Annotated in this window: 50 protein-coding genes, 1 tRNA gene and 1 pseudogene (2 of these 52 only partly in view); 28 read left to right on the top strand and 24 right to left on the bottom strand. The window is 61.7% G+C overall.

Annotation, left to right across the window (positions count from 1 at the left end):
- The 3 genes from MX571_RS10225 to MX571_RS10235 all read right to left on the bottom strand — a co-directional run.
- On the bottom strand, positions 1 to 1,023 hold the beginning of the coding sequence (locus MX571_RS10225; protein WP_247416229.1) for an amino acid permease. It extends 1,290 nt beyond the left edge of the window; only the first 1,023 of its 2,313 coding nucleotides appear in the window; its start codon is at positions 1,021 to 1,023; its stop codon lies beyond the left edge, outside the window.
- A gap of 107 nt (positions 1,024 to 1,130) precedes the next feature.
- Positions 1,131 to 3,401 (bottom strand): amino acid permease, encoded by a 2,271-nt coding sequence (locus MX571_RS10230; RefSeq protein ID WP_247416231.1) that lies wholly within the window; start codon positions 3,399 to 3,401, stop codon positions 1,131 to 1,133.
- A gap of 42 nt (positions 3,402 to 3,443) precedes the next feature.
- Positions 3,444 to 3,854 carry a universal stress protein gene (locus tag MX571_RS10235; protein ID WP_247416233.1) on the bottom strand — a complete coding sequence of 137 codons (411 nt, stop codon included), beginning with the start codon at positions 3,852 to 3,854 and terminating at the stop codon, positions 3,444 to 3,446.
- Positions 3,855 to 3,995: 141 nt separating this feature from the next.
- Between MX571_RS10235 and trkA the strand changes: the two genes are divergently transcribed.
- From trkA to MX571_RS10260, 5 genes are all read left to right on the top strand, one after another.
- Positions 3,996 to 5,327, top strand: coding sequence for a Trk system potassium transporter TrkA (gene trkA / locus MX571_RS10240; RefSeq protein WP_247416235.1), 1,332 nt, complete (start codon positions 3,996 to 3,998; stop codon positions 5,325 to 5,327).
- 55 nt (positions 5,328 to 5,382) lie between these two features.
- Positions 5,383 to 6,894: a TrkH family potassium uptake protein gene (locus MX571_RS10245; RefSeq protein WP_247416237.1), complete on the top strand. Its 1,512-nt coding sequence runs from the start codon at positions 5,383 to 5,385 to the stop codon at positions 6,892 to 6,894.
- 109 nt (positions 6,895 to 7,003) lie between these two features.
- Positions 7,004 to 8,596 (top strand): TrkH family potassium uptake protein, encoded by a 1,593-nt coding sequence (locus tag MX571_RS10250; protein WP_247416240.1) that lies wholly within the window; start codon positions 7,004 to 7,006, stop codon positions 8,594 to 8,596.
- Positions 8,597 to 8,674: 78 nt separating this feature from the next.
- A complete protein-coding gene (locus MX571_RS10255; RefSeq protein ID WP_247416243.1) occupies positions 8,675 to 8,809 on the top strand; it encodes a transporter in 135 nt (44 codons plus the stop codon).
- Positions 8,810 to 8,869: 60 nt separating this feature from the next.
- Complete coding sequence (locus tag MX571_RS10260) at positions 8,870 to 9,259, top strand: hypothetical protein (RefSeq protein ID WP_247416246.1); 390 nt, start codon at positions 8,870 to 8,872, stop codon at positions 9,257 to 9,259.
- 4 nt (positions 9,260 to 9,263) lie between these two features.
- On the opposite strand, the gene MX571_RS10265 is transcribed toward MX571_RS10260, so the two are convergent.
- The 4 genes from MX571_RS10265 to MX571_RS10280 form a co-directional block, all read right to left on the bottom strand.
- Entirely contained in the window at positions 9,264 to 9,758 is a 495-nt protein-coding gene (locus MX571_RS10265; protein WP_247416248.1) for a DM13 domain-containing protein, read from the bottom strand.
- A 242-nt stretch (positions 9,759 to 10,000) separates the two neighbouring features.
- A complete protein-coding gene (locus MX571_RS10270; RefSeq protein WP_379751614.1) occupies positions 10,001 to 11,584 on the bottom strand; it encodes a TrkH family potassium uptake protein in 1,584 nt (527 codons plus the stop codon).
- A 200-nt stretch (positions 11,585 to 11,784) separates the two neighbouring features.
- The gene (locus MX571_RS10275; RefSeq protein WP_247416253.1) at positions 11,785 to 12,144 is read right to left on the bottom strand and encodes a DUF7975 family protein; all 360 of its coding nucleotides are present in this window, start codon (positions 12,142 to 12,144) and stop codon (positions 11,785 to 11,787) included.
- Between the two features lie 27 nt (positions 12,145 to 12,171).
- Entirely contained in the window at positions 12,172 to 12,831 is a 660-nt protein-coding gene (locus MX571_RS10280; RefSeq protein ID WP_247416254.1) for a class I SAM-dependent methyltransferase, read from the bottom strand.
- 57 nt (positions 12,832 to 12,888) lie between these two features.
- Between MX571_RS10280 and MX571_RS10285 the strand changes: the two genes are divergently transcribed.
- From MX571_RS10285 to MX571_RS10315, 7 genes are all read left to right on the top strand, one after another.
- Positions 12,889 to 13,518: an adenylate kinase gene (locus tag MX571_RS10285; protein ID WP_247416257.1), complete on the top strand. Its 630-nt coding sequence runs from the start codon at positions 12,889 to 12,891 to the stop codon at positions 13,516 to 13,518.
- 141 nt (positions 13,519 to 13,659) lie between these two features.
- Positions 13,660 to 14,571, top strand: a complete 912-nt coding sequence (locus MX571_RS10290; RefSeq protein WP_247416259.1) for a DUF106 domain-containing protein — start codon at positions 13,660 to 13,662, stop codon at positions 14,569 to 14,571.
- A 146-nt stretch (positions 14,572 to 14,717) separates the two neighbouring features.
- Positions 14,718 to 15,296: a (d)CMP kinase gene (gene cmk / locus MX571_RS10295; protein WP_247416261.1), complete on the top strand. Its 579-nt coding sequence runs from the start codon at positions 14,718 to 14,720 to the stop codon at positions 15,294 to 15,296.
- Position 15,297: 1 nt separating this feature from the next.
- Positions 15,298 to 16,206: an RNA-guided pseudouridylation complex pseudouridine synthase subunit Cbf5 gene (locus MX571_RS10300; RefSeq protein WP_247416263.1), complete on the top strand. Its 909-nt coding sequence runs from the start codon at positions 15,298 to 15,300 to the stop codon at positions 16,204 to 16,206.
- Positions 16,207 to 16,284: 78 nt separating this feature from the next.
- Positions 16,285 to 16,357 (top strand) — tRNA-Pro (locus tag MX571_RS10305).
- A gap of 587 nt (positions 16,358 to 16,944) precedes the next feature.
- Positions 16,945 to 18,705, top strand: a complete 1,761-nt coding sequence (locus tag MX571_RS10310; protein ID WP_247416265.1) for a DUF7845 domain-containing protein — start codon at positions 16,945 to 16,947, stop codon at positions 18,703 to 18,705.
- Positions 18,706 to 19,339: 634 nt separating this feature from the next.
- Positions 19,340 to 22,309 (top strand): hypothetical protein, encoded by a 2,970-nt coding sequence (locus MX571_RS10315; protein WP_247416268.1) that lies wholly within the window; start codon positions 19,340 to 19,342, stop codon positions 22,307 to 22,309.
- A gap of 260 nt (positions 22,310 to 22,569) precedes the next feature.
- Here the strand turns inward: MX571_RS10315 and MX571_RS10320 are convergent, their stop codons facing one another.
- The 4 genes and pseudogenes from MX571_RS10320 to MX571_RS10335 all read right to left on the bottom strand — a co-directional run bounded on the left by MX571_RS10320 (position 22,570) and on the right by MX571_RS10335 (position 29,609).
- A complete protein-coding gene (locus MX571_RS10320; protein WP_247416271.1) occupies positions 22,570 to 25,071 on the bottom strand; it encodes a phospholipase D-like domain-containing protein in 2,502 nt (833 codons plus the stop codon).
- Positions 25,068 to 26,951, bottom strand: coding sequence for a hypothetical protein (locus tag MX571_RS10325; RefSeq protein ID WP_247416274.1), 1,884 nt, complete (start codon positions 26,949 to 26,951; stop codon positions 25,068 to 25,070). The genes MX571_RS10320 and MX571_RS10325 overlap by 4 nt, the downstream gene beginning before the upstream one ends.
- A 400-nt stretch (positions 26,952 to 27,351) precedes the next feature.
- A pseudogene (locus tag MX571_RS10330) lies at positions 27,352 to 28,044 on the bottom strand (recombinase family protein).
- A gap of 242 nt (positions 28,045 to 28,286) precedes the next feature.
- Positions 28,287 to 29,609 carry an HNH endonuclease gene (locus MX571_RS10335; RefSeq protein WP_247416276.1) on the bottom strand — a complete coding sequence of 441 codons (1,323 nt, stop codon included), beginning with the start codon at positions 29,607 to 29,609 and terminating at the stop codon, positions 28,287 to 28,289.
- Positions 29,610 to 29,894: 285 nt separating this feature from the next.
- Between MX571_RS10335 and MX571_RS10340 the strand changes: the two genes are divergently transcribed.
- The 7 genes from MX571_RS10340 to MX571_RS10370 all read left to right on the top strand — a co-directional run bounded on the left by MX571_RS10340 (position 29,895) and on the right by MX571_RS10370 (position 38,454).
- Positions 29,895 to 30,155 (top strand): DUF7692 domain-containing protein, encoded by a 261-nt coding sequence (locus MX571_RS10340; protein WP_368409011.1) that lies wholly within the window; start codon positions 29,895 to 29,897, stop codon positions 30,153 to 30,155.
- Positions 30,156 to 30,591: 436 nt separating this feature from the next.
- Positions 30,592 to 31,833 carry a copper amine oxidase gene (locus MX571_RS10345; RefSeq protein ID WP_247416281.1) on the top strand — a complete coding sequence of 414 codons (1,242 nt, stop codon included), beginning with the start codon at positions 30,592 to 30,594 and terminating at the stop codon, positions 31,831 to 31,833.
- Between the two features lie 278 nt (positions 31,834 to 32,111).
- The gene (locus MX571_RS10350; RefSeq protein ID WP_247416283.1) at positions 32,112 to 34,940 is read left to right on the top strand and encodes an MrcB family domain-containing protein; all 2,829 of its coding nucleotides are present in this window, start codon (positions 32,112 to 32,114) and stop codon (positions 34,938 to 34,940) included.
- Between the two features lie 2 nt (positions 34,941 to 34,942).
- Positions 34,943 to 36,298: a hypothetical protein gene (locus MX571_RS10355; RefSeq protein ID WP_247416285.1), complete on the top strand. Its 1,356-nt coding sequence runs from the start codon at positions 34,943 to 34,945 to the stop codon at positions 36,296 to 36,298.
- Between the two features lie 247 nt (positions 36,299 to 36,545).
- A complete protein-coding gene (locus tag MX571_RS10360; protein ID WP_247416287.1) occupies positions 36,546 to 37,403 on the top strand; it encodes an N-glycosylase/DNA lyase in 858 nt (285 codons plus the stop codon).
- Positions 37,400 to 38,014, top strand: a complete 615-nt coding sequence (locus MX571_RS10365; protein WP_247416289.1) for a transcriptional regulator — start codon at positions 37,400 to 37,402, stop codon at positions 38,012 to 38,014. Before MX571_RS10360 ends, MX571_RS10365 begins: the two co-directional genes overlap by 4 nt.
- Positions 38,011 to 38,454 (top strand): DUF6884 domain-containing protein, encoded by a 444-nt coding sequence (locus MX571_RS10370; RefSeq protein ID WP_368409012.1) that lies wholly within the window; start codon positions 38,011 to 38,013, stop codon positions 38,452 to 38,454. Before MX571_RS10365 ends, MX571_RS10370 begins: the two co-directional genes overlap by 4 nt.
- A gap of 923 nt (positions 38,455 to 39,377) precedes the next feature.
- Here MX571_RS10370 and MX571_RS10375 read toward each other — a convergent pair.
- A complete protein-coding gene (locus tag MX571_RS10375) occupies positions 39,378 to 40,019 on the bottom strand; it encodes a DUF8102 family protein (RefSeq protein ID WP_247416295.1) in 642 nt (213 codons plus the stop codon).
- A gap of 371 nt (positions 40,020 to 40,390) precedes the next feature.
- On the opposite strand from MX571_RS10375, the gene MX571_RS10380 reads away from it, so the two are divergent.
- Positions 40,391 to 41,512, top strand: a complete 1,122-nt coding sequence (locus MX571_RS10380; RefSeq protein ID WP_247416298.1) for a tyrosine-type recombinase/integrase — start codon at positions 40,391 to 40,393, stop codon at positions 41,510 to 41,512.
- A 140-nt stretch (positions 41,513 to 41,652) separates the two neighbouring features.
- Here MX571_RS10380 and MX571_RS10385 read toward each other — a convergent pair whose 3' ends face one another.
- Positions 41,653 to 42,093 (bottom strand): DUF488 domain-containing protein, encoded by a 441-nt coding sequence (locus MX571_RS10385; protein ID WP_247416299.1) that lies wholly within the window; start codon positions 42,091 to 42,093, stop codon positions 41,653 to 41,655.
- Positions 42,094 to 42,230: 137 nt separating this feature from the next.
- On the bottom strand, positions 42,231 to 42,971 hold the full coding sequence (locus MX571_RS10390) for a DUF4396 domain-containing protein (RefSeq protein WP_368409046.1): 741 nt from the start codon (positions 42,969 to 42,971) through the stop codon (positions 42,231 to 42,233).
- A 378-nt stretch (positions 42,972 to 43,349) separates the two neighbouring features.
- On the opposite strand from MX571_RS10390, the gene MX571_RS10395 reads away from it, so the two are divergent.
- Complete coding sequence (locus tag MX571_RS10395) at positions 43,350 to 43,691, top strand: four-helix bundle copper-binding protein (RefSeq protein WP_247416305.1); 342 nt, start codon at positions 43,350 to 43,352, stop codon at positions 43,689 to 43,691.
- Positions 43,692 to 43,817: 126 nt separating this feature from the next.
- Here the strand turns inward: MX571_RS10395 and MX571_RS10400 are convergent, their stop codons facing one another.
- Positions 43,818 to 44,228 (bottom strand): hypothetical protein, encoded by a 411-nt coding sequence (locus MX571_RS10400; RefSeq protein ID WP_247416308.1) that lies wholly within the window; start codon positions 44,226 to 44,228, stop codon positions 43,818 to 43,820.
- 188 nt (positions 44,229 to 44,416) lie between these two features.
- Entirely contained in the window at positions 44,417 to 44,902 is a 486-nt protein-coding gene (locus MX571_RS10405) for a hypothetical protein (RefSeq protein ID WP_247416309.1), read from the bottom strand.
- 157 nt (positions 44,903 to 45,059) lie between these two features.
- Here MX571_RS10405 and MX571_RS10410 point away from each other — a divergent pair, with 157 nt between their 5' ends.
- From MX571_RS10410 to MX571_RS10435, 6 genes are all read left to right on the top strand, one after another.
- Complete coding sequence (locus MX571_RS10410) at positions 45,060 to 46,331, top strand: AI-2E family transporter (protein ID WP_247416311.1); 1,272 nt, start codon at positions 45,060 to 45,062, stop codon at positions 46,329 to 46,331.
- Positions 46,332 to 46,461: 130 nt separating this feature from the next.
- Entirely contained in the window at positions 46,462 to 46,905 is a 444-nt protein-coding gene (locus MX571_RS10415) for a hypothetical protein (protein ID WP_247416312.1), read from the top strand.
- A 38-nt stretch (positions 46,906 to 46,943) separates the two neighbouring features.
- On the top strand, positions 46,944 to 47,630 hold the full coding sequence (locus MX571_RS10420; protein WP_247416314.1) for a DUF7546 family protein: 687 nt from the start codon (positions 46,944 to 46,946) through the stop codon (positions 47,628 to 47,630).
- The gene (locus tag MX571_RS10425) at positions 47,627 to 49,174 is read left to right on the top strand and encodes a hypothetical protein (protein WP_247416317.1); all 1,548 of its coding nucleotides are present in this window, start codon (positions 47,627 to 47,629) and stop codon (positions 49,172 to 49,174) included. The genes MX571_RS10420 and MX571_RS10425 overlap by 4 nt, the downstream gene beginning before the upstream one ends.
- Positions 49,175 to 49,177: 3 nt before the next feature.
- Positions 49,178 to 49,558 carry a DUF7410 domain-containing protein gene (locus MX571_RS10430; protein WP_247416319.1) on the top strand — a complete coding sequence of 127 codons (381 nt, stop codon included), beginning with the start codon at positions 49,178 to 49,180 and terminating at the stop codon, positions 49,556 to 49,558.
- 155 nt (positions 49,559 to 49,713) lie between these two features.
- A complete protein-coding gene (locus MX571_RS10435) occupies positions 49,714 to 50,070 on the top strand; it encodes a hypothetical protein (protein ID WP_247416321.1) in 357 nt (118 codons plus the stop codon).
- Positions 50,071 to 50,208: 138 nt separating this feature from the next.
- Here MX571_RS10435 and MX571_RS10440 read toward each other — a convergent pair whose 3' ends face one another.
- The 6 genes from MX571_RS10440 to coxB form a co-directional block, all read right to left on the bottom strand.
- Complete coding sequence (locus tag MX571_RS10440) at positions 50,209 to 50,421, bottom strand: hypothetical protein (RefSeq protein WP_247416323.1); 213 nt, start codon at positions 50,419 to 50,421, stop codon at positions 50,209 to 50,211.
- A gap of 145 nt (positions 50,422 to 50,566) precedes the next feature.
- Positions 50,567 to 51,826, bottom strand: coding sequence for an MFS transporter (locus MX571_RS10445; protein WP_247416325.1), 1,260 nt, complete (start codon positions 51,824 to 51,826; stop codon positions 50,567 to 50,569).
- Between the two features lie 112 nt (positions 51,827 to 51,938).
- Positions 51,939 to 52,181: a hypothetical protein gene (locus MX571_RS10450; protein WP_247416328.1), complete on the bottom strand. Its 243-nt coding sequence runs from the start codon at positions 52,179 to 52,181 to the stop codon at positions 51,939 to 51,941.
- A gap of 2 nt (positions 52,182 to 52,183) precedes the next feature.
- The gene (locus tag MX571_RS10455; protein ID WP_247416330.1) at positions 52,184 to 52,441 is read right to left on the bottom strand and encodes a cytochrome C oxidase subunit IV family protein; all 258 of its coding nucleotides are present in this window, start codon (positions 52,439 to 52,441) and stop codon (positions 52,184 to 52,186) included.
- A 46-nt stretch (positions 52,442 to 52,487) separates the two neighbouring features.
- Entirely contained in the window at positions 52,488 to 55,076 is a 2,589-nt protein-coding gene (locus tag MX571_RS10460; RefSeq protein WP_247416331.1) for a cbb3-type cytochrome c oxidase subunit I, read from the bottom strand.
- Positions 55,073 to 55,942, bottom strand: coding sequence for a cytochrome c oxidase subunit II (gene coxB, locus MX571_RS10465; RefSeq protein ID WP_438267240.1), 870 nt, complete (start codon positions 55,940 to 55,942; stop codon positions 55,073 to 55,075). The genes MX571_RS10460 and coxB overlap by 4 nt, the downstream gene beginning before the upstream one ends.
- Before the next feature lie 133 nt (positions 55,943 to 56,075).
- On the opposite strand from coxB, the gene MX571_RS10470 reads away from it, so the two are divergent.
- A complete protein-coding gene (locus MX571_RS10470; RefSeq protein ID WP_247416335.1) occupies positions 56,076 to 56,588 on the top strand; it encodes a DUF6789 family protein in 513 nt (170 codons plus the stop codon).
- 116 nt (positions 56,589 to 56,704) lie between these two features.
- Here MX571_RS10470 and MX571_RS10475 read toward each other — a convergent pair whose 3' ends face one another.
- Positions 56,705 to 57,310, bottom strand: coding sequence for an NUDIX hydrolase (locus tag MX571_RS10475; protein ID WP_247416338.1), 606 nt, complete (start codon positions 57,308 to 57,310; stop codon positions 56,705 to 56,707).
- 47 nt (positions 57,311 to 57,357) lie between these two features.
- Positions 57,358 to 57,671 carry the 3' portion of a diacylglycerol/lipid kinase family protein gene (locus MX571_RS10480; RefSeq protein WP_247416340.1) on the bottom strand. Its footprint extends 661 nt past the window's final position, so only the last 314 of its 975 coding nucleotides appear in the window; the start codon falls outside the window, past its right edge; it ends in the stop codon at positions 57,358 to 57,360.

A 57,671-nucleotide genomic window follows, 5' to 3' on the forward strand; every position in this document is an offset into this window, starting at 1 on the left:
CAGGAGACAGATGAGCGCGGTAGCGGTCCCGATGGACCACGAGGGCGTACCGTAGTCGGGGTGGATACGCGAGAACCGACGCGGCCCCTGCCCGTTGCGGCCCATCAACGCCCCGATACCGCTCGCCGCGAGGATGGAGGCGTTCGACGCGCTGATCATCGAGAACACCGCCCCCGCGACGATGAGGTACTGGCCGACGGGGCCGAGGAACGAGGCGGCGACCTGTCCCATCGCCGTCTCACCCTGTTCGAGGACGCTGTTGGGGACCGGTGCGTTCACCATCGCGACGATGACGAGCGTGTAGAGGACCGTGACCGTGACGATGCTGGCCGCGATGGCTCGCGGCACGGTCTTCGTCGGTTCGATTATCTCGCCCGCGCTCGCCGCGATGGCGGAGAATCCGAAGAACGTGATGAACGCCAGCGCGGCGATGGAGACGATGCCTCCCGCCTCCATCTCGAAGCCACCGGTGAACGTCGTCGTCGCCTCGCCCGGTCCGGCGTAGGCGATGGCCCCGCCGATGAAGACGAACAGGACCGCGACCTTCGCGGCCGTGACGATGACCTGGAAGCCTCCGGACTCCTCGGTCCCCTGCGCGTTGAGCGCACCGAGTGCGATGGCGGCGAGGACGCCAATCGTCCCGCGGGGGAGCACCGCGAACGACTCGGGGAGGATGAACATGAAGAACCACTCGTCCATCGTGGCGAGGTAGAACGCCGTCGTCCCCGTGTATCCGAGGAACAGCGCCATCCCGACGCCGTACTTCAGCGTGTCGAACCTGTCGAACGTCCGCGAACAGAACAGGTAGCCACCGCCGTTCTCGGAGTAGATGGAGGCGAACTCCGAGTACGCCGCCGCCGTGATACTGGCGACGAGCGCGGCGATGACGAACGCGATGACGGCGCTCGACCCGATGGCCGCGACCGCCGTGCCGGACAGCGAGAAGATACCCGCCGCGATCATCGTCCCGAGACCGATTGCGAACGCGACCTTGAAATCGAGCGTCCGCGTGTGTTCGACCATCGCTGCGGAATACCTGCTGAAGGTATATAAATGGACTCCACGCGGCTGCCAAATACGCGGAGATAATTACTGAATGCTAAATCACGCGGGGGTTCGAGACCGTTCCGTCAGCCGAAGAGGCGCTCCCTGAGCGATCGGTCGCGGCGCTGTTCTGCCAGCAGCACGGAGCAGTCGACGTCCTCGACGACGTCCATCACGAGCGACCCCGAGACGAGTCGTCGGAGGAGACCACGCTCGGTGGCTCCCACGATCATCATCGTCGCGTCCCCGGCGGCGCGTTCGATCGACGCTTCCACCTCGCCGGTCTCGACACGGAGCGTCGCGTCCGAGAGGCCGTGGTCCGCGGCCCACGATTCGAGGAACTGCCGACCGGTCGCCTCGTCGTCGGCGACGTTCATGAGGACGACCTCGCTCCCGTACTGCTCGCGGAGCAACACCGCTATCTGGGCGGAGAGGTCGGAGTCCGGGCCGCCCGCCGTCGGGACGAGGATGCGTTCGGGGTCGAACCCGCGGTCCTTGAGCACGAGGAAGTCACACGGAACGTCCTGTGTGAGGTCGTCCATCGCGCCCTCCGCGCGGCCGGGCGAGCCGTGGTCCGGCCCCCAGCCCATCACGACGAGGTCGGCGTTGTACATCTGGGCCGCGCCGAACACCTCTTCGAACCCGCGGTGGGAGATGACGGTGTGGGTCTCGACCGGGACGCCGAACGTTTCGGCGTCCTCGCGGGCGTGTTCGAGCAGCTCGACGGACTCGCCGCCCAGTTCGTCGGCGTGTTCGGCCCCGTACTCCAGGGAGGTCTGGTCGGGGACGGTCACGATGTGGGTGGCGACGACGGTGCCGCCACGCTGTTTCGCGATCGCTCCCGCGAGCGTGACCAGGTCCGTCTCGCTGGACGGGTTCGACAGTGGCACCATCACGCGGAACTCCCCGCCGTCCGGCTGGACGGCGCTCGCGGCGTCGACGGCCGCGTCCGGCATCTGGTCGGGCTGTGAGAGGATGTACTGTGCGAGGATGCCTCGCTTGTCGGTCTTCGAACTCGCGTAGAGGAAGTACCAGACGATACCGAACCCGACGAACCCGACGGCGAGACCGATTTCGACCGGCTTCATGAACGCGATGAGTCCGAACGAACTGATGGCGCCCAGAATGGGAACGACCGGGTACAGCGGTACTTCGTACTCGGGCTGGTAGTCGGGGCTGTCCGACTGTCGCATCACGATGAGCGCGAGATTGAGCAGCCCGTAGACGATGAGGTGGAGGACGCTCCCGGCTTTTGCGAGCGTCTTGACGTCACCGTAGAGGATGAACGCGATGATGATAGCACCCGTGACCGCGATGGACCGGTACGGCGTCGCGAACCGGGGGTGGACGTCGCTGAGCTTCGATGTGACGAGTCGGTCGCGGCCCATCGCGAAGTTGATGCGCGAGGAGGCGAGGATGGAAGCGTTCGCGCTGGAGGCCGTCGCGAGCAGTCCCGCGAACGTCAGGAGGGCGATGCCGACCCCGGCCAGTCCGACCGCACCGAAGGCGATATCGGCCACGTCGAGGACGGGCGTCGTCGTGAACTCCGGCGCGAGCTGTTTCCAGTTGATGACACCCATCAGGACCACCATGATGATGGCGTACATCGTCGTAACGATGACGACACTCCCGATGACTGCGAGCGGGAGGTTCCGTCCGGGGTTCTTCAACTCCTCGGCGACGGTCGTTATCTTCGCGAAACCGAGGAAGGAGACGAACACGAGCGCCGTTCCGGGCAGAATCGCGCTCGCGCCGCCAGTCTCTTCGGGGAAGAACGGTCGGAGCGTCGAGAGGTCGGCCTGCAGGAACCCGAGGACCGAGAACAGCGTCAGGATGGCAACCAGTATGACGACGATTATCGTCTGCAGGCGGCCGGTCTCTTTCGCTCCGACGTAGTTGACGCCGATGAACACCAGTCCGGCAAGCAACGCACCGACCTGGAACGACGAGAGGCCGACTGTCCCGAGCGGACCGAGTGTCGTTGTCACGTCGGGCATCGGAAGGAACGTGGCGAGGTACTCGCCGAACCCCAGCGTGTAGAATGCGCTCGCGAACGCCAGGCCCATCCAGTTCCCCCACCCGGCGATAGAGCCGAACAGCGGGCCGAGAGCGTGGTTGACGTAGTAGTAACTCCCGCCAGCCTTCGGCATCGCCGTGCCGAGTTCGCTCGCCGACATCGCCGTGAACAGTGAGATGATACCTCCGGCGACGAACGAGAGCGCGACCGCGGGACCTGCTGCGGCTGCCGCTTGCCCTGGCAACACGAAGATGCCCGCACCGATCATCGTCCCGACGCCGATGGTCAGCGCCGCGAGCGGTCCGAGGTCCTTGGCGAGTTCCTGGTCGTCGCCGCTCATCCGGACCCGCCTCCGACGTGCAGCGGTGCGGTTCGGCCGCCGCTACACATCGGGGCCTCCGGGGAGGGCGACGACCGGCAGGTCCCCCTCGGTGACGAGGTCGAGCGTTCGGTCGCCCGAGATCAACTGGACGATACGCGACCCGCCACGCGGGTGGAAGGCGACGGCCGTCGCGTCGAGGTCGCGGGCGGCTTCGAACACCGTGTCGACGATGTCGGTGCCGTAGCGGACCTCGGTCTCGGCGTCGGGGAACGTCTCCCGGAACGCCTCGAACGCCTCGGCGGCCTGTTCTTCGCTCTGTTCCACCGGCGTCTTGTCCGGGACGCCGCCCCCCTTCTCGACGACGTGTAACACCGTGACCCGCTCGGGGTCGTACCGGTCCAGCGACCGGGCGGTGAGACGTGCGTCGTCGGCGTCGGCGACCGGGACCAGGGTGTGAGCGAGGAGAGTCATGTCTCTACTCGGGTGTTCGTGTCGATGTCCATAGGCTCCACTGTTCGGCAGTCGGCAAAACGGTTGGTGGTTCCGCCGTCGTCCGATGAAAACCGATTTAGACCTCAGCGGTGTGGTGTCCGACATGACTTCGGAGGGAGCGTGCGCGTAATCGTCGTCGGCGCGGGCGAAGTCGGGGAGAGCATCGCCGCCAGCCTCTGTGGGACCCACGAGGTGGTCGTCGTCGACATCGACCCCGACCGGGTCGGTGACCTCACCTACGAACTCGACGTGCTGGCCATAGAGGGCGACGGCGGCGACCGCTCGACGCTCGTGGAGGCCGGAATCGAGACCGCCGACCTCGTCATCGCCAGCACGGACGACGACGAGACGAACATCGTCACCTGCGGGACTGCAGACACGCTCAGCGACGCGTTCACCATCTGCCGCGTGAAGGACACGCAGTATCTCGACACGTGGCGCAACGCGGACGGCGCGTTCGGCATCGACTTCATGGTCTGTACCGTCCTGCTGACCGCCGAGAGCGTCGTCCGTCTCATCGGTCTCCCCGCCGCTCAGGACGTCGACACGTTCTCGGGCGGCACGGTGCGGATGGCCCAGTTCGAGGTACCCGTCGACAGCCCCGTCGCCGACCAGACCGTCGCCGAGGCCGACCGGTGGGACTCGTTGACGTTCGCGGCCATCATCCGCGACGACGAGTTCGTCATCCCCTCGGGGGACACCTGCATCCAGGCCGACGACGAGGTCATCGTCATCGGGTCGCCCGAGAGCACGAGGGAGTTCGCCGCAGACCTCTCGCCGAGCTCCGGTGGTCCAGACGACATCGTCATCGTCGGCGGGAGCGAGGTCGGCTTCCAGGTGGCCCGCCTGCTCGAAGAGCGCGGGTTCCGCCCGCGGCTCATCGAGCGAGACCCCGACCGGGCGCGGAGCCTCGCCGAGCAACTGCCGAAGACGACCGTGATGGAGTCCGACGCGACCGACCGCTCGTTCCTCCAGCGCGAACACGTCGGCGACGCCGACGTGGTCGTCACGGCACTCGACAACGACGAGAAGAACCTGCTGGCGTCGCTCATCGCCAAGCGTCTCGGCGCGGACCGCACCGTCTCGCTCACCGAGACGGGCGCGTACGTCGAACTGTTCGAGGAGGTCGGCGTCGACGTCGCCGTCAACCCCCGTGAAACCGTCGCCGAGGAGATAACGCGGTTCACCCGCGAACAGCGCGCCGAGAACGTCGCCATCATCGAGGACGACCGGGCGGAGGTGCTCGAACTCACCGTCGAGGAGGAGAGTTCGCTCGTCGGCCGTCCCATCCGCGAGAGCGTCCCGGACCTCCCCGCCGGAACGGTCATCGGGGCCATCACGCGCGACGGGAGCTTCGTCACGCCGCGCGGGGAGACGGTCATCCAGGTGGGCGACCACGTCGTCCTGTTCGTCAGGACCGAGGACATCGACGCCGTCGCGGCGAAAGTGTGACCCGACGAGCAGCGCCGTCACGTCGTGACGCGGTGGCGACGAGCGAGCGTCGTTGATGCGGGTCCGCGTCGACTGGCGGACCAGTGCCAGCATCCTCGGCACGATTCTGAAGATACTCGCGCTCCCCATCGCGGCGGTCGGCGCGCTCGCGGCGGCGTACCGCGAACCGCTCGCGCCGTTCCTCGCCCCGCTGGCCATCACTCTCCTCGCGGGGGTCGCCCTCGAACGGTTCGACCGGGGCGACCCCGGTGTCCGCGAGGCGTTCCTGCTCGTCTCCAGCGCGTGGTTGGCCGTCGCGCTCGTCGGGGCGGTGCCGTTCGTCGTCGCGGGCGAAGGGACGCTCGCCGACCCCGTCAACGCGCTGTTCGAGTCGATGAGCGGTATCACGACGACGGGTGCGACGGTCATCGACGACTACGACGCTCACGGCCGTGGGGTCCTGATGTGGCGGCAGGTGCTCCAGTGGCTCGGCGGCCTCGGCATCCTCGTCCTCGCCGTGGGACTGCTCTCGGAGCTCTCCATCAGCGGGGCGCAGTTGATGGAGACCGAGACGCGGACCCAGAACGTCACGAAACTCACTCCCCGCATCGAGGGGACCGCGCGTCTCCTCGGCGGCCTGTACGTCGGGCTGACGGCGCTGCTGACGGGCCTGCTCTACGGCCTCCACCTGGTCGGGCGGGCGGTCGGCTCGCCCGACCTCGCCCCGGAGATGACGCTGTACGACGCCGTCGCGCACGCGCTGACGACCATCGCCACCGCCGGGTTCTCCCCGCGCGCAGAGAGCGTCGGGGCGTTCTCGCCCGCGGTCCAGTGGCTGGTCATCGCGTTCATGTTCGTCGGCGCGACGAACTTCGTCCTCCTCTACCACCTGACGCGGGGCGAAACGGATCGCTTCCGCGAGAGCGAGGAGTTCCGCGTCTACCTCGGCGTCGTCCTCGGCGGGACGCTCATCGTGGGGGCGATGCTCGTCCTCGACGGCGAGTACGCCGTCGGCGAGGAACTGGTCAGGACGACGCTGTTCCAGGTGACGTCCATCGTGACGACGACGGGGTACGCGACGGTGGACTTCGACCTCTGGTCGGCCGGGCCGCGCCACGTCCTCTTCCTCGGGATGTTCGTCGGCGGGATGGCCGGGTCGACGACCTGCTCCATCAAGACGCTGCGCTGGCTGGTCGTCGGCAAGACGTTCCACCGGGACCTGTTCACGGCCATCCACCCGCGCGCCATCCGGCCGGTCCGGCTCTCCGGACAGACCGTCGACGAGGACACCGTCCGCGACATCTACGCCTACACGCTCGTGAGCCTCGTTATCTTCGGGCTGCTGACGGTGTTCGTCGTCATCGACGCCTCGCGGGCGGGCGTCGAGGTGACGGAGTTCGGCGCGATGGGCGCCGCCGCGTCGACGTTCCTCAACATCGGCCCCGCGTTCGGGTTCGCCGGACCGTACGGGAGCTACGAACCGTTCCCCGACTCGACGAAGCTCGTCATGGTCGTCATGATGTGGGTCGGCCGCATCGAGATATTCCCCGTCCTGGCGCTCCTCACCCGCGCGTTCTGGCGGTCGTAGGCTGTCGTGAGGCGGTTTCGGAGGCGGCGTCGCGGGGACGGGTCGCTCGAAGACGGTGGATTCATATCTCGGCCGTCGGAGCATCGGGTGTGATAGCGGTGGGTCGTCGATGAGTCGCCTCCGGGTCGAGTGGCGCGCGAGCGTGAGTCTCGTCGGCACCGTCCTGCGATACCTCTCGGTGCCGCTCGCCTTCCCCCTCGCGGTGGCGCTGTTCTACGGCGAGGACGTCCTCGTGTTCGTCGCGACCATCGTGTTCGTCGTCGGCGTCGGGTACGCGCTGGAGGGTCTCGACCCGGAACCGGACCTCGGCCAGCGCGAGGGGTTCCTCATGGTCGCGCTCACCTGGCTCACCGTCGCCGTCGTCGGGACGCTCCCGTACCTCCTCGCGGGCGACGGGACGCTCGCCCAGCCGGTCAACGCGCTGTTCGAGTCGATGAGCGGCTTCACCACGACGGGCGCGACGGTGATGGGCGACATCTCCTTCGACACGCACTCTCGGGCCATCATGATGTGGCGCCAGCTCACGCAGTGGCTCGGCGGCATGGGCATCGTCGTGCTGGCCGTCGCCATCCTCCCCGAACTCTCCGTGGGCGGCGCGCAGTTGATGGACGCCGAGGCGCCCGGCCCCGGAATCGAGAAGCTCACGCCCCGCATCGCCGAGACTGCCCGCGTGCTGTGGCTGGCGTACATCGGCCTGACCGTCCTCGAAGCGACGCTCCTCTACGGCATGCACGTCGTCGGTCCGATGGTCGGGCTGCCGAACCTCGCCCCGCAGATGACGCTGTACAACGCCGTCGCACACGGGTTGACGACGATGCCCACCGGCGGGTTCTCCCCGGAGGCACGCTCCATCGAGGCGTTCTCGGCGGCCGTCCAGTGGGTCATCGTCCCGTTCATGGTCGCCGCCGGCGTGAACTTCGCGCTCGTCTGGCAGGTCGTGAACGGCGACGTCCGACGGCCGTTCCGCGACGGCGAGTTCCGGGCGTACGTCGGCCTCCTCGGCGTCCTGAGCGCCGCCGTCGCGCTGTTGCTGTTCTCCGGGACGGGGCTGTTGGACTCGGCGTCCGGGGTCGTCGGTATCGACCCCGGTTACCTCTCGGACCTGCAGGCGGCGGTCCCCGGCGACCTCGAACGGTCGGTCCGGGACGCGGTGTTCCAGGTCGTCTCCATCATGACCACGACGGGATACGCCAGCGTCGACTTCAACGCCTGGAACGGGACCGCCCGCTACCTGCTCGTCGTTGCGATGCTCGTCGGCGGGTCCGCCGGGTCGACCGGCGGGGCCATCAAGGTGGTCCGGTGGGTCGTCATCGCGAAGTCCATCCGCCGGGAACTGTTCACGACGGTCCACCCCGAGGCGGTCCGCCCGGTCCGTCTCGGCGGGCGAGCGCTCGACGAGCGCGCCCTCCGTGGCATCTACGCGTTCACCGTCCTCTACCTCGTGTTGTTCCTGGTGAGCATCCTCGTCCTCCTCGCGGACGCCGACCGGGCCGGTACGGCGCTCACCAACTTCGAGTCGATGAGCGCCGTCGCCGCCACCATCGGGAACGTCGGGCCGGGGTTCGGCGTCGTCGGCCCGATGCAGTCGTACCTCGACTTCTCCCGGTTCTCGAAGCTCTACATGGTGTTCCTGATGTGGATCGGTCGCCTGGAGATACTCCCGGTGCTCGTGTTGCTGACGCGGTCGTACTGGCGGTCCTGAGTCGCACGTCGCGCTCGCTGGTGACCCGACTGTCGAATCAGGCACCAGCCATAACCCCCCTCCGTGGGTATCGGTGGTATGGTTCAGAAGTCGACGTTCGTGATACTCGCCGGTGTCGTGTTCCTGTTCATCCCCATCCCGCCCATCGCGACCATCATCGGCATCGTGCTCATCTTCGCGGGAGTCGCGATGCGGTCTATGGGCGGGTCCTGACCTCCGGGTAAACCCGTCGGACCGACGAACAGTTATGCGACTGGCGACGGAGCGTAGGCTATGAGCCAGCAGACGCTCACAGCCCTCTCCCAGCGCGACGAGGCGTTCTGGATAGCCCTCGGCCTGCTGTTCGGCGGCGCGGTCCTCACCGCCGTCGGTACCGGCCTCACCGCTCCGCCGTCCACCATCGTCGTCGATATCGGGCCCGTCCTCGACTCTTCACCAACCACTATCGTGGTCGATATCGGGACGCTCATCGCCGACGTCGGCAGGTTTCTCTCCGGCGTCGGGACGCTCGTCATCCTCACTCGAATCGCCGTCGCGGTCTGGCGCATCCTGCGGACGACGGTGCTCGCGGGCAGACTCGGCTACGCCGAGGGAGTCGCGGGCGACGCTCCCGACGCCGACCACGGCGCGGCCGACGAGGACCGGACGACGCTCACGGAGTGACGCGTCACTCGTCGGTCAGCGTCGCGGACCCGAACGGGACGGAGAAGTCGTCACACCAGACACTGACGCCGCGGTACTGCGTCGGGTCGATGTCGCCGGGTAGTTCCTGTCGGAAGGTCCCCTCCTTGGTCGACTCGCCACCGTCTGCCCCGCCGTCGATGCGCACCTTCACGCCGCGGTCTATCTGGTCGCGGGTCGTGGGGTCACCGTCGGGCGTCAGGTAGACGAACACGTCCGGCCCCTGCGTCTGACTGTAGTTCTGGAAGTAGAGGACGTGTGTGCCGTCCTCCTCGACAAGGGAGACGGTGCCGGAGACGCGGTGGGCGGCGTCGGCCCCCGAGAACGTCCCGGTTGCGAGCGTCGTCGCCCCGTCGCCGGGTCCCGCCTCGACGACGGTGGTCGAGCGTTCGGGTGCGAACAGGTCGTAGACGACCGGGCCGGCGACGACGACGATGACGACGGCCAGGACGGTCAGTGCGGTGCCGAGACGACGGTTCATACCGGGAGGAGGCCGTCCCCGAAGATGTAGGTTTTCTAGAATTCGTTCGGACTCCGTCGAACATCGGCGTCTCGGGGTTCGAGGCCAGCGTCCGGGGTCGAAGCTAGCGTCACGAGTCGACAGCGTAGTCGGGAGTCGTGACCGGAGCGCGCGTGCCGCCGGAACACGAGGACCGGAACGGTACCCGGTCGGTAGTCCCACGAGTCGAGGACGAGGCCCGCGGCGAACGAGTTCGTCGTCGGTCAGCGCCGCCAGTACGCCGGCGTGAGGATGACGAGCACCGAGAGTATCTCCAGGCGACCGATCCACATCAGGAACGTCATGTACAGTTTCGAGGCGTTCGAGAACGGCTCGAAGTTGTTCATCGGCCCGACGACGCCGACGCCCGGCCCGACGTTCCCGAGCGTGGCGATGGCCGCGCTCGTCGCCTCCAGCGCGTTCAGTTCCAGTCCCGCGACCCGGAAGCTGTCGACGTAGATGAGCACCGTGGACAGCGCGAACAACACCACGAACAGCAGGACGAACACGAAGATACTCCGGATGGTGTCGTCGTCGGCGACGTTACCGCCGTGTTCGATGGGTCGGACCGCCTCGGGGTGGACCGTCGTGAACAGTTCCCGCGAGATGGTCTTCCGGACCAGATACCAGCGGATGACCTTCACCGAGCCGGCAGCGGAGCCGGCGGACCCGCCGATGAACATGGCGAACAGGAGGACGACCTGCGTCGACTCGTCCCACGTGTTGAAGTCCATGCTGGCGTACCCGGTCGTCGTCACGATCGCGACCGTCTGGAAGACGGCCTGTCGGATCGAATGTTCGAGGTCGCCAGTGAGGCCGGGGACGTTCGTGGGGACCGCCGCGAGACCGACGCCGGTGTACAGCATGGCGGCGAGCAGGGCACCGACCGCGCCCATCGCGAGGAGGTACGACCGGAACTCGACGTTCTCGACGAGGTGGCGAGGCTGGCCCTCCAGGGCGTACCAGAACAGCGCGAAGTTGGTCCCGGCGACGACCATGAACAGTATCACCGCCCACTGGACGGCCGCCGAGAACGCCTCGACGCTCCGACCCTCGGGTGAGAACCCGCCGGTCGGCAGCGTCGTCAACCCGTGGGCGACCGCGTTGTACACCGTCATGTTGTCCGCCAACCCCACGAGTTGCAGCGCGTAGTACACGCCGATGGCGAGGAGCGTGAACGCCACGTAGATGCTCCAGAGTGCCCGTGCGGTGTCCTCGATGCGCGGCGTCAGCTTCTCGATGGAGAGCCCCGGCGACTCCTCGCTGATGACCTGCGCCCCGCCGACCGAGAGTTCGGGGAGGATGGCGACCATGAGCACGAGGATGCCCATCCCGCCGAGCCACTGCGTGAGCTGGCGCCACAGCAACACCGACCGCGAGTGCGTCTCGAACGAGATGTCAGCGAGGACGGTCGACCCCGTCGTGGTGAAGCCGCTCATCGACTCGAACAGCGCGTTCACTGGGTGAGCGACGGTGCCCTGCCCGGCGACCAGGTACGGGAGCGTCCCGACGAGCGGCACGACGAGCCACGTCAGCCCCACCAGCAGGAACCCCTCGCGGTGGCCCAGGTCCGGCTCCGGTTCGAGGCGCGTGAGCGCGTACCCCAGTCCGAGCATCACGACGCCCGTGACGACGAACGGGAGGACGTCCTCGCCGTAGTAGACCGCAGTGGCCAGCGGAAGCAACGTCGTCGCCGAGAGGTACACCAGCACCGACCCGAGGACGCCCAGGCTGGTGTGATAGTCGACGTTGGTGCGGATCCGCGATAGCACGTTACGCTCCACCGTCACGCTCCTCGCCCGCCCCATCGTCGACCCGTCGGCTCGCGACTCGGTCCTCGTCCATCGTCCCCACCGTCTCGGAGTCGGCACAAAAGTCGTGCGGACGACCGCGGAGCTACATCGACAGTCGACGGACGAACACGGCCCCGACCCGCTCGCGTCGTCCTATCCAGACTCGACGGTTCGTAACGAGGGACGTGCGAGGGACGCCCCGCAGAGAACCACCGTCAGTCGTCGAGGACGCGCAGTTCGTACCCCTCGTCGGCGTCGAACACGTCGCGGAACACCGATTCGAGGAAGTCGGCGAGGTGCTTCGCGTCGGCGATGGCCGAGAGGACGACCACTCCGTCCGGGGCCTTCCGGGTCTCCGGCTGTTTCACCTTGAACACCGGGTACTCGTCGAGCAGAGCGTCGAGACGCTCACGTTCCTCGTCGCCCAGTTCGAGCGTCACCGTGCGGTCGGCGTAGTCCAGACGCCCCGCGTCGGACTCGAAGGCGACGCCGTCGCCGCCACCCGTTCGCTGGGCGTTGACGGCCCGGACGAACGCGACGAGGCGATCCTGGGGCGTGTCGGCAGTGTCGGTCACGTGGTCGGCGATACCCCCGGAGAGATGTTAAGCAGTTCGTGCGACGACCTGCAGCCAGTGGCTGTCCGTCTCGGTCACGAGCGAGTCGACCGTGAATCCGGCGTCCTCGACGATTTCCCGGAACGACTCGGGGTCGTACAGCGTGAACCGTCGTTCGTCCTCGGCGTCGTACGGGCTCCCCTCGGTGTCGCGTTCGCCCTCGCCGCGCTGGACCGCACAGAACAGCACGCCGCCGTCGCGGAGGACGCGCTCGAAGCCAGCGAGGGTCGCCGGCGCGTCCTCCCGTGGGACGTGGAGGAACGACGCACAGGCCCAGACGCCGTCGAAGCTGCCGGGTGCGAACGCCAGCGAGCGCATGTCCATCCGGGCGCGGTCGGCGCTCGGGGCGACGTCGCCGGCCTGCCGGAGGAACGCGGGCGTGATGTCGATAGCCGTCACGTCGTGGCCGCGGTCGGCGAGCGTCGCGGCCTCCCAGGCCGGACCACAGCCCACGTCGAGGACGCAGGTGGGTCGGTCGCTCGGGAGCGACCCGTCGCTGCTCCCACCGTCGCCCGTGCGTGCTGCGCCGAGCGCGTCGTCGAACCGCTCGACGGCGTCCGCGACGACGCTCCGGTCGGCGTGTCTGTCGCGGTACTCGTCGGCGAGTCCCTCGTAGGAGGCGAGCGTGCGGGCGACGGGGTCGTCCATGGTGGTGAGACGTGACGGTTCCTACAAGCCTTTTAGGGAGGCCGGTGTGGGGCCGATATGAGCAACCCGCGAATCCTGCTTATCGGACCGCCTGGTGCGGGCAAGGGGACCCAGAGCAAGCACATCGTCGAGACGTACGGCGTCGAGCACATCACGACGGGCGACGCCCTGCGGGCGAACAAGGACATGGAGACGGAGTTCGGGAAACCCCGCGAGTTCATGGAGAAAGGCGAACTCGTCCCGGACCCGGTCGTCAACGAGATCGTCGTCGCGGCGCTCGAAGACGCCGACGGGTTCGTCCTCGACGGCTACCCGCGCAACATGTCGCAGGCGGAGTACCTCGACGAGCAGACCGACCTCGACATCGTCGTCCTCCTCGACGTCGGCCGCGACGAACTCGTCACCCGCCTCACCGGCCGTCGGGTCGACCCGGAGACGGGCGAGAACTACCACGTCGAGTACGACATGCCCGACGACGAGGCCGTCCGCGACCGACTCGAACAGCGCGACGACGACACCGAGGACGTCGTGACGGACCGCCTGGACGTCTACTCGGAGAACACCGAACCGCTCGTCGAGTTCTACGAGGACCGCGGCCTGTTGACGCGCATCGACGGCGACCAGACGCCCGACGAGGTGTGGCACGACCTCCGCCTCGCCATCGAGGACGCGCAGGCCGACGCCTGAGTCGGCGGCCGAGTGGCGTCAGAGCCTCGACCGGGTCGGGGTCCGAACGCTTCGCAGTCCGGCCGACTGACGGACCGACGTACTCGTTCCCTCGAACCCACGTCACAGGGTTGATAACGACGCTGTTCCTATCTCCGGCAAATGGCACGTGTTGCGCAGAAAGTCCGGGACCTCGCGAACGAGGACCCCGGCATGCGTCGTGCACTCGAAGTCGTCCTCGACCGGTCGGAGTCGAACGGCGGGACGGTCGAGTGGGCCGACGTGGACGACGAACTGTCGAGCGGCCAGTGGGGCCGACTCATCGAGAAGGGAATCCTGAAGAGCGCCGACGGGGACGGCTTCAGGGTCCGCGACCCCGAGGGCGTCGAGCAGGCGCTCCACGGGGACGACGGTGCGAGCGGAACGAGTACGACGACGACGAGCGTCGACGACGACGACGAGGACTCCGGGTGGACGACCTACGACAAACTCGCCGGCCTGGCCGCCCTGGGCCTGTTCCTGGGCTACCAGGTCAGCCCCATCCGCAACCTCGTCGGCGGCACCCTCGACGCGGTGCTCGGCCCGCTCAACGAGATGCTCCCCTTCTACGCAGTCGTCCTCGTCCTCTCGATGGTCACGGGGCTCTACTCGACGCTGCTCCAGGCGAACCTGATGGACACCGACAAGATGGGCGAGTACCAGGAGCGGATGCAGGAGATTCAGGAGCGCTACAAGGACGCCAAGGAGCGCGGCGACGACGACGCCGTCGACCGCATCAACGACGAGCGGATGGAGGCGATGGGCGACCAGATGGGCATGATGAAGATGCAGTTCCGCCCGATGGTGTGGATCATGCTCATCACCATCCCGGTGTTCCTCTGGCTCTACTGGGAGATCATCCAGCACGCCGACGAACTGGGGTCGGTGACGATGCCGCTCATCGGCGAGACGGCCTGGACCGCCGGGACGTTCGTCTTCCCGGCGTGGATCCTCTGGTACTTCGTCTGCTCGATGGGGTTCACCCAGCTGCTCCGCAAGGCGCTGAACATCACCACGTCGCCCTCGACGTCGTAGGACCGTACGCTCTCGACGTTCGACCACGCGCTCGCGACGTTTCGTCGGTGGGTCTCACCGCGACACGCTGTCGACTACCGTGACGCGGAGCCACACTCCGCGACGCGTAGGATAACCGTTTTATTGCCCTCGGCCGGAGAGGGGACATGTTAATCACCATCTCCGGACCCGCCGGAGGCGGCAAGAGCACCGCCGCGGCGGCGCTCGCCGACCACCTCTCCTACGAGCACATCAGCGGTGGCGACATCTTCCGGTCGCTGGCGGCCGACCGCGACATGACGCCCCTGGAGTTCAACCGACTCGCGGAGGAGGACGACCAGATCGACCGCGACCTGGACCGACAGCTCCGGACCATCGCCCGCGACCGCGACGACGTCGTCCTCGAATCCCGGCTCGCGGGCTGGATGGCTGGCGAGTACGCCGACTTCCGTATCTGGCTCGACGCGCCGCTGCCCGTCCGCGCCGCCCGCATCGCCGACCGCGAGGAGAAGGCGGTCGACGTCGCCCAGGAGGAGACCGAAGCCCGCGCCGAGAGCGAGGCGTCGCGCTACCGGGAGTACTACGGTATCGACATCGCCGACCGCTCCATCTACGACCTCGTGCTCAACACCGCCCGCCTCGGCCCCGAGGGGATGGTAGAGACGCTGTTCACCGCCGTCGCGTCGTACGACCCGACGACCGACGAGGGGAAGATACCGGTCGAGGGCGTCCGCTACGAGTTCTGAGATGCGTGGCCCCCCAGACGACCGCTCGCTCGACGACCTCCTGTCGTTCGGCGTCGTCAACCTCGACAAGCCGCCGGGACCGTCCTCACACCAGGTGGCGGCGTGGCTCCGCGACCTGACCGGGCAGGACCGTGCCGCCCACGCGGGCACGCTCGACCCGAAGGTGACGGGCTGTCTGCCCGTCCTGCTCGGCGACGCCACCCGCGCCGCCCAGGTGTTCGACCGGGTTCCCAAGCGCTACGTCGCCGTGCTGGAACTCCACAAGCGAGCACCGGCCGCCTTCGAGGAGGTCCTCGCGGAGTTCGAGGGACCCATCCTCCAGAAGCCGCCCCGGAAGAGCGCCGTCAGCCGCCGCGTCCGTACGCGGACCGTCCACGACCTGACGGTCCTCGAACGCGAGGATCGTCGGGCGCTGGTCCGAATCGACTGCGAGAGCGGGACGTACGTCCGGAAGCTCTGTCACGACCTGGGACTCGCGCTGGGCACCGGCGCGAACATGGGCGCGCTCCGGCGGGCGGGCACCGGTCCGTTCGACGACGGGACGCTCGCGACGCTCCACGACGTGACCGACGCGCTCGCGTTCGCCCGCGAGGAGGGTACGGAGGCGGACATCCGAGATATCGTCCAGCCAGCCGAACGCGCGTTCGTCCACCTCCCGAGCGTGACCATCGCGCCCAGCGCCGCCGAACAGGTCGCTCACGGTGCCCCCGTGTACGCGCCGGGGGTCGTCGACTGGGAACCGGCCACCGAGCCGGACCCGTGGAGCGACGCGTCCGAGGACGCCATCGAGGAGGGCGCGCTGGTGGCCTGCTACACGCCGGACGGCGCGGCGGTCTGTCTCGGCCACTGGATGGGCGACCCCGACGCCGACTCCGGTACCGTCGTCTCGCTCGAACGCGTGCTGGTCTGAGCGGGGCCGTGCAGTAGGGTGACGCGCCGAGGACCGAAGCGAAGCGCTTAATCGTCGTACTCTCGTCGTTCGAGTCGCGGGGCCGTGGGGTAGCTTGGTATCCTCGGCGGATGGGGTCCGTCGGACCTGAGTTCGAATCTCAGCGGTCCCATACGATATTTTACGGGTCGTCATTATCGGAGTCCTCAGGCATGCCTATCGCCTGAAAACTTCGGTTGAGGGGGTAGCCAGCGAACTGTTTGGCTGCTACCCTGAAACGACAGTACTGACTGCTGAGAGCAGCGGCTCTCAGACGCGCGCGAGGTGTAGACCGTGAGTTCGTGCCACCAGTGCGGGTGCCGCCCCTCTCCTTGGCCAGGACTGGGCGGCAACCCGCTGGTAGTGTGGCGCCGTGACCACGGAGGTGGTCCGGCGTGACGAACGGCGGTCCCGGACGCATTGAGCGTTGCGTCGTCAGTTCCTTCGGCAGAGACAGGGTTTGTCATAACTCTACGATAGGAAGAAGCGATCAAGAGCTCGGCCTCGCCCTTGACGATCAGCTCTCAGACGACGACTGGGGGTGGGCAGCGTGATTCGGGATATCCAGGGCGATGCGGTTCCGGATTTCATCCGCGCCAGCCGCTTGTACGATGTCGAGAAGGGCGAGCAGATCCTCTGGGACTGGCGTCGTAATCAGCCCGCCCGTTCGCGAGAGACTGGTGGCGAACACGGCGACAACGATGAGTGGGGGGCCTGACCGTGTCTCGCTACATCGAGGCCGCCCCGCACGAAGGCGACATACGATTCACGGTTGGAGTCCACCCAGACGAGCACGTCTCCGATCACGGGCTAGCACCCTACTATGCGATGGACAGTCTCCTCAAAGACTGGGGAGATCGATGGAAGACGGAGGGGAAGCCGACGGAGACTATCCAGTTTATGGGCGAAGAGTGGGCCACCAGCTTCGATTACTCGAAGAGTGGGCTCGATCCGTGGGACTATTCGGACTTCCAGATCGAACAGGTCCGTGAGTTCCACTTCTACTTCGTTGCGACCGACTCGCCTCACTACAGCGGCAAGCGTGCCGACCAGGACCGTCGGGTAAGAGGCGGGACGATCACAGTGCGCCCACGCTGGCCCAATCTCAAGTCCGAGGGGAAACCCGTGTCAGTCCCCAACTACGGTGCCCCATATATCGATGTCCAGGTGCAGGCATCGAATATTCCACACGAGCAGTATCTGACGCTCGTCAAGCGCGTGATGACTGCGTACGGTATCGCTGGGCGGTACTTCGACCAACCGCACCCAGACAGCCACATCAACGATTTGGCCTACTACGTGCGCCTGTTCCGGGGTGAGAGTGGACCGCTGTACGCTCCGGATGGTCCGATTGCCCGTGCGCACACGCTCATTCAGGGCGACCGGAGTGGCTACCGGAAGCACGTCGAGGACCATACCAAGATTCCCGGCTACTACGTCACCGCTACCGTCGAGGATGAGAAGGCTGGTGAACTGATTCGTGGCCATACACTCGGAAAGGAACTGAAACACTACTACCCGAACCACCCCGACGAGTACGACCCCGATCAGGCACCACATCACCCGAAATTCGAGGTCTCCTACCAGACGAAACGGACCGAGGAGACGGTACGGTGGAGCGATCTTGAGGATGCTCGTCGAGAACTCGAAGAGACGCTTCTGAATTGTCTCGAATGGTGTGGGCTCGCGACGACTGCTGAAAGCGACGCGTTCGTGCCGTTCGATTCGTACTGGCAGCTCAGCAATACCCACGAGGCTCGAAAGCTCGTGAAGTGTCCCCTGCCGGAGATCGAAAGCGAGCAGGAACATCGAGTGATGCAGTTGTGGGGCCAGATGACTGACACGGACCGGGACGTGACAGAACTACTGCTGACCGACGGCGGGAAGATCTCACCGAAGGATGCCGCCGAACGGACGGGCAACACCTACCGGACGATCCGAACGGTCATCGACCGGATGGAGGGACTCATTCGCCATACCTACGGAGAGATGGAATTGGAGTCTAAGAAGATCCAGCAGGAGCTGTTAAAGCGAGTGCGAGCAGCCGGTGACCGCTTCGAACAGTCCATCGAGAGCGCCACAATGGATCTCGCCGACGCGGCTGACGACCGACTTCCAAGCGCATGGGCTCGGCTCCGTCGTGAGTATGCGATCAGTCAGGTGGACGGTGAAAACTGTCGGAAACTACTGAAGGTCGGCTACCAGCCGAGTGACGAAGTCGAAGCTCGTGAAATCCTCCGCGAGATCAAGACGATGTATTGCCAGCACGTCGAGCCGGACATCTATGGCGTCCACGTCGTCATGAGGTTAGCTGATGGGTCCCGAAGACGGTGGCGCAACCTTCGCAACGCCTTTCAGAAGTCCGTCGAGCGACATAGAGAGCTAGAGCGTCAGAACGAGAGAGCGCGAGAGATGTTCGACTTCGAGGCGTGGATGGACGCCGGTTGTCCGCCAGCAGACGAGTGGGGTAGCGGCGGGTAGCAGCTGGCCTGGTTAGAGGTATCACTGTCCTACGCGGCTTATCGCGGCAATCTGGACTGGTTTTAGTCCCTCAACCCAGCAGTTACTGCTAAGAATTCCTCCAGCAGAGTCACAAGTAAATTGACCGACCATATCGAAACCGGAATGCGAGCTTCCGGTTTACTCTTACTCGTGTGCCTAAGGGCACGGAATCAAATTACATGTGAACTCAGTTCAGACGGCGTAGACGCGCTAGGCTATCAATCCGAGTATACAGCAGACTGCTTCTCAATCTGCGTTTGTTGGTCTCTCCTGTGTTGCATGATGTTCAAAAAGAATCTCCTGCTTTCTAAACAATGGATTCCTTCTCCCCAAAACGTTATTTATGCTTGTGGCAGTGGAATAGATTGATATATCGATGCAAATGAGCGTATTACCGGGTTCCTTCCTTTTGATCTTGACTGCTCTATTGCTATTCTATATATACTCCCGCACAATAAGACCTATTCTCGCTTCAAATCGCTGGGCATTCCCACCAACCAGTTCTCTGCGGATTAGAGTTTTCCAACGGAGAATCATAGACCGAGGGCTGTGGAGTACAATTACCGGGATAATCCCAATAACTCCTCTTTCAACGTACTTGAGTTTTATTTGGGTGATTCCGCTTTCTTTAGGATTGGTATTTTCTCTCGCGTATTTTGAATATCCTGGGGAACTGCTGATCTATGGTAGCATTGAGGCAGGCTGGCAAGCCCAGTTGACGATTACCAGCCTTAGCTTTGTGGTGCTAATATTCTTGCTTGAACAAATTAACCGCAGCAGGTACCGGGAGGGCGTTTTGCGTAGTTTCCTTTCCTCATCGAGGGTAATGCCGGTATTGTACTATACGCTTTCTGCGTCAGTAATTCTTACATATTTGACATATTATCATTCGCCAGAGAACTCTCAACCCCTGTTCCTTGACGCTACATTTTTCTTTCTCGTAGGTACAATCGTAGCAATCGGATATGTTTACTATCGGGCTGTTCGCCTCGTCTTTTCTGATTTGCTCGAAAAGCTAACGATTCAACAGATAAATAAAGGAATCAGGCTCCGAGCCATGGACAGAGAGCGAGTCCAGAACTCAGAATCCATAATCCGAGATCGCTTACCTGAAAGCGTCCATGTAAATAATCCTCCAATTCGAGCTGACCCAAATCAGACGGTCAGAAGTTATGACGCAAATGAAACTGGACTAGACGGGTACGTCGTTGACATAGATATCGACCGCCTATCCACTGCTATCAGCCAAGCTAAGGATTCGCTCGGCGAATCAGATGACTTATTCGTAAACTTGAAATTAGGGCTTGAGATGCAGCGAGGAATCAACTTATTGTCTGTCTATTCTGACAGTACGATTGCTCCGTCCATTCCGTCGGAGGTAATCGAATCCACCCAGGAAGCCATCTACTGTTCAAAATCTCTTCCTTGGAAGACTGGTGATTCGATAGTCGAGAAGAATATGTCTCATATTAGCGAGGAAACACGCAGAGCAATCACCGAAAGCAATCCTGTAGAGGTTGAGGCCAATCTAGAACGTTACTCGCTCTTGCTAGAGTCCGCATTGGAATTAGAGCAAGGTTCATTCGTCAATAGTGACGAGGCCTCAAAGATAGTTGACGGCCACGTCGATTCGATACTCCGGGAAATATATCGCATCATTGAAGCGGTCGCTGAGAGCGGTGTAACCGAAATAGTCACCGCAGTCCGAGCTGAGATTTTCAGATTTGCTTTAAAGTTTCATCGACGACGAGAGCCGTCACGGTTCCAAAGAACCGTTGGGTTGTATAATTCATTTTATCGGAACCTCAGTGCTAACCCGAATGTAGACTCAGAAGCGTTGAGAAGCCTACTATATAGCGTTGACAATCTTAGCACGTCTATTTTTGCTTCTCTGAAAGATGCTGACACGCCAAAAGATGCAGAATCGGTTGGAAAAAACATCGCTGACTTCTATGAGGTCGTCGACGACATGCTCAGATCAGCATTGCAATTAGGAGACGGAGAGACCTTCAATAATCTCTGGGAGTTAGGTCAGATTGGTTCCTATCGTGTTTCCGATTACCGTGGAATAATCGATCGTACGAGTGCGGAATACGATCAGGAATTGAGGAGCAGTTTAGTCACTCTCGTTCATGAATTGAGCAATGATACGATAAGCCAGATACAAGATCAGGGGGAAAATAGCGGTGGCGAGGACCTTTTGGGTAGACTCCCCGATTTTCCTAAGCTCGTGCGGCTTCAAAATCGACTTATCACTGCCGAAATCCAAATAGAAGTAGCCCAGTCAATACGCGATAATTTCAAAAAGATTCAATTTGTAGCTGCTTCTCATGCTTATAGGATGCAGCAGGTGGGAGATCTTGAGCCCACAGAGTTCTCTAAAATTTGCCAGACATCGTTGAGTCAGTATGACGTGCACGGATTGATCGACGGATACACTCTGGCAATCTCTAAAGCACCCCACGGGATGAGTAAGTGGAATTGGAATGACTCTAATGCATTCAAAAATGCCTGGGTTGAGATGCCCTCTGATGATGAGGTTCTTGGCGAATTCTTTTGCTACATGATGTTGATTCTGATTGACCCCGATGAGTACGAATTAGACGGGATTACTGAATACAATAATCCGTTGGCAGAAGTTGAACCCAAGGAAAGAAAACCACCAAACCTTCGCTCTATTATCTCAAATATAGAAAAAGAAGATATTGCGGTGGAACTACTGAGCAGCGCCGACAAATTTGAATTTGAAGAACGACGCCGTATTCTCCAGGTCATGAACACAAATGCAAGGAAAATTCTCAAAGAGCGTAACCGTAAAGCGATAGCTGATGCCGATATTGATGATGACCTTGTTGCAGAGTTCAGAGATACTTATGAAGAGGAGTTCTGCCAGAGATTTATATTAAGGACAGTTCTGGATGATTTGGGGCAACTCAATGTCGTTGAATATGATAAGGATACAAGTCCGCTTCCTTCTGGCTACTCCGTCAATTATCCCAAGATTGCATTCTTACCAAATCATGAGGTGATAACCCATATTGGACGTGATGCTCAGAGTCACGCCGACACAATAACGTCAGCATGGATTTCTGACAATCGAGATAATATCAACGAAGTGGAGATGGATCCCGAGAAACCTTTGCCAGAAAAGATTGCGGAGGTTGTCAGAAGTGAGCCAGCAAATCCGAACGATTCTCATGCACTAATCCTTTCGGGAGTTCGCGCGCGGGCAGCAGTGAGAGATAGCGACTATTTCCAGAGAGGTGATGGGTCGACCGCTGACAGTGGGGTGTTCACAGTTGACAATAACGAAATCCCAACGTACTATGGTGGTGTCGAAAAGTACGATTTCCTGTTACTGATTGGCGAACTAAGCGCACTGGAGCTGGTTGAGTATCGTAATAATGGTCAAGTCGTGGATATTGAAGTGGATGCGATTTCACACGAATCGAACTCGGGTGATGATTCAGATAGAAGCGAGGACAACATAATAGACAGGGGCCAATACGTACATTTACAAATCAAACACTATGCTGAATTCAGTACAACGAGTTACTTTGCAGTAGGTGGTAAAGTGGATTAATAGTACCCCTTGTTGTATCACTTCAGTTAGAAAACTGCATCTAAACAGCTTGGTTTTAGTTACCATAGATTGTCCAGACCGGCCCCTCCTTATTAGCCAGATTTACAGTTTGTCATTCAACCTTGATAAAGAATGCCTCATCATCTACCCTCAACACTCAGCGACTGATTCGCGGTATCTATTCAGCACGCCCTCGGCAAACTACTATCGGGTTAAGAGTTCACCAGAACCTCTTGCTAAGGTCCCGTTGATCTTGGTGGTCATCGCTCCCTGGTCAAGCGTCTGATTGCTTTCATCGGATCCTTCCCAGTGAAGATTGTATTGAAAGCTCCTCGCCCGAAGCTGCCAAATGCCTCATAACCTTTCGCCACCGCTTGTCCTTGAGTGACGAGCTCGGCCAACCGCGTCAACTCCTCCTCGTCATAGGCTCTCGCTAGTCGGTCAAAGAGGGGTTCTTCAGAATCATACTCGACGAGTTCGCGATACCAGATCGTGAACAGGAGGAAGGTGAACCCACTCCGATCGCACTCTGGAATGGATATCTCCGCACCAGTGACATCCTCATAGAGCGTAACAAGCCGCTCGAATCGCGCGTCGTGTGCTTCGAGCTGTGCTTCCATCCATGAAGGATTCAGCAACTGTTCTGCAATATAGGGATCTGCAGGCATGAACCAATCATCGTCTCGGGGAGAGAACTGCCGGTAGATCGTCTGTGAATAGTAGAACGGGTCTGCTATGTCTGATTCCCGGCCCAACCATCGGAGCAGTGTGAAGCCAAGCGCGGGTCGAATGAACAGCACATCAAACGCTTTCTCCCCGTCGACGACCTGCTTTGGGTTAATCTTGGCACTGGATAGGACCGTCGAGAGATACGATGAAACCCTAGGTACAACCTGCTCGTCGTGGAGCCGTTCGAGTATCTCAGTGCAAATATCGGCGAGCTTCTCCGTGTTGAGCTCCGTCTCGACCCCGTCCGGAAGCTGGTCATCGATGTACCACCGAAGGAGGCCGAGCTCACACCCCGCCCAAACGTTCGAGAGATGATCGACGAGGAGCTGTGCACCTTCGGGTGTCGACTCTGTCTTAAGCGTCTCATCGATCGCTTTGAGCGAGAGTGAGAGGCCGTCTTTGACCTGTAGATGTCGCGCTCGAGCGTTGTTCGAACTGCTTCTCGCTGATCCACCCCCCCAGTCTGGTTCACCTCTCGGGATTCCAGTCTCGTCTGTTGTGGCGATGAGCTGATGCTGGTTGATGGATCGAACCGCTCGGGAGAGTGCCATCCCTGCAGTCCCCTGCTCACCAAACAACAGTGATTCGAAAAGGTCTTGCATTCCCTCTCGACCACCAGTTCGGCGCATATTCCCCTCCTCCCGGGAGTTCGGAATCGCTTCCGTGGTCACCTGCCGGTAGTTCGAATACTCCCTATCGGCGGTTTCGAGTCGAACGAGCTCGTCTTCCCATCCCGATTCGATGTTGAGTGTGAGGATGTCGCCTGCAGTCTGATGATCGGTTTGTTCATCGCCAGTGTTTATCGGTTCCCACTCGAACCTCACCGTTGGTTCACCGCTACGTGCAGTCAGTTTTACCGACGCTTCCGTTTCGAGTCCGTCTGCGACTATCTCAAGCTGGTCGCCATTCGTCTTCGATGTTAACCGTACATCCAGGAGGTCGATGTTCTGCTCGACGATATCGGACGAGCCTTCAAACGAGGGGTACGGACGAGTCTGGATGTCCTTCGAATCGACAGGGTCTCCAATCTGCGCCGGGAAGGCACCGGCACCAAGCAGCGGACTGGTGTTCCCTGTAAAGTACATGGAATTCGGTGCGTGACGGATGATCCCCGCCTCGATGTTACCGGAATCCGCTGTGTTGACGAGGGCGGAGCCAGTCATATTTGGACTCCCGAACAGACAGGCACTCCCCCAGTTTCCTTCGACTATGAGGAACTTGGCGTGGACCCATCGCCCGGTCGAGTGTGAGAGATGGTGGAGAGCCGTGCCTCCACCGAGGTGCTCGAACACGGCATCGAGATCGACGTGTGTCGACTCAGGATCCACGACGACGTGATATTCTTCGGCACCCAGCGTATCGGCTATCTCACCGAGTGGTGTGCCCGTGCTGAAGAACGGGGCGGCGAGCCACGCCTGCTCGATTTCGCCGACTGAATCGGCGAGCTGTTCGATGATCGGATTCTGAAGGTTATGGACGAACTGGGCGTCCGGTTCAGCTCGTGGTTCAATATCTACTACCCACTCGCTCACTTCGAGCAGCTGGCGTACCTGCGTCCATGTATCTCGGCCCGTCACATACTCGTCAGCGAGCGTCTCAAGGAAGGTTCGAATCGAGCGAGCGACGTGTACCTCCGCTGCACCAGCTGGGTCATCTGACTCGTACCCTGGCGTAATCATCGCACTGGTCGCGAGCTGCGCTGCAGTCGTGTACTCGTTTAGCGTCACGTTGGCTGAACTAACGACGAACGAAAGCTGCTCCTCACTTGCCGTGAGCCCAACTTTCGGGTGAAATACCTCCGTGGCCGAGATCGGCTCGAGATAATACTCGCCGCTGAGGTCGTACGGTGCCCAGTCCTCTCTGGTGATGGCACGATGGTACCGATCCTGATCCATCAGCACGACTGGCCGGGCGACCCCAGATTTGTGGAGCTGTTTGAGCAGGTATGTGCGAAAGAACGACGGGTCGAACGGATACGTCGTCATGGCCGCATACTCCGCGACGTCCGGCTTGAGTGCGTTCGAGAGGTTCACTGCTCTCCCCCGCTTCGGAGCCGGCTGATATACGTGTGGCCAGCGCCAGTCACAATCGGCTCCTCGTTTTTGTACCGGACGAGATTGCAGTCCTGGAGCATCGTCAGCATCCGCCCAAATCTGAGATTCTGCGTGCGCGGAGCGCCTGGCTCCGCTTCCGCTCGGAACGTGTCCGTTTCGAGGTCGTGGGTGAACGCGAGGGCGATGGTTTCGCCAGCGGAAAGCCGATCGTGGATGACGTACTGATGTGTCTCGAGCACTCGGTCAGTGAGTGTTTTGAACGCCGCACTGGCTATCCCGTTCTTCGATGCGTGACGTTCGAGGTGATCTGATAACGCTGGGAGCGACGACCGCTGTCGGCCGTACTGCTGTCGTAACAGCGTGTCAACGTCTGGGTATGATGTGGTGAGGTTCCGATACCGCTGGTCGACGAGCATGAGTGCCACCAGTCCTTGCCCTGTCGCCTGTCGCAGGAGTGGTTCAGCCGCTGCTTGCGTTCCAATCTGTGCCAGTTCCCTCCATGTTTCGTCCAGCTGGAGCTTAAGGGCTGGGAGTGTCACTTGGTCTCCGTCTATCGGGTGCCACCCCGTCTTGACTACCGACTTGAGCCGCGTTCTAAGTTCACCAACCTCCGGTGCTGAGAGCCCGGCTTCATTCTCGGAGATTGCTGGCTCAACCGAGGTCATTGGAGCTTCACCGTTGAGCGCCAGTTCGCGGGCCAGCACTCCTCGAGGGAGGGCTTTTCCTCCGCTACTCGACCGCGCCGCGAGCGCGTCATCTACCGTCGCTGAGAGCTCATCTGTATCAGTGATGACTGCCTCTAAAGACCTTCTCGTGACTCCTAACCCCTCCGCGAGGTCCAGATAGCGATAGAGGACCGACAGCAGTGATCGGAGTGCGTATGCTGCGTACCCTTGGAGCCAGTATGCCCGAGCAAGTACTCGGAACTCCTCGAACACCGCCTGGTCCGTCTGGTCAAGTGCGACGCGTTCATGTCCAGACTCCAATAGATCCAGCACTCTGAGTATGAACAGTCCCCACCCCCGTCGTAGCACGTGGACGTTGCTCGCGATGTCTTCGCGCTGTTTCTGGTCGTGATGGACTCCCCCGATGACGTGTTCCGGGTATGAGAGGGCTGGTATGCCGACTTTCTCCCCAACCTCAGTGAGTACCACGTCATTCCGGCTGGAGTCCCATTCGACGAATCCGAGGAAAAGGCGCTGGACTGCTTCTAACTGCTCAGCAAACTCCTCCGGTCGACAGAACGCCGCTTGGAGTGAGACGTACTCGCTGAACTCGTCTAATTGTGCGTGGGTGACTTCCTCCTCGAGGATACAGGAAAGCAACTCGTCAGCCACGGGCCCGATATGGTGGTCGACAGCATCCGCGACTGTGCGGCCTGCTGCGGTAAGGCCCAGCTGGGTCCCCGTCCTTCTGAGGTATATTTGACGAAGATTGCTCTGGATGTTGTCGATGGCATACGAGCTTTGGAGCAACTCGATCTCACTCAGGTCGACTGGGTCTTCATCCCAGAGCTCTTCTCGACCAATTCGTTGGCCCCCTGTCATTCCCCGAACTCCTTCGGGTGGGTCGTGTGTCTGCTGGTACCGATAGCTTGCCATAGCCAAGATCTCCTCGAACGTTCGAAGATGCGCTTTCTGTTCGGCTACCGACTCGTCGCTGGCCTCTGGGTGGTTTGAGATTTGGTGTGTCGCCCATGCAAAGCCGGAGAGGTAGCCGCCACGAAGGTAGACGTCGGTGGTGATCCCTCTTGCAAGGGTAGTCGCCAATCCGTTGCGGATGGAATCGGCCCGGAGTGGTGTTCGGGGTGCGCCCTGCTTATCAAGGCGACTTGTCCACTGGGGGTCGAGGGAGGACATCTACTAACTCGTGATCGAGCGAACAGATGAATATTGGTCCTTAGTGTCATTATGCTCTATTCGGATATCACTCGGTAAGCCAGAATGGTCTTCTCGTCCTTGGACAAAAGCCAGCCGCTCCTCCTCGCTGTAAGTATCTGACGTCGATGCTCCCGACGGCGAGACACAGGTCACGACGGGTGGCGTGGCGGCCTTCGTGGTCCGTACCCTGGCTGACGGCGAGCCACTATGCCGAATCGGTATCGTCGGTCCGGCCTGAATCATCGCCGGCTTCGGCAGGATTCGTGCGCGATACGCGCTATGTATACAGCACGAAGAAACTGTTAGAGATATAAAATTTGAAAACTCCGTCTAGTAGAACCACGCACTCAGTCAAACAATAGCGTCGCGACGGGGTCAGTCAGCGATTCGGCGAGTTCGGAGCACTATTTCCGCTCAGCCCATACAGTTCGGATCGATCAGTAGGCGCGTTGCGAATGGTCGCTCGTGTCGTGTTGAGACGCTTGGCCGCCTTCCGTTTCGAGAGATCGCCGGATGCGACCATGTCGAGGACCGCACAGACATCATGGTAGTTGTTACCCTCAACAAGTGTTTCATCCTCCTTCTCAAAGCCGAGTGGCGCTGGTCCGTGCGCGTAGTCGGGATTTCGACGGCGCTGCGCGAGGCCCTCGCGGGTGCGCTGTTGGGCCATCTCGGCTTCCAACTCGGCGAAGACGCCGAGCATCTGGTGCATCGCCTTCTGGTATGGGTCGTCGACGTCCGGAGCTAACCTGAAGCCCTCGGAGATAATGTGGAGGTCCGTCTCGGCTTCCTCGACGATCCGCTCGACCGTTTGGTCCAGGTCGCGAATCGACCGGGAGACCCGCGAGACGCTATTGACGACGACCGCATCATGTGTCTCGACATCCTCGATGAGCTCGCGGTAGCCAGCGCGGTTGACGTCCGTTCGGGTCGCCTAGTCCTGATAGAACATCAAGTCGCCAAGGTCGGCGTCAAGTTCGCGCTGGGCGTACTCGGTGGTGGCACTGCGCTGCCGCTCGAGGGACTGCTCCTCGGTGCTGACACGTAGATAGCAAGTAATTTGCGCCATCATCTCTCCCACCGGATGATAAATATAAAGACTGCAGGATATTCCCACCCTGGGAAAGAACTAGGTTTACTGCCACTCCATCGCGACCGGTGGTAGGAGGTACGCCTAATGGTACGAAGCGAAAATACCCGCAACAGCACAGCAACGAGTAGTCATAATAGTACCAAAGGATGGCCGAGTGCGGATTCTGTTCAACGGAGTACAAGCCGGTGCACGATTGAACTCAATATTTTACCCGCGATTGATTAGTTTGAAAACTGCTCGTTCCGTAGTTCTGCCTTCTCGATGAGCTCCTGGTTGAACGCGTCACCATCGCGCCCCTGGTGACGACGGCGGTGGCAATTGGGACAGAGCGCGATGACGTTCTCGGGGTCGTCCGGCCCACCGTCTGTGAGGCGCTTGAGGTGGTGGACTTCGAGGAATGGCTGACCACGTTTGTTCTTGAACGGTGCCGGTTCTCCGCATCCCTGACAGACGCCATCGGCGGTTTCGAGCGCGAATTCGCGGACGACCTCCGACCGTTTTCGGCGCTTTCCACCGCTTGAGGTACTGTTGGTCGTGGCAGTTGACGTCGACGAGCGCGGTGAGCTCTGCTTACCCTTCTGGAACAACTCCTCTGCGGACATCGACCCGAGTGTCCGGTCGCCGATGTCGACGTCGGTCCCTCCGGACGCGACCAACCGGAACCGTATCGCTTCTCGCATCCGACCGTCGGCGTCCGCAAGTGTGTCGACTTGGTGGCTATCGTACTCGAACTCGCCAACGTAGGTGACGATCCACGGTAGGTCCGTATCCTCGAAAAGGTGAACCGCCTCTCCGTTCTGCTTGTGGTCCCGGAGGGCCTTGTTCCCGTTCTCCATTGTCATATCCCCCTCTGCTCCCTCACCGGAGTAGAGGAACGTATCGTCGTCGAGGAATTCGTCTTTGTAGCCGTAGTCACTCCCCGATTCGCCAGTGACGATGATGATGAACGGGTAGTCTGAGGGCTTGGCGATACCCTTGTAGCGCTCACCCTTGAGCACGTCGTGGATGAGCCACCGACTGTACGTCTCGCCCACCTCAAACGCACCTCTCTCGAACTCAAACGCATACTCACCATCGGTTTCGGTGACGAGCTCCAGCGATAGCAGCCAGTCGAGGTGTTTCTGTACGACGCCTTCGGGAAGTGCATAATCTGGGAACACACTGCGGAGTCGGCCCTGTATCTCACCAACAGTGCGGTGACCCGATGCTATCGCTCGGGCAATCTCCCGGAACCCATCAACCGCGGTCGCCAGTCCCTCATAGATGACTGCGGGGTTGTCGTGTTCGTAGTACGCTGCGCCCTTGTTGGTGAGTTCGTACCACCCCTCAGACTCACGAATCAAGCCGATGGATACCAAGAACGCGATGTTTCGGCGGACGGTGGTCTCTGTTCCTGCAGGGGTGCTGTCGAGAATCCACTTCATTAGCTCCGTTTCATTCGGCTCTGCGCTCTTGATGAAGCCGAGTGTGTCGTGCAGGTACGCCATTCGCCCGTTGACGCCGCCGAAGAACCGTTCGGTTGTCATCCGCGTTTGGTCGGCCATCGTGTCGTCTTGACGTATTCTATTGGGGACATATGCACTCCGATTCGGAGCTCAACAGCACGACTTGACGTCACCCCACGGGCTCACGTCGCGAGAAGATTGCTTCACCCGATATGCACACGAGCCGTCGAAAGCTGTGTGTACCAGACACCGTATTTCGACGAAATTCGTGACGACCGCAACTCAGATCTCACGAGCAACCCCCCTATTTCGGCTCCAGCTTATATATAACTCAGACTTGAGTCCCTCCGATAGAACTAGGATTTAGCAGTCGTGTGTACGAGTATGCGTATCCGAACAGACGGCGACTACGCTCACCGAATGGACGCGATTGAGCAAGCCGCGCGGTTCTACGGCCAGAACAAGACTGCGAGTGTGGTGAACGCCTGTGAAGACATCCCACGACTTGCGAACGCTGTTGAGCGGCTATTGGGGCGCGGCGATCTCACCACTGAGCAGAAGCAAGAGATTGCCAATCTCTTTGACCTCGGTCAGAGCTTTAGCGTGAGATACTCCGAGACCGTAAACGTCGGTCAAAGCGAATAGTAGAACTGAGGATTCGTCCGCCGAGACCACTTATCGAGCAGCTTGAATATATCGCACAAAAAGAGGTTTGCGTTCGGAACATTCATTTAATCTTAGCTATCAGTTAGTCTCAGTGATGAAGGAGGGACAACGACTCAGTAGGCGAGACATCCTCAAATTGGCTGGCGCGAGTACAGGCGTAACACTCGTTGGTGGGAGCGCCGCATTCGTCCTCGTTGATGACAAGCAGAACCGAGGACAATGGGGCGGACTGATCAATGGGGGAAACGGGACGTCCAAGGGAAGTGCGAGTGTCCCTCAAGATGGCAATCGTAGCGATAGCTCCGGAGCAGAGCCAGAGCCCCACAATCCTGCAGATGACGAGTCTGGCGAGGGCCAGCGATCAAGAACCGGCGAGGTAGAGCCGTCCGCGACATGGCAAGAAACACTCGTTGGAATGCATGAGTACAGTGTCTCTGTCGAAGTGGATCTTGGCACTAAGGACGAAGTCTGGGTTACACGCGGTGTCAATCGCGATAACCGACTCATCACCTTCAGCCGAGAGGATGGGCGGATCCAGAGTGCCAAGGTAGCGGGGGAAGGCGGAGTTGTGGGCCCAGTCGAACTCTTGGATACCTTCGTGCTCTACCACCACAACGATACTCTCGATATGAACACGACCTTCGACACGCACCTAGCTGGGTCGAAAACTGATGTGTCCTATCCCATGCATCTCGAGTACATTCAGGGTGGGACCTGGCCCCGGGAGCTGTCAGGAAAGGTCGAAGAGAAGCGCTATACTGTTTCGTACGATGGACAAGTAGGAGTTCTTTCGACGGATATCCCTGTAGAGTTTCACGAGTACTTCCAAAACCGACGCCGAGCTCGTGATTACGGGGCCTACGTATCCGATGGGTTTGACGATACGTACATTGACAGTCTGGTTGACCAGTTCAAAGAGTACGGCGAACAGGAGGGGTATTCTGAGAGCCGGATGGTCGATCACATGGCTGCATTCGTACAGGGGCTAGAGTACACTAGAGACAGTGTCACCGCTGGGTTCGACGAATATCCGAGGTATCCAGTCGAGACATTAGTTCATGGCGGAGGAGACTGCGAGGACACCTCGATTCTGCTTGCGTCAATGATCGAGTCACTCGGATTCGGGACGGTGCTATTGAGCCCGCCAGGCCACATGGCAGTCGGGATAACTGGCGATGATGAGTTGCCAGGATCGTACGTCACTCACAACGGGGACCGGTACTACTACCTCGAGACTACCGGCGAGGGCTGGGGTGTCGGTGAAATACCAAGCGAATACGAAGGGGGTCAGGCCCGAGTCTTCCCGATCGACGATCATCCTGCAGTCACCTACCACTTCGGTACCGGAATTCACGAAATGGGGGGGCTGAAGACTGAGGTACAGTTCTGGAATACAGGTGATGCGCCAGCGCGGAACGTTCAACTCCAGCTCGAATTCGAGGACCGTAGTGGGCAGACAGTGATGACCAAGCGCTCGGAGGGAATGACCCTGGCCCCAGACCAGCGAATGACTGTTACGAGTCAATTCGAAGTCCCTGATATCGAGGTTCGCATCCGATCGGGGGTTTGGGTCGATGGGCAGGTTCATGACACTGCACAGGCGTCCGGATACCGAGAACCGGGTGAGTTCTACGGTCCGGACGGAGAACAGCTATAGTTGGTCTGCCGGTGATAGCTGGCACAGGCTTGGCATACCAGCCCGAGGCGCTACGCTACCAATCAAGTGGCGAAACCCCGACACTGTCCTGAGAGAAACTAGCGGTATGCAGCATTGTCTCTTTGGGCCCAGGACTCGAGATAAAGAGCCCAAATTGTTTCCACACTGGAAGAGAGCCGACGTTCTCTATCGGAGTAGAAACGACCGAGCTCGTCTATTTTAGAGTGAGTCATTCCAGGAGGCAGTTTTTTGCCCTTACCACCAAGTTGTTTACAAGAATGAGCCAGTCTTCGGAGGGCCTTTCTACGCTATTACGACGTGTTGTTGAGGACTACCCGATTGAGCAGATTGGCAAGGGAATTTCACCTCATGTCACCCGTGAAGATATTGAGACGCGGATTCCGGAGCGGATCCAGGAACTCCTTCAGAATGATGATCTCGTCATCAAATCCTCTGCCGGGAGAGGGCGGTGGACAGCCATTCCCTGGGTTGCGATTATGGATCCTCGGGAAACGGATCGAATCCAAGATGGAATATACGTCGTCTATCTGTTCGAACCACAGGAAAACCGTGTTACACTGACGCTCAATCAAGGTGTGACAGAACTGAAGGACGAACTCGGGACAAAGGCCGCCCGTCAACGCCTGCGAGAGACTGCAAATGGTTTCTACGAAAACCTCTCAATAGAAGGATTTCAGGCAGGACCGATCGATTTCCCCCATGCCTCCTCTCGAAACGAACTTTATGGGCCGGGTACGATCACTTACAAGCGGTATTCGTTAGAATCGATACCTGACGATGACAGCCTTCGTGATGACCTTGAAACACTCGTGAGCACATATCAAGAGCAGATCTCGCCAGCTCATACTCCGAACGTCTACCAATGCCCGATCAAGGGAGGAGGGATAATGGAGCAGAATTACGAAGATACGGTTCTCGAGGGAGTCAGCAGAGAGCGCCTTGAAGGGATCTGTGATATCCCGGTCGAGCACGAGGATCTCCGTGTCTGGGGCAACCGATCATCTACGGCCGCTAACCCCGGTGATTACCTCTTGTTTGCGGAACGAGATGGTCCCAGTGGCGGCGAATATACGGTGTTGGCTCGGATCGCTGATGCAACAGTGTTCGATGCTGAAACAGCACGTGAATTCAGCGAAGCTGTTGGCTGGACAGACGAGAGCGAAACCGCCTTCCCACATAAGATGTTCCTCGAACCACTCTACAAAGCCAAACTCAACCGGGCGGACTTCTGGGATCTTATGGGGTTCAAAGGGTGGCCCAACGACTCCTACAGCCGACTCGATTTTGAGCGTCAAGAGTCATCGTTCTTTTCGAAGTATAGGTCGGTCACCGACTTCCTCGAGAAGATCAAAGGTGAGCAAATATACCCCCAGTCTAGCACGCTAAATGACTACTGGCAAACGATCGATACACAACAACAGAAGGCTGAGACCTTCCTGGCTAACCCGACAGAAGGGTCCTTCAGAGCATTACTCAATTCGCTCCCATGGTATGTCAGCCGATGGACCGACTCGAAAGTGGAGAAGGTGTTCGAGGAAGCAACGCCACATGAGGTAGCCGATATCATCCAAGATTCGGCTGACGAGGGCAATATCGGACCGGTACTCAACTTTGGTGAACTGGGTGTAGGGGCCGCGTCTGAACTCCTAGCCTCAGTGTCGCCGGAGAAGTTCGCTCGACTGAACAAAGAGGTCGCTGACGCAGTAGAGGCCATGCGATTCGACCGCCCGAATCCAAATACTACGTCGCCAAGTCGATATGATACGTTTCTGGACGATGTCGAACAAATCCTCGAGCAGTATTCACTTCGGGAGTTCGTTTGGGAGATCCCCGACTGGGCCACCGACCTACAAGTCGCTACCTACGCGTTCCACTTACATGAGACGGGGGAGCTGGATCTGACTGAACTCGTCCCCGTTGATCCGTTCGAGGAGCTTGAGTCTCTGCTCGAACAGGAGGCTTCACAGGCTCATCTCTATCGGCAAGCTGCTGCTCATTTGGTCGCAGGAAAGAACGTGGTCTTTTACGGACCACCAGGCACTGGGAAAACAAGAGCAGCAAATCTTCTATCCGACGCGCTCTGTGCGTCGAAATCTCTCGTCACTGCGAACGCAGAGTGGTCAAACTATCAGGTCGTGGGTGGCTACCGACCAGTGGGTAACTCGTGGGAAGCAGAAGCTGGGTTCCTGACCAGTGCTGCAAGTAAGTGTGTGGAGACGCTACGACGCGACACGCCACAGCCGTCGTGGGTGATCATCGACGAACTGAACCGGGCAAATCTTGACGAAGCGTTCGGCGACGTGTTCACGCTGCTCGACCTCGACTACCGGACGACTGAACCTCTTTCGTATGCCAATCGCGAGGTCTACGTTCCGCTGTCGTTTCGTATCCTTGCAACGATGAACACATACGACCAGGCACAGCTCTTCTCGCTGGGATACGCTTTCCGACGGCGATTCGCCTTTGTCAATGTGCCATCGTTACTTGACAATCAGAAGCCCCCCGAAGGATCGACCGAGGATGGAATTCCGTCTGAAGCCCCTGAATTGAATTCTAGTGATGAGAAGCTGGTTGCGCTCGTGGAGAAAGCAGCAATCGATGCTATGGCTACTGGTGGAAATGGTGGCGGTGTCACCTCGTCTGATGTTGCGCCGATCTTCCCCGAATTCGCTTCCCGAAAGACACTGAGCGATGCGCTAAACACGGTCAGTACCAAGCCGGAGCTACAGAGGAATGGATTGGATGCCATCCAGACACTCATCTACTTCTGTATTGAGGTCACTGACCAGGACGTCGTCGATATTGGCCAGGCACTATTGATCGACGCCACGAAGTACCTAATCGCACATCAGCTTCTATTCCCTGACGAGACCTCACGAGAGGCACTTGATGATGCGCTCGTGGCCTATATTGTGCCGCAATTTGAGCATTTCATGTCGGAACTTCGTCGGGCTGAGACCATCGATCGAGATAGCGATGCGAAAGAGCGTTTCAATCGGATCATCCAGCTGGCGCGAGATCTGGCGTTGCCGAAAACGGCGACCGTGTTGGCAGAGGCTGGCGAGTCAAAACAGATCCTCTCGTGACGATGCGTGTCGAGACGTATGGACGGTACAGCCAATCTGATCTTGGACTTGATGACGAGGAGTGGGGCGCACTCCAGCACTACATAGACACTATCACCACAGCTCTCGAAGACGAGGTCACCAATGCTAGGGGTGTTGAAGGTGTTGAAGAAGCCCCACCATCGATTGATAGCAACGAATTCAACCCTGGCGGCTGGGTAGGGCTGTTCCCAGGCGACGTAATCGTCGTCGCGAGTCATCTCTCTACCGATGAATACGAAGTGCTTCTGCAGGAGACTCAAAAGTGGGTCGAAATCATAGGTGCGACGACGTTTGAAGCTGCATTCCCACTCTCCCCGGAGTTGCTACTCGATTTTCGAACACAGCTCGCTGCCTACAGTAAAGCGCTCATAGAGCTGTCCGAAAGCCTGCGAAACCAACGTTTACCGGTGGAAGTACAGCGCACGCAGAACCGCGGGCTCGAGCCACAAGGGCGACCCCTGTTTGGAGAGACCATGCGTGAAGCGGCCCGTGGCTCGCAGCAAGTCGTCAGCGAAGAGGTCAAGTTCAGCTTTGACACTGTTCTAAACCACCTCCTCGTCCGGTTCCATATCGATCTCCTCACCGAAATGCAGGCTCTATCGGAGAGTTACGCCTATTACGAGTCAGCGTTCGCATCTCAAGTTTCGTATCACGAAGACTTCGTGAATACAGGTATCCCGAGTCGGTTCGTCGATAAAGCTGTCGAGCGTGACTTCACTGCGCCCGACGTGATCGCTGAAGCACGACGAGAGGCATCTGGTTCGATGGCGGAAATCATCGACCTTTGGGAAGCGTTCCAGCGGGATATTGGCATGGAACTCTCCCTATCACGCAATCTAAATACGGCAGTCAAGCCGATTAGCAAACTATACGAGCTCTGGTGTCTCGGCATCTTGCTGGACACACTCACTGAAGTCTGCGGACGGCCACCGAAGAGTCCGGAGTCGATCAACCGTGAGTATCGGTTCGGCGATGGTGTGCGTCTCCACTACAACCGGTCCCTCGGTCGATTCAGCCAGTACTTCAAAGACGAACTTGGGATTCGGAATGGGCCAGGGCAACCCGATTTCGCTCTCGAGATCGATGGAGAGATTGCTTGGATCGGAGATGCCAAATTTAAGACGGAAGTGAGGCTTGCAGACTATCGTCGCTTCCTCGCCTACGTTGTTGACTTACTCCACCCTGACAAACCGAGTTCAATTCTCTACGCCTCTGAGGAGTCCAAGGGTCAGAAGCGCGTTCGGGATTACGATATTGATCATATCGCCCTTCGCCCCAATACTAGAGTGAAAGCTCGCTCGGACCTACTGAACGCCTTTGAGCTACTCGTGGGGTAGCACTACTTCACCGGGGGGCATTGCCATCTATCGGTTTCGATTGATTTCTGAGGAGAGTCATCGATTGTTACCAAAGACCTGTCGAGACTGGTTCCCCCTAGTGTAGCTTTTCCGCAGAGTCATCGGCGGGAGCTTCAGAGACGATTCCGAAATCCGGGCCAGTAATGACTACAAAAACATTCTGGATTCTAGAGGTATTAGGTATTGTGACCAGAACACTTGTCACCTTCAGCAGGATGGTACAATTATGCGAGAGGATCGTGTAGCGGCCGTCTCAGAAGCTATTGCAGACATCGGTTACGAGGGAATCGTCGCTTTCGATCAGTTCGAACCTGAGTACACCACTATTGAACGACTCTACGAGGAGTTCAGAAATACTGACCGAGTTCAGCTGCTGGCCATCTGTGCGACGACACAGGACTTTCAGCTTAATGGAGACGCCCAAGCATTCTGGCAGACACTTACTGACGTGGCGCTTGAATACGGCTCTTTGGACTCGCTCACCGATGTAGAAGCGATATTATGGAGGTTCATGGAGGAACCGGTCAATGCCCGGTTCACGAGTATGAAGACCACTCGGCTCAGGAAATTACTCAAGTCTGAATTCCCTGAATGGTTCTTAGCGAGTCATCGTGATGTGGACCCGTTCGAGGTGTGGGAACGACTTGCGGACGGCATCGAGAACAAGAAGCGAAAGAAGACGGTGGTCCTCTCGATGAAAATCTACGACATTGCCCACCTCATCGACACAGGCGAGTATCTGCAATTTCCCTCGGATATCCCAATCCCGTGTGACCTCCAGGTCGAGCGGGTCTCAGAAACCGCGGGGATAACGGTCTCCACGAAGACGGGTGACGTCATGGCTGCCTGGGGGGAGGTAATGGAACGAGTTAGTGAGGAGGTCGGCCGTCCCATCTCGTTGCTCCGCATTGACTCAATCATCTGGCAGGCCGGACAAATTATCGGGGACGCAGGTGAGAATCTCGAGCAGAGCCGCCTAGCGCTCGACGCTCATTTTCAGGAAGTCGGTCTTGAGGATCCCGAGCGCACCGCTCTTGCCAACGAACTAACAGCGTGTATACAATCGCACCCAGGACCACGATGAAGCGCTCGAGCTATCGAATTCAACAGCTGGCGCAGGCCTTCGCACACACAATCCCGATCGTCGACGAGACAGCCACCCATAGGAGGTGGAGGCCTGGCATCGGCCCCTTCGAAGAGGAGCGCCAACTCGAACAGCTCCGAGAGGAGGTAGAGAATAGGGGACTGATTGAGGTGACAATCAACTACGAAGAACCCTATCCGGACTCCAGCCGCCGTGTCGATCTGCTCTTGGATGATGGTGGCAACCAGTTACCAATCGAGGCGAAGCTCATCCGATTCCGACGGGACAACGGCAATATCGATCCGAATATGTACAAGAGCGTGTTCAGTCCGTTTCCGGAGCGGAGTTCGTCGTCGATGCTGACGGACTGCCAGAAATTAGCCGAGTCCGGATTCGACTTTCCTTGTGGAGTACTTGGACTCTATTACGAGTCCAACGAGGAAGCGTACGAGGAGCTCCGTGCGGACCGAATCGCAGAGAAATTCACCCTCGATGTAGGGTACTGGTACGATATTCCGATCGAACCTATTTGCGTCGAATCGTTTAGCGGCCTCCGCCATCCACATCACCAACAGGGGGCAGTCATCGCCTGGGAACTCACAGAACCATGACGCGAGAAATAGGACTCGTCAGTTGCGTCAAAACCAAACAGGATAGGGCAACGAAACCCCGCGATCTCTACACATCTCAGTACTACCGAAAGATGCGGTCGTACGCCGAAGAGGAACACGACGAGTGGTGGATTCTCTCGGCGAAACATGGCCTACTCGATCCTGATGGACCACCGGTCGAACCCTACGATGAGGCGCTCAGAGAGGCAAGCGTCGCGGAAAAGCGTGACTGGGCGGAGAGAGTGTACCAAGAACTCGAAGCAGCCGGGCTTCTCGAGCCAGGAGTGCATCTTGTGATTCACGCAGGGGAAGACTACTATGGCCACCTCATCCCGAAAATCCGGGATTTGGAGGGTACGAGTTTTGAAATACCGACAAAGGGCCTTTCAATCGGTGAAACGGTTTCATGGTACACGGAGCAAGAGGACAGACAGATCTGACCTGGCGCCGTACGATATCGAAGCTGTGGCCGGTTCAGAAGCCTATTCCGTAGGCCATCTCGAAACCCAGCGGGGGTATATGGATGCTTTTCACACCGATTGACATCATCAGTGTTATAATTGCGAAACTAGCCTATCTGCTGAATTGTTTCTGACTCCTCAACATCTTTCGGAACGCGGCCCGCGAGGCTCATTTCTGTTGTTGTAATCGATAGTGGTACTACTGATACCGGTTGCTGTGATACTACTGAACTCTCGATTAGGCTTTGTTGAGGAACTCGTCTGCCGCGTATCCAGATTCAGACATCATCATCCTGGCACTGCGTCGGACTTCCCTGTTGGGGGGCCGACGGCCATTCTCTCTAATTTTGCTCTTAATGTACTCCGCTACTTTATCTACCTCGCTCGCTGTAGCGCATTCGGCAACGCTCCGGAGTGACCTTTCATATCCCTTCATCGCGGGGGGCAATCCCTGACGGCTACTGATGACAGCGTCGTTTGTTTGCCCGATCTCCCGAAGATGTCCCTGTACGCGCAGTTCTATGTCTCGCGAGAGCGTCATACAATTCTTTCAAGGCTATCTAGGTATCAATCCTCGGTTACCATGATTCTGCTCTCCCACAATTGCCTGAACAACCAATCTACGGATTGCTTGTCATAGCATCAGGCAAACTGCGTCCACTTAGACGGTTTTACGGGAATATCATAGGACAGACTCCCGGAATAGATCCTGTACGCGGAACCGGTATCACCGAGCCAGCTATGGTGGGACTGCTACCGCTCAGAATGGATATGTCTGGCTCAGCACTGACTATAATATTATGAATTTTACATATCTATAATCGGATTCAGAGTATATCTGTCGGGAGCCGTACCTCTGAGGAAGGGGGGGACAACGGGTTACCAGAATAGGGCTAAGCAGATCACTGCCGTCGCTCCATAATCACGGTAATATCTTTATCGTAAAACTCCGAAAAAACTTCTTCAATTATATGACGCTCTGATTTTACTTGGCTAGAATCCGCAAATACACGGACCTCATCAACATCCGTGAGGTCCATACGGATGTCGTTACGGGCGAGGTTGATAACGTCTCGATACATCACCGGATCTCCCGCTTCGATTTTCTCTTTGATCTGTTGAATCCCCTCAATCCGCCGACTTCGCACGATCACGCTTACATCAGTTTGGACAATTTTGGCGTCGGCCGCTGTCCCGAGATCCCCGTCCCCTCTTTCGATTCCGTTTTCGAAAATCGCCTCGGCATCATATCCCTGGCTCTTCAGCCCAGCATAAATCCACCCAATCAGGGCTTCTATGGCCGACAAGAGGTCGGTGTCCTCCTCATCCAACCACTCATCCGCGTTCTCAAATATCTTGTCACGATCTCGATCTCTCAAGGCTAACTCTATCAGCTCGAAATCGAGAATCGCGTTATGAATGCGTTTTCGGATAGTAGCGCGCTTATTGTAGTGGACCTGTTGGGATTCGTATTCCTTTTCTCCTCGAAGATATGCTCTGTCTGACCGTCGGAGTAGCCCAGACTGTCGATCTTCAGATGGCATGATTGTCTAACCTATTTTTGGTTAGTTGCTAACCCCATATCTATTTGTTCATGGCACCAAACTGCATAGACAGCCTGACCAGGCGATCTGGTCATTCGGTTGGAAAGCAAATCACCCTGCCACAAAAGTGGTGGGACACGTTGCACGCATCGGCCGATGCCGTAGGAGTCAGCTGGAAACTTGTCTCCTACAGCATCGAACCTTCCGCATGGAGCAGACCGACAATCGGTGCCCCGAGAGAAACTATGGCGGCGAGTGCTAAAGTGGTTTCTCCGGGCTACATCGGATCCTGCCTCGGGAGTTGCTGGCCCAAAACTAGCATACTCACCCAATGGAAAAGACTAGAACGCAAGCAGTGGAGGAATCGACTGATGAGTAGCGATCTCGTACCCCTTTCGCCGGAAGAAGCAGAGGAGATGTGGCTCAATCGTCTGCAGTCCGAGCGTTCTGAGGAAACGCTCGATAGCTATCGATATCGGATTGATCAGTTTGTCTACTGGTGCGAGGATGAGGGAACAGACAATCTGAACCATCTCACGGGCCGAGATATATATCAATTCGACGCCGCACGTCGAGCTGAGGACCTCGCTATAAGTACGCTGAACAACCAACTGGGTACGCTTCGACAGTACCTCGAGTTTTGTGTCGACGTAGATGCTGTCCCGCCAACGCTTCCCGCGAAGGTCGAGGTTCCAAGGCTCGCAAACTCAGCTGCAGTAAATGAAGATAAGATCACGTCTGAGCGAGCAGAGAATATCCTCACCCATCTAGACCGGTATGAATACGCATCGCGCGACCACGTGATCTTCGCGCTGATGTGGCACACGACGGCTCGACTTGGTGCAATTCACGCATTAGACGTCGAAGACTGTTACCTCGATGCAGAGGACCTCAAGCGTCTCGGCCATGCTGATGACATCACCGAGGAGGACATAGAGCGAGCAGAGCTCCCCTTTATCTACATTCGTCATCGGCCAGAGTCGGAAACAGAACTGAAGAATAAAAATGAGGGCGAGCGCCCCGTGATGTTAAGCCCCGATGTAGGTGATCTACTCCGAGACTACATCAAAGTCTCGCGAATTGAAGCTACAGACGACTACGGACGAAATCCGCTTCTCTCGACAAAGCGAGGAGGGAGAAGGATGTCCAAAAGTGCGATTCGATCGCGATGCAACATCCTCACTCAACCTTGCCGGTTTGGAATTGAGTGTCCACACGGCCGAGACGTGGATACCTGCGAGGCTCGGGAGCATGGGTATGAAAGTCGCTGTCCATCAGCTCGCTCCCCACATCCGATTCGTACCGGAGCAATCACTCACCATATCGACTGTGGGTGGCCACCGTCCGTACTAGCTGAACGCGTGAACGCAACGCCGGATGTCATTCGAAATCACTACGACCACCCTGAACCGCTGAAGCGAATGGAATCGCGTAGAAAGCATCTCGGTAAGCTGAACCAGGACAGCACCAATTCTGGGAGCGATAGCGAATAACGATGAATCAGGCTCTCGCGAACGACGGTACATGCGTCACGCGAGAGCCGCGTATCTCAGCGGTCCCATATACTTCTGTCGCGAGCACACTCGCGAGCGACGACGTTAGGCGGAGCTGATATTCGAGCACCGAGTGACTGCTACCCGTCGAGACGGGCTTCGACATGGTCTCGAAGCACCGTCCGATGACAGCGTTTCTTGTCCGTATTCTCGAAACAGACCAGCGCGAGGTCCTCCCCGGACCGGACCCTGTCCACGAGCCCCTCGACTGCGTCCCGGGCGTCCGGGGTAGACGCGAGGTGGTCGCGGTACCGCGCTTCGAACTCGACCTCCTCCCAGGCGGCGTTGTGCGCGCCCTCGTCGCACATCCCCCGCCGCTTCAGCGCGTCGTGGCGACGCTTGGTCGCGTCGAGGAGGTCCGCGGGCGGTCCGAGCGACGGCTGGTTCTCGTCGACCGTCGACCGGAACCAGCCCGTGGGTCGCCGGACGACGCCGACGAGCGTCGTCTCCGCCGGCAGGTCGACCAGCCCGTGCTGGAGCGCCGCGACGTACGTGTCCCGCACTCGCCCGGAGGTGTTCATGACGTGCTGCTCGTTCGGGAGCGTCGGTGGTCAATGGCACGGTGGTGGCCACCGGTGGCTCGACTCGTCCCGTCACCAGTGACCGAGGTGTCCAGGTCGGTATCGCCGAGTGGGTCGGGAGGGGGGACGGTCCGTGGTCAGTCCCCCGCAGCGGTCCCCTCGCGCATCTCCGAGGGGTCGCTCATCCCCTCCTTGACGCCGAATTCCACGAGCAGGACGTTGACCGGCCACGCGACGAGGAAGCCGATGGACAGCGAGAACACCAGCGCCGACCAGAACAGTATCTCGCCCATGTGCGCGTCGGCGGCCAGGAGCAGGTCGGTCCCGATGGCGAAGATCTCCATGACGGTGATGGAGGGGGTCTCGCTCAGCAGCGCGTCCCAGGTCGCCTCTTTGAACCCGACGCCGTCCTGCATCAACGGGCCGATGGTCAGGGCGTAGCCGAAGAGGTACGCGAAGCCGAACGTGATCGCCGCGACCCACCCGACAGTGAGTGCGAGGATTCCCTGAGCGATCGTGATACCGACGACCTCGCCGGCACCACACCCCGAGTAACAGTGCGCGGTCGAACGGAAGCCCCGTCGCCACAGCGAGTCGTGCGCGATCTGCGTTCGACCGGTGTACCAGTAGACGGCGAGCCCGAACGGGCCGGAGTACAGGACGACGAGCGTCCAGACCGCCTTCATCATCGACCCGAGCGGTTCGTTGTTCGACCGGAGGTCCCACCAGAGCACGCCGACGCAGGCGAGGACGACGAGCGCCCACACACCGACGATGGTGGGGTTCGAGAGGATCGGGACGAGCACCTCTCGAGCCGGTTCGAACGCGTGTTCGACCTGTTTCGCGAGGCCTGCGAGCCCCCCATCCGACTGGAGCATGGAGGCCAACGCCGCTGTGTTCGTGGTCATCGTCTGCCCTGACCTTCTCGCGGCACGTTTAACGGGTTTGTGCCTCGGGAACCAAACTGGCGTCTCCGGGGCTGTTCGGTCGCCTCGTCGACCTGCGCCCGGTATCGGCCGTAGACGCGACGGTTCCACTCAACTGGGCCGAGAGACGACTGGGTTTGGTTACTTCGGGCGACCGGTGTGGTCCACCGAACGTCGTGAACCCGAAGTTCGAGTCGTGGGACAGCGACCACCGGTAGCGGGCGCGCTACCGGTCGACTGCGACGAGCCACATGAAGGTGGTGCCCGCAGGCGAGGCTTGTATCGTTAGCGAAAAACCGCTTGAACGGGACGCCCGTCGTTAGAGATGCAATGGCGCTACAACAGATCGACCACCTGAGCGAGGAGCAACGCGAGTGTATCGACAACTGCAACGAGGCCGCACAGGTCTGCGAGTGGTGTGCCGACGAGTGCGCCGGCCACGGCGAGGAGATGGCCGAGTGCGTCCGCCTCTGTCGTGACGTCGCCGACATCGCCAGCCTGCACGCGCGGTTCATGGCGCGGGACTCCGACTACAGCGGCGACCTCGGAGAGCTCTGCGCGGAGGCCTGCGAGGCGTGCGCCGACGAGTGCGAACAGCACGACCACGACCACTGTCAGGCGTGCGTCGACGTGCTCCGCGAGTGCGCGGAGACCTGCCGCTCGATGGCCTGAATCGGCGGACTCGGTTCCGTCCACGCGCGGCGAGTCGGCCACCGACGAGGTCGGCCGCCGCGCTCGAATCGGCGTCGAACACGTTTTCGAAGGAGTTGCCGGCGAGCGGCAGGTGTCGCGCTCGCGTCAGCGGATTCGCGTGTCGTCGTGAACGCCTCGGTCGGCGGCCCCGGCCGCAGCACTCTCGTTCACCAGGCCGAAGTGCTCGTCGCAGAACCGCACCGTCGCGTCGTCGACCCGGTACTCGACCTTGCAGACCGTCTTCCCGTCGCGTTCCTCGCAGAACGGCTCCCACGTCGGGAGGGCGTAGAACCCGTCGCGGTCGCAGAACGCACAGCCCTCGACGCCGCTCCAGTCGCCGCGCGCGAGACTCCGACCGAACTCGGACTCCTCGCAGCGGACGCAGAACCCACCGAGTTCCCGGTGGTGGACGGTGTCGACGACCGCTCGATTGAATCCCGCTCCCAGTCCGCAGGCGACACAGTCCATCGCGTCTCCCCCCTGCTCCTTTCCCCCTCGTCTGTCACCTACGGTCATCTCGGATGTGGGAGAAGCTACCACGTCGAAATAGTTCTTTCGGGATACTTTCTCGAAGTGGTGCATATCTGAAGGGTCCACAGTGTACGACACACCCGCCGCCGACTGGCATCGAGACGACGGTCACGGACGAGGCGTCGTCCGAACGGAGTCGGACCGCCGCGTCCCCCGTTCGTCGAGCGAGGCACTCACTCCCCCAGCGAGAGCACCGTCCGGGCGTCGGTCCCCGACAGTCGCTCGTCGGGAGCCGCCTCGGCGAACAGGTCGACGCCGACCGCGCGGGGGTCCGTCCCGTCGGCGTGTTCTCGTTCGCGCACGACGACCCAGCCGTGCGCCTCGGCGCGTCTGAGGAGTCGCGTCGCTCCCGCAGTCGAGAGGACGATGGTGTTCGTCGGCGCGTCGTCCTCCGCCGTGTCGTCGCCTCCGGCCGTGTCGTGGTCCCCGTCTGCGCCGTCGTCCGGCTGTTCGTCGTCGCCCGACGACGCGTCGCCGCGCGTCGGTCCGTCGGCCGATTCGCTGGACGTCTCGGTAGCTCCGACCCGCGCGACGAACGGAACCGACGCGTCGAGGCGGGCGACGTCCCTGGCGGCGAACGGTCGGTTCGGCATCGACTCGACGACCCGGTGGTGGACCCCACATCGCTCGCAGGTCGTCCCCAGCTGGTGGTCCGTCATCTCACCTCTGTGAGCGCGTCGGGGAGCCTTGTCAATGGGTCGGGTCGGCGCGCGGCCGGGCTCCCGCTTAAGTTGGGGGGCGTCGAACGTCACCTATGCCAATCGCTGCCGAGGAGTTCGAGACGGGTCGGGTCGACGCGGAGGCGGACGGCGCCCGATGAACTCGGTCAGCGAGCGGTTACTGCCACGCAGCAGAGCCCGCATCGGGTACTGGCTCCTGGCGCTCCTGGCGCTCGTCGTCCTCGTGGGGGCGGTCTACCTGTTCGTCGGGACGCTCGTCACGGGGCTGTTCCTCTACTACGCGGTCCGACCGATCAACCGACGCATCCGGAGCCGCATCGACGGCGACGGGCTGGCGGCGATGCTCACGCTCGTCCTCGTCGTCCTGCCACTGCTCGCGCTCGTCGGGTACGTCGCCTTCGTCGCGGTGCAGAACGTCAACAGCGTGTTCGCGCAGTACAACGTCCAGAGCCTCATCCAGCCGTACGTCGACGTCGAGCAGATCCGGAACCTCTCCGAACTCGCCAACGAGCCCCGTGCGCTCCTCGAACAGCTCCGGCAGTCGGGGTTCCAGGGCGTCGTGTCGATGATTCTCGGCGTCGTCGGCATCCTCGCGAACGCCGTCGTCCACGTGTTCCTCATGACCGCCGTCGTCTTCTACCTCCTCCGGGACGACCGCAAGTTCGCGGGGTGGTACCGCTCGGCCGTCGGCACGGGGTCGCCCGCCCACGTCATCGGCCAGCACATGGACCGCGACATCTCCAGCGTCTACTTCTCGAACGTGCTGTTCATGACCTCCATCGCCGTCTTCTCCGCCGCCTTCTACTCGGCGTTCAACGTCGTCGCACCGTCGTCGGTGCAGATTCCCCTCCCCATCGTCCTCGGCGTGCTCACCGGCGTCGCCAGCATCGTCCCGCTGGTCGTGGGCAAGATCGTCTACGTCCCCATCGCGGTGTTCCTGTTCGGTGCGGCGTTCCAGAGTCCCGCGGAGGTGCTGCTCTACCCAATCGGGTTCACCGTCTTCGCGTTCCTGTTCCTCGACTTCATCCCGCTCACCTTCCTCCTGCCGTTGCTGGCGGGCCGGTCGCTCCACAGCGGGCTGATGATATTCGCGTACGTCGGCGGGACGCTCGTGTTCGGCTGGTACGGCCTGTTCCTCGGCCCCCTCATCCTCGTCGTCGGCCTCCGCATCGCACAGGACATCGTCCCGGCGCTCCTCCGGGGGGACGCGGTGACGCCCGGCCCCTCCAACGAACCGGCACCCGAGACGGACACGGACGCCGACGGCGAGTCACCCGCCGACGACGGCCCTCCGGCGGAGTCGCGTGGCGAGGGGACCCGGAGCGACGGCGGCGAGAGGGATAGCAGGGTGAGCGAGGAAGAGGGGAGCGATAGTCGAGTGAGTGACGGCGGACAGCACGACGAGTGACGGGCAGGGCGAGCACCTCTTGCAGCGGATGTTAGATTTTACGGGCTAATCACTTACCGAGCGATGACTATCACGGCTTTAGTCCGAAGGATGTTTTATCTTCTACGAACGACATCTGGTAGCAATAACCATGCAAGTCAGTTCGCTGCTCGTGTCCGCGGGACTGATGGGGGTGGTGCTGGTCGCCGTCGTCGCGGCGGTCGTCGGCCTCCGTGACTGGCGCTCCGACGACGACCGACCGGAGGCCGAGGCGACGTCGCTCGGGGAGCGAGCCGAGGGGCTGCTCCGGAGCGGAATGAGCAGTCAGCTCGTCTGGATTCTCGGGTTCCTCGTCCTCTCGTTCGGACTGGGGGGAGCGGTCGTGCTGTTCCTCGCCGGCGGCCCGATGAGCGCGATGGCCGCGATAGCCGGCGTCGTGCTCGGTGTCCTCGTCCTGCTCGTCTTCCTCTCGGTCGGGACGTACCGGACCGTCCGGTTCCGTGGCCGGACGAGCGCCAGCGCCGCCGCCGTCACCGCGTGGACGCTCGGGTTGCTGTTCCTCGTCGCCGTCACCGTGAACCTCGTCGTCTCCTGAGCCATGGCCCGACCCGACCGGAGGACCGACTCGTGAGGGTGTCGCAGTTTGAGCGACGCCCAGCCCTCCCGGTCGGCCTGTGGTGGCTCGGTCCCGTCCTCGTCGCCGAGGCGCTCCTCCTCGTGGGCTACTTCGGGCTGACGGGCGCTCGGCCCACCGAACTCCGGTACGTCCTCTACCCGTTCGTCTGGATAAACCTCGGTCTCGTCGCCGTCGCCGAGACCCATCCCCGACCCGCGACTCGCCGCGTTCGCCTGTTCGCTGCCGTCGTCGCCGTCGCGTACTTCCTCGTCCTGGCGTGGCTCGCGGGACTCCTCGCCGTCGACACCGCACCGGCGACCCACTCCCACGCGCACGTCCACGGCTGGCAGGTGACGTTCTCCGCGCCGGGGTGGGGTCCGCGTATCGGCTACGCGACGCAGGTGGGCCACGCCTACTTCGTCCCGTACCGGGTCGTCGGCTACGCAGCGCTCGCGTACCTCGTGTTCGCCCGGACGCTCGACGCTAGCGCCGCCGTCCTCTCGGGCGTCGTCGGCCTCGCCGCCTGCCTCTCCTGTGGCTTCCCCCTCGTCGCCTCGCTGGCGGCGGGTGCCCTCGGTCCGACCACCGCCGGAGTGGCGACGTCCTCGCTCTCGTTCGACCTCTCGACGCTCGCGTTCGTCCTCGCCGTCGCACTGCTGTACTGGTCGCCACGGCTCCCGTGGCCGGGCGGTGGGAGGCGATGACGCCGCGAGGCCGATTCGACACGGTCGCTCGCGCGGTCACACGGCGCGTCGTGGTCGCCGTCACCCGTCGAGTCGCCCTCGCGACCGTCGTCACGACGCTGTTCGTCGGCGTCGCCTCGGCACACGCCGGGTCGCTCGGGAGTACGGCACCCGTCTCCGTCCCGTCGTGGCTGTTCGCGCTCACCGGCGGTTCGGTCGTCGTCGCGTCGTTCCTGTTCACCAGCCTGCTCACCGACCGCGACCTCATCCGGGCGATTCACGAGCGCGGCCCGACGGTCCGTGCCCGCCGACTGCTCCCGGTCGGTCGCTACGTGCTCGCCGCGGTCGGTCTCGTCGCACTGTTCGCCATCGCCGTCGTCGGGTTCGTCGGGCCGCCGACGGCCATCGCGAACCTCGCCGTCCTGCTGGTCTGGGTCGCGTGGTGGGCTGGCTACACCGCAACCGTCTACCTCCTCGGGAACACGTGGCCCGCGCTGAACCCGTGGCGGACGCTCGCCCGCCTCCTGCCGTCGCTCGACCGGTCGTACCCGGCCCGGCTGGCCGCGTGGCCGAGCGTCGCCGGACTCCTCGCGCTGGTCTGGCTGGAGGTGGTCAGTCCGCTGGCAGACGCGCCGCGACTGCTCGCCGCCGTCGTGGCGGGCTACTCGCTCCTCACGCTGTCGGGGGCGGTCGTGTTCGGTCGTCGGGCCTGGTTCTCGAACGTCGACCCCGTCTCCCGCGTGTTCGCGTTCTACGGCGCGATAGCCCCGGTACAGCGCGTCCCCGACGGTGTCAGCGTCGGCCTGCCGGGCGCGGGACTGCTCGCCGGGGAGCGCGCCGACCGACCACCGGAGCGTCCACAGTCGGCCGACCGACCGATTCGCGTGGACGGCGGCGTCGCGGACGCGCGCGCGGTCAGTCCCATCCGGACCGCCACGGGTCGCGTGTTCGACGCGCCGCTCGTCGACGGCCGCGACGACGTGGCGTTCGTCGTGGCGCTGGTCTGGGGGACGACGTTCGACGGGTTCGTCTCGACGCGCCTCTGGGCCGACCTCGCCCGTCCGGTCGTCCGCTCGGGCGTCCCGTCGCTCGCCGTCTACCTCGGTGCGCTCGTCGGCGGGTTCGTGCTGTTCCTCGGGGCGTACCGCCTCGCCTCGCGCCTCGCCCGGCGCTCGGCGGGCACGTACGTCGCGACCGGCGAGATAGAACGTCGCTTCGCCGTCGCCCTGCTCCCCATCGCCGCGGGCTACCACCTCGCGCACTTCCTGGGCTACTTCCTCACGCTGTCGCCCGCGCTGCTGGGGGTGCTCGGGTCGCCGCTCACGCCTCCGACGGACCTCGTCGTCGCCGTCCTCCCCGACTGGTTCGGGGGCGTCCAGTTGCTGTTCGTCGTCGTCGGGCACCTCCTCGGCGTCTGGGTCGCCCACGCCGTCGCCTTCGAGACGTTCACCGGACGACTCCAGCCGCTCCGCAGCCAGTACCCCTACGTCGTCGTGATGGTGGCGTACACGACGACCAGCATGTGGCTGCTGCTCCAGCCCTACACCACGCCACCGTTCCTCTGAGCCATGACCACCGACCCACGTGACGACCGACCCCACGACCAATCCGACGCACCGTACCCATCGGACTCGACGGACTCGACCGACACCACCACGACGCCCCCCGGCCCGGCCGCGAGTCTCGCGTCCCTCCCGACGGAGGTCCCCGCCGACGCGGACCCAGTGCGCTGTCAGTACTGCGACCAGCCGTTCCCGACCGACCGCCTCCACGCGCTCCACCTCGGCGAGTGTCACGCCGACCTGCTGACGCCCGAGGAGACGGCGGCGTACGAGGAGAACGAGGACGCGGAGGTCGACGACCTGTTCGTCTACCACCTCAAGGTCGTCGCACTGCTCGTCGTCGTCGTGATGGGACTCAGCTACGTCTACGCGTTCGCGCTGGCGTGACGGTGTCCGTGGGGTCGAGGGAGAGCGCCTCGTGCCCCGTGCTCGTCGGGCAACGTCACCCGGGTCCGACAGGTACTGAGACCGCACAGTCAGGCCCCGGCAACGGTATCTCCAATTGATGCATTAATGGTCGCTCACCGTTTCTGGACGCAGTAATGAGCACGGCAGAGACGCTCCAATCGTGCACACCGAACGAGCGCATGCGCATCGAGGTCGTGGACGGGAGGGACGTCATCGAAACCATCGAGGTCACGGCGCGTGAGTACACTCCCCGGAAGTCCGAGGGTGGCATCGACGAGGGGCTACTGATCGTCCAGATCGACGCCATCACCGACCTTCCGGAACACATGTCCCACAAACTGGACTCCCCGCAGGAGTGGGAGGGGACCCTGGAGATTTCGGCACGGCAGACCGACGACGGAACGTGGACGAGACCCGTTCTCCAGGCGTGGGGAACGGAGACCGAAGCGTACGTCGAACTGGGCTACGTGAACTTGATCGAGGAGCTCTAGCGGTTCGCTGGCTCCGCAGCGCCCAGCGAACGGCCGTCTCTCTCCGGGTCGTTCGGTATCGGCCTGCGAAGGACCGACGAGCGTAGCGGTACGGCTACGCGGACGGGTAGACTCGGCGACCGACGACGGACGCGTCGGCTACGGTGCGAACCGGACCGCCACGTCGTCCGCGGTCAGCAGTTCGCCGGCGACGACGTCGGCGACGACGCCCGGCTCCTCGTAGAAACAGTCGTGGAACTCTTCACAGCGAACCTTCGCGCCGGACCGGCGGGCAGGCAACGGCTGGTCACAGTGCGTACAGACGAACTCCATCTCGAACGACGACGCCATGGAGGCTTCACGCGTAGGCATCGAGCGAATATCGACGGCCCCACCGGAAATGTGCTGGGCCGTCGTCTGCGAGCAAGAGAAGGGGCCTGGCGACGTTCGGGGTCCGTCCTGGTACACCTAGTCACCGACTGTACCGTCTCGGTCGCGGGTCAACCCGCGTTCGACGTCAGTCCCCGGTAGCGGGCGTCCTCGACTCCGACCGGACCTGCGGCGACAGCCGCGCGACGGCCAGACAGCAGACGCCGAGCGCGCCGCCGACGGCGGCGGTTCCGACGACGGTCCACCGGACGGCGGTGACGAACCCCATCGCGTCGCTCAGTACCGCGACGGCAGCGCCCATCGCCAGCGGGGTCACCGTCGCCGTCACGCGACCGAGCGACGCGCCAGCGCTCACCAGACCGCCCCGGAACGTCGTCGTGTAGCCGGTGATGACGCTCCGGTACAGCGAGAGGGAGACGCCGAAACCGAGACCGATGCAGACGCCGCCGGCGAGGGCGACGGCGAGCGAGGGTGCCCAGCCGATGACACCCAGTCCGACGCCCATCGCGGCGGTCGCGCCGACGAGCGGCCAGTACCGCGAGTCGAACAGGGCGGTGATACGGCCCGCCTGCGTCGCGGCGGTGGCGTGTGCGACGCTCGTCACCGCCACGAGGACGCCCGCCTGGCCGGGCGACCCGCCGATGGCGGTGACGACGACGAACGAGTTGTACGTCAGGAACGCGATGTAGAGGAGGTTCGGGACGCTCCGACCGACCAGCACCGCGGCGACCCGTGGCTGACCGACGAGCGCCAGCAGGTCGCGGACGCCGTGGTCGGTGGCGTCCGCACGCTCCGTCGCGTCCGACGGCTCCTCGAAGTACCGCCAGACGAGCACGGCGACGGGGAACGGCATCGCGTAGAACAGGAACGGGAGGTTCCACGCGACGGTGACGAGGGCGCCCGCGAGCAGCGGGAACACCATCAGCGTCAGCCCGGACGCGGCGAACCGGAACCCCTGCGCCGTCGCCTCCTCGCCGCCCGCGTAGAGGTCTCCGATGCTCGTGACGATGACGGGCGTCAGTCCCGCGAAGCCGACGCCCTGGAGCAGTCTGAGCGCGAGGACCGCCCGGAACTCCGTCGTGAACGCCAGTCCGGTGCCGCCGACGCCGAACAGTAGCAGTCCCGCCAGCAGGACCGGCTTGCGACCGTAGCGGTCCGAGAGCGCTCCCGCGACCGGGATGAGGACGATGCTCGGCGCGGTGAACGCCGTGATGAGGAGCCCGATGGTCGCCTCGCTCACGCCGTACTGGCCGGTCAGGCTGTCGAGCAGCGGCGAGACCAGCGACGTCCCCAGCGGCGGGCTGAGGTTCACCAGGAGGAGCAACAGGAACGCTCGCTCGCCGACCACGTCGGCGTCGTCGCCGAACAGCGACGCGAAGCGCGACACCGCGTTACGTCCACCCCATCACTGGCATCCTCGCGGCTCGACGGCGCTCGCTCATACTCCACCGAAACGGACTCCGAAGGATAACTCGACCGGTCCCAGCAACCCCCTCGCACTACGGTCGGTCGAGCGGTTCGGCCGTCTCGGACCCGTGAGGCCCGTGCGAGTCGTGGCTCTCGTGGACCTCGTCGCCCTCGTACCGCGCGATGGCGAGTGTCATGAGGCCGACGCTGAGGAGGACGATACAGCCCCCGACCGCGATGACCACCTCGCCGAGGTGCGCGTACGTCGCGTACAGTACGACGGCGAGTCCGATGGTGGTTCCGGCGACGACGGTGGCGGTGAGTGAGTCGTTCATGGTCAGGTGATGGAGTACGACGCGGCGAGCGTCAGCGCGAGTGCGGCGACGAGGCCGATGGTCACGACGTAGGTGACGGCGCGCGGTTCGTACCGCAGGTGCTGGAAGTACGCGGCGACGAGCACCGCCTTCACCGCCGAGAGCGCCATGATGACGCCGAACGCCGTCCAGTAGGTCAGTCCCGCGAACTCGACGGCGACCTGTGCCGTCGCGAAGACGAACAGGACGACGTAGATGCCGGCGTAGAGTTTCGTGTTCATTGGTTTCGGTTGTGGGTGGTGGTGTATCAGTCGGTCTCTCGGTCGGTCACAGGATGTAGAACAGCGGGAACAGGAACAGCCAGACGATGTCGACGAAGTGCCAGTAGAGGCCGAAGTACTCCACCGGTCGGTCGTCGTCGAGGTACGCGCCGTTCCACGCCCGGACGAGCATGTAGAGCACGATGAACAGGCCGACGATGACGTGTGCTGCGTGGAGGCCCGTCGTCAGGAAGTACGTCGACGTCTCGACGCTCGTCGAGAGCCACTCGCCCTCGTGGTACAGTTCGTACCACTCGATACCCTTGTTGCCGAGGAAGCCGAGGCCGAGCAGCAGCGTCACGAGCAGGCTGGCGACGAGACCGTTTCGACTCCCCTTCTGGGCGGCGACCATCGCCATCACCACGGCGAACGAACTCGTCAGCAGGATGTACGTGTTCATCAGCCCCGGGATGGGGTTGTGGGGGACTATGTGCCAGTCCGCCCAGCCGAACGCGACGCGGATGAACACGTACGATCCGATGAGCGCCCCGAACAGCACCACGTCCGAGGCGAGGAAGAACCACATCCCGAGCTTCGTGTTCTCGACCTTCGCGAACGGCCAGGACTCGCCGAACGGTCCCGAGGGACCGTGGAACGTCTCGCGGGCCATCCCGACGAGGGTGTACCCGCCCAGTAACCCGCCAGCGACCGCGAGTCCGGCGTAGGTCGTCCCGCCCGAGTTGATGCCCGAGAGGCCGAGCAGCACGAAGAACCCCGCGAGGGCGATACCGAACGGCCAGATGCTCGCGTGGCTCTCCGCGTGGTCGTCCGCGTGGCCCTCGATGGCGTGACCGTGTGCGGCGACGCCGCCGTCCGAGCGGGTGGCGGTGCCGGGACCGCCGTCCGCGGCGGCGACGCCGGAGGGTCGCGGTCCCGCCTCTTCGAGGAACTCGAGGCTCCCGCCGTCGTAGCTGGGCCGGCCGGGAAAGTTCTCCAGCGGCGGCGGCGAGGGAACGGCCCACTCCGCCGTCGAGACGTAGCGCCAGGGGTCGCCCGCCGCCTCCTCGCCGGTGGCGAGGCTGGAGTAGAGGTTGTAGAACATGACGAGGAACGACCCGCCGAGCAGGAACGCGCCGACGGTCGCCAGCTGGTGCCACGGGGTGAACCCGACCGGGTAGTCGAACACCCGGCGCGGCGTCTCCCAGGCGATGAACATCGGGAAGTAGAGCAGATTGAACCCGACGAAGAACAGCGCGAAGTGGACCTGTCCGAGGAACTCGTCGTACATCCTCCCGGTCATCTTCGGGTACCAGTAGTAGATGGCCCCGACGAGGGCGGTGACGCCCCCGACCATCACGTAGTGGAAGTGCGCGACGACCCAGTACGTCCCGCGGAACTCGAAGTCGAGCACCACCGCGCCGAGGAAGACGCCGGTGATGCCCCCGAGGATGAACAGCGCGAGCGCGCCGAAGGCGAACAGGAAGGGCGTCTTGAACCGGATACGCCCCTTGATGGTGGTGTAGATGAGCGCGAACACCATCAGGTCGAACGGCAGCGAGATGCCGATGGTGGTCGCCATGAACAGCGTCTTCACTGGCAGGTTGATGGCCGTCAGGAACATGTGGTGCATCCAGACGAGGAACGACTGGAGCGCCACGAGCACCATCGCCGCGATGAACCACTTCCGGCCGACGATGCGCCGCCCGGAGAACGTCTGGAATATCTCGGCCATCGCCCCCAGCGCCGGGAAGAAGACGATGTACACCTCCGGGTGCCCGAAGAACCAGAACAGGTGCGCCCAGAGCAGCGACCCGCCGGAGTCCGTCGCCGAGAAGTAGACCGTCCCGAGGATGCGGTCCGACGAGAGGATGAGGAGCGCCGCCAGCAACGCGGCGAAGGCGAACAGCATCATCCACACGGTCAGCAGGATGGTCCAGGTGAACAGCGGCATCCGCCGGAGGGTGAGGCCGGGCGCGCGCATCCGGTGGATGGTCGTCAGGAAGTTGACGCCGCCGACCGTGACAGAGGCGGTGAACATCAACAGCGCGAGCACCACCGTCGTCGCGCCGATGTTCGGCATGTAGATGGGGACGTTGAGCGGCGCGTACATCGTCCAGCCGCCCGAGAAGGTGCCGCCCTGGAAGAACGAGACGCCGAACAGCGCGCCCGAGAAGAGGTAGAGCCAGTACGACAGCGCGTTCAGCCGCGGGAACGCGAGGTCCTTCGCCCCGATCTGGAGCGGCACGACGTAGTTGGCGAACCCGAACGCCAGCGGCGAGAGGAACCAGAACACCATCAGCAGGCCGTGCGAGGAGACGGCCTGGTTGTACGCGGCGTCCGAGAGGATGGTGCCGCCCGGCTGGAGCAACTGGAGTCGGATGAGCAGGGCCAGCACCCCGCCGAAGACGAGGAAGAACAGCGACGTGACGAGGTAGAGGATGCCGACGTCCTTGTGGTTCGTCGTGACGAACCAGCGGCGGATGGACGACAGTGGCGGCAGGCCGTGTTCGTGGCTCGGGTCGCTCGTCGTCCGGTCGGCCACCGGCAGGTCGGCCGTGGCGTGGCCACCGTCCGTCTCGCGGCCACCGTCCGTCTCGCGGCCACCGTCCGTCTCGTGGCCGCCGTCCGTCTCCCTCGATGTGGTGTCGTCGCTCATGACCTGAGTTCCTCGCTCGTCGTTCTGGTCGCGATGCCGGCGAGGAGTGCGGTGGCGGTGCCCTCGGTCGGCGTTCCGCCGCCACCCCCGCCACTACCGTTTCCACCACCGGTTCCGCTGGCGTTCGCACTGGCGTTACTCTCGGTACCGTTTCCGCTCGCGTTGCCGCCGCTGGTGTTCGCGTACCACTTCTCGTACGCCGACGGCTCCATCACGACCACCTTCGCGTTCATCTCGGAGTGGCCCGCCCCGCAGAGCTCGTAGCAGTGCGCCTGGTACTCGCCCGGCTGGTCGGCGATGAACCACGTCCGGGTGGTCTGTCCCGGTATCGCGTCGGTCTTCGCCCGTAAGGCGGGTATCCCGAAGTTGTGGAACACGTCGTCGGAGGTGACGACCAGGGTGACGCGGGTGTCGGCCGGGACGACGAGGTCGAAACTCGACGCCCCGTTCGGGTAGACGAACTCCCACGAGAACTGTCGGCCGACGACCTGTACCTCGATATCGTCCTCGACTGGCGACGCGCTCGCCGGACTCTCGACGTACAGCAGCGTCCCGTAGGTCCAGGCGATGAGCGAGATGACGACGACGGCGCTCAACCCGAACGAGAGGAACAGCTTCCGTCCCTTCCCGCCGCCCGCCGGCAGCTCGCCGAGCATCGGGCGGTCGTCGTCCCCCTCGGCGGCGTGGTCGCCACTCGCCCGGTAGCGGTAGGCGTTGTACGCCATGTACCCGATGACGACGACGCCGACGAGCGTCCCGAGGACGATGAACACCCAGTAGATACTCTCGAAGACGTTCATCCGCGTCCCCTTCGGGATGAGGTCGTCGACCTGCACCAGCATCGGAACGACGTCACCTGCAGTCATCGAATCGCCCTGCAAGCGTTTTCGTTCCATCCTACTTAACTATGAGGTATGTTAGCAATAAGGCCGTGAATATCTTAACAACGATAACAAAATTCTGCGATAGCGTTAACAGTACTCGGAACAGTCTTCCGGTATGCCAGACCCGACGTCCGAGTTCGACGACCCGACGCTCGCAGAACAGGTCGAGGAGTACGACCGGCTGTTCGGTATCGTCGGCGACGGCGTCATCGGGGCGGCCGGTGGGCTGGCCGGGACGGCGTTGATGACGGGCGTACTGTTCGTCGCGGCCCAGGTCGGTGCGTTCTCCTTCGAGTCGTTCGCCTCGCTGGCGGACCCGCTCGGCCTCGGCGACGCCGCACAGCCCGTGCTCGTCGGCTACCTCATCTTCCTCGCCAACGGGATGGTGCCGTGGCCGCTCCTGTTCGCGGCGCTGATGGAGTACCTCCCCGGCGAACGGCCGCCGGTGAGCGGGATGTTCTTCGGTGGGGCGCTGTGGACCGGGTTCGTCCTCGGGTTCTACACCGGCTACACTGGGCTGACGCTCGCACTCTACCTCGGATTCACGTTCGTCGCCCACCTCGTCTACGGGCTCGGACTGGGGCTCGTCTTCGAGTACCTCGCGACCAGGCCCGACTCGCTGGTCTGAGCCGTCCGACGTGGTCTTCGATTCTTACGTTGTTAGAATAGCGAGTGGATCGATTCGGGCGCCGCCGACGTCGTGTCAGGGGGTGGTACGACTACGTGACGGGCCGTCGTTCGGGTCTATCGCTGTTCGAAGTCGCGGCGCATCGCGATCTCGAACCACGGACAGAGGCGTAGCTGGCGGTAGAAGCGGGGGTTCTCGTGGAGGTCCTCGTAGTCGACCCACAGCAGGCCCTCGACCTCGTCGGGGTCGCGGTCGATCTCGTCGTTCGAGAGCGTGCACTTGAGGACGGAGCAGACCTCCCACTCGACGCCCGCGTCGAGGTAGTAGCGCTTGTACTCGAACTTGTCCGTCACGCGGAGGTTGTCGTACTGGTCGGGCGTCACGCCGAGTTCGTCGGCCAGTCGCTCGCGGGTCGCCGCCTCCTGGCTCTGGTTCTGGTCGGGGTGGGAGGCGACGGTGCCGTCCCAGAACGTGTCCCAGAGGCGCTTGTTCGCCGCGCGCTGGGCGAGCAGGATGCGGTCGTCCTCGTCGAACACGAGGACCGTGAACGCTCGATGCCGGATGCCGTCACCGGTGTGCGCTTCGAGGCGGTTCTCCAGACCGACCTCGTTGTCGTCCGCGTCGACGGCGATGACGTCCTGCTCGGCGTTCTTGTGGGTCTCGTCGTCGCGTGCGCCGGACTCCTCGCGCTGTACGGCGTCGGGAGCGTCCTCTGTACTCATGCGCTACCCTCCGGGGACGCGTCTTATGGTAGCTTCGACTCCCGTCCTCAGCCGTCGGTACGGGCGACGTAGCTCTGCCCCACGGGCAGGCGGAGTAGCTGCTCGCGGGTCTCGACGGTGAGTTCTCGCGCCGCCACCATCTCGCCGTCCAGACTGAACGTCGCCGCCTCGTCGGACTCGACGGTCACCTCGGCGTGGCGGGTCCGTAGCCGCGAGAGACTCGCCGGGTCCCGGCCGAACAGTTCGAACAGCGCTCCACCGCTGACCAGGTCGATGGCGGGCCGTTTCTCGATGACGGTGACGTCGAGCAGTCCGTCCTCCACGTCCGCCGCCGCCCCCTCGTCGCCCGGGAACCCCCGCG

Source organism: Halomarina salina, from assembly GCF_023074835.1.
GTDB classification, from domain to species: Archaea; Halobacteriota; Halobacteria; order Halobacteriales; family Haloarculaceae; genus Halomarina; species Halomarina salina.

Bases quoted from the DNA above. Each gene is read 5' to 3' on its own strand.
- MX571_RS10230 (WP_247416231.1), bottom strand. From the start codon at position 3,401: ATGAGCGGCGACGACCAGGAACTCGCCAAGGACCTCGGACCGCTCGCG.
- MX571_RS10235 (WP_247416233.1), bottom strand. From the start codon at position 3,854: ATGACTCTCCTCGCTCACACCCTGGTCCCGGTCGCCGACGCCGACGAC.
- MX571_RS10245 (WP_247416237.1), top strand. From the start codon at position 5,383: ATGCGGGTCCGCGTCGACTGGCGGACCAGTGCCAGCATCCTCGGCACG.
- MX571_RS10250 (WP_247416240.1), top strand. From the start codon at position 7,004: ATGAGTCGCCTCCGGGTCGAGTGGCGCGCGAGCGTGAGTCTCGTCGGC.
- MX571_RS10255 (WP_247416243.1), top strand. From the start codon at position 8,675: ATGGTTCAGAAGTCGACGTTCGTGATACTCGCCGGTGTCGTGTTCCTG.
- MX571_RS10260 (WP_247416246.1), top strand. From the start codon at position 8,870: ATGAGCCAGCAGACGCTCACAGCCCTCTCCCAGCGCGACGAGGCGTTC.
- MX571_RS10265 (WP_247416248.1), bottom strand. From the start codon at position 9,758: ATGAACCGTCGTCTCGGCACCGCACTGACCGTCCTGGCCGTCGTCATC.
- MX571_RS10270 (WP_379751614.1), bottom strand. From the start codon at position 11,584: ATGGGGCGGGCGAGGAGCGTGACGGTGGAGCGTAACGTGCTATCGCGG.
- MX571_RS10280 (WP_247416254.1), bottom strand. From the start codon at position 12,831: ATGGACGACCCCGTCGCCCGCACGCTCGCCTCCTACGAGGGACTCGCC.
- MX571_RS10285 (WP_247416257.1), top strand. From the start codon at position 12,889: ATGAGCAACCCGCGAATCCTGCTTATCGGACCGCCTGGTGCGGGCAAG.
- MX571_RS10290 (WP_247416259.1), top strand. From the start codon at position 13,660: ATGGCACGTGTTGCGCAGAAAGTCCGGGACCTCGCGAACGAGGACCCC.
- cmk (WP_247416261.1), top strand. From the start codon at position 14,718: ATGTTAATCACCATCTCCGGACCCGCCGGAGGCGGCAAGAGCACCGCC.
- MX571_RS10300 (WP_247416263.1), top strand. From the start codon at position 15,298: ATGCGTGGCCCCCCAGACGACCGCTCGCTCGACGACCTCCTGTCGTTC.
- MX571_RS10325 (WP_247416274.1), bottom strand. From the start codon at position 26,951: ATGTCCTCCCTCGACCCCCAGTGGACAAGTCGCCTTGATAAGCAGGGC.
- MX571_RS10335 (WP_247416276.1), bottom strand. From the start codon at position 29,609: ATGGCCGACCAAACGCGGATGACAACCGAACGGTTCTTCGGCGGCGTC.
- MX571_RS10340 (WP_368409011.1), top strand. From the start codon at position 29,895: ATGCGTATCCGAACAGACGGCGACTACGCTCACCGAATGGACGCGATT.
- MX571_RS10345 (WP_247416281.1), top strand. From the start codon at position 30,592: ATGCATGAGTACAGTGTCTCTGTCGAAGTGGATCTTGGCACTAAGGAC.
- MX571_RS10350 (WP_247416283.1), top strand. From the start codon at position 32,112: ATGAGCCAGTCTTCGGAGGGCCTTTCTACGCTATTACGACGTGTTGTT.
- MX571_RS10355 (WP_247416285.1), top strand. From the start codon at position 34,943: ATGCGTGTCGAGACGTATGGACGGTACAGCCAATCTGATCTTGGACTT.
- MX571_RS10360 (WP_247416287.1), top strand. From the start codon at position 36,546: ATGCGAGAGGATCGTGTAGCGGCCGTCTCAGAAGCTATTGCAGACATC.
- MX571_RS10365 (WP_247416289.1), top strand. From the start codon at position 37,400: ATGAAGCGCTCGAGCTATCGAATTCAACAGCTGGCGCAGGCCTTCGCA.
- MX571_RS10370 (WP_368409012.1), top strand. From the start codon at position 38,011: ATGACGCGAGAAATAGGACTCGTCAGTTGCGTCAAAACCAAACAGGAT.
- MX571_RS10375 (WP_247416295.1), bottom strand. From the start codon at position 40,019: ATGCCATCTGAAGATCGACAGTCTGGGCTACTCCGACGGTCAGACAGA.
- MX571_RS10380 (WP_247416298.1), top strand. From the start codon at position 40,391: ATGAGTAGCGATCTCGTACCCCTTTCGCCGGAAGAAGCAGAGGAGATG.
- MX571_RS10385 (WP_247416299.1), bottom strand. From the start codon at position 42,093: ATGAACACCTCCGGGCGAGTGCGGGACACGTACGTCGCGGCGCTCCAG.
- MX571_RS10390 (WP_368409046.1), bottom strand. From the start codon at position 42,971: ATGCTCCAGTCGGATGGGGGGCTCGCAGGCCTCGCGAAACAGGTCGAA.
- MX571_RS10395 (WP_247416305.1), top strand. From the start codon at position 43,350: ATGGCGCTACAACAGATCGACCACCTGAGCGAGGAGCAACGCGAGTGT.
- MX571_RS10400 (WP_247416308.1), bottom strand. From the start codon at position 44,228: ATGACCGTAGGTGACAGACGAGGGGGAAAGGAGCAGGGGGGAGACGCG.
- MX571_RS10405 (WP_247416309.1), bottom strand. From the start codon at position 44,902: ATGACGGACCACCAGCTGGGGACGACCTGCGAGCGATGTGGGGTCCAC.
- MX571_RS10410 (WP_247416311.1), top strand. From the start codon at position 45,060: ATGAACTCGGTCAGCGAGCGGTTACTGCCACGCAGCAGAGCCCGCATC.
- MX571_RS10415 (WP_247416312.1), top strand. From the start codon at position 46,462: ATGCAAGTCAGTTCGCTGCTCGTGTCCGCGGGACTGATGGGGGTGGTG.
- MX571_RS10425 (WP_247416317.1), top strand. From the start codon at position 47,627: ATGACGCCGCGAGGCCGATTCGACACGGTCGCTCGCGCGGTCACACGG.
- MX571_RS10430 (WP_247416319.1), top strand. From the start codon at position 49,178: ATGACCACCGACCCACGTGACGACCGACCCCACGACCAATCCGACGCA.
- MX571_RS10435 (WP_247416321.1), top strand. From the start codon at position 49,714: ATGAGCACGGCAGAGACGCTCCAATCGTGCACACCGAACGAGCGCATG.
- MX571_RS10440 (WP_247416323.1), bottom strand. From the start codon at position 50,421: ATGCCTACGCGTGAAGCCTCCATGGCGTCGTCGTTCGAGATGGAGTTC.
- MX571_RS10450 (WP_247416328.1), bottom strand. From the start codon at position 52,181: ATGAACGACTCACTCACCGCCACCGTCGTCGCCGGAACCACCATCGGA.
- MX571_RS10455 (WP_247416330.1), bottom strand. From the start codon at position 52,441: ATGAACACGAAACTCTACGCCGGCATCTACGTCGTCCTGTTCGTCTTC.
- MX571_RS10460 (WP_247416331.1), bottom strand. From the start codon at position 55,076: ATGAGCGACGACACCACATCGAGGGAGACGGACGGCGGCCACGAGACG.
- coxB (WP_438267240.1), bottom strand. From the start codon at position 55,942: ATGACTGCAGGTGACGTCGTTCCGATGCTGGTGCAGGTCGACGACCTC.
- MX571_RS10470 (WP_247416335.1), top strand. From the start codon at position 56,076: ATGCCAGACCCGACGTCCGAGTTCGACGACCCGACGCTCGCAGAACAG.
- MX571_RS10475 (WP_247416338.1), bottom strand. From the start codon at position 57,310: ATGAGTACAGAGGACGCTCCCGACGCCGTACAGCGCGAGGAGTCCGGC.